Consider the following 57,671-nt stretch of genomic DNA (forward strand, 5'->3'; position numbering starts at 1 on the left):
AAACCAACTGAAGTTCCGCCAGCTAAATGGGCACCTTTGTTACCTGCTTCCATAATACCAGGACCTCCGCCGGTAATTACTCCGTAGCCATGTTCTACAATTTTCTCAGCAACCTCTGTCGCTAATTTGTAATATTTATTTTCTGGGTTTGTTCTGGCAGAACCAAAAATAGAAACGCAAGGTCCAATAGCACTCATGCGTTCATAACCATGTACAAATTCGCTCATGATTTTAAATAACGCCCAGCTATCGTTAATTTTTATTTCGTTCCAACTTTTATGACTTGTATTTCTTAAAGTGCTCATGTATTTAATAATTTTAAGGTTGGCTAATTTAGTTCTTTTCTTAAAAACTTAGCCGTATAACTTTTTTTGTGTTTTGCTACTTCTTCAGGTGTTCCTTTAGTAATTACTTTTCCTCCGTTTTTACCGCCCTCGTAACCAATATCAATAATATAATCTGCTAATTTAATAACGTCTAAATTATGTTCGATAATTAAAACGGTATTTCCTTTATCTGTCAATTTATTCAATACTTCCATGAGTACTCGAATATCTTCAAAATGAAGTCCAGTGGTAGGTTCATCTAAAATATAAAACGTGTTTCCAGTATCTCGTTTAGAAAGTTCTGTTGCCAATTTTATACGTTGCGCTTCACCACCAGAAAGGGTTGTACTTTGTTGGCCTAAGGTAATATAACCTAAACCAACATCTTGAATGGTTTTTAACTTACGATAAATTTTAGGGATGGGTTCAAAAAACTCAGTCGCTTCATCTATCGTCATTTCCAACACATCACTAATCGATTTGCCTTTGTAACGAATTTCTAAAGTTTCTCTATTAAAGCGTTTTCCTTGGCAGGTTTCACATTCTACATAAACATCGGGTAAAAAGTTCATTTCAATAACTCGAAGTCCGCCACCTTTACAAGTTTCACATCTTCCGCCCTTCACATTAAAACTGAATCTTCCTGGTTTATAGCCTCTAATTTGAGCTTCGGGAGTTTTTGTGAATAAACTTCTAATTTCAGAAAAAACACCTGTGTATGTTGCAGGGTTAGAACGTGGTGTTCTCCCGATTGGTGATTGGTTAATATCGATTACCTTATCACAATTATCTAAACCTTTAATGCTTTTATAAGGCATAGGTTCTTTTACGCCATTAAAATAATGAGCGTTCATAATCGGGTAGAGGGTCTCGTTGATTAAAGTAGACTTACCACTACCAGAAACTCCTGTCACCAAAATCATTTGCCCTAACGGAAGTTTTATCGAAACATTTTTTAGGTTATTTCCTGTTGCTCCTTTTAATTCAATCGATTTTCCGTTGCCTTTTCTTCTTTCTTTTGGGACTTTAATTTCTTTATTTCCGTTTAAATAAGAAGCCGTAAGCGTATCGTGTTTTTTAATTTCGTCTGGAGTACCTTGGCTTATAATTTCCCCGCCGTGTTTTCCTGCAAACGGACCAATATCGATCACATGATCTGCACGCTCAATCATATCTTTATCATGTTCAACCACAATAACTGAATTGCCTACATCTCGTAAAGATACTAATGAATTGATTAGTTTTTCGTTATCACGTTGGTGCAAACCAATACTCGGCTCATCTAAAATATAAAGTACACCCACTAATTGAGAACCAATTTGCGTAGCTAAACGAATACGCTGCGCTTCACCACCAGATAATGATTTAGAACCGCGATTGAGCGATAAATAAGTTAATCCTACATCGACCAAAAACTGTAATCTGGTAGAAATTTCTTTCACGATTTCTTCAGCAATTTTCCATTGGTTTTTACTGAGTTTCTTCGGAAGGTTATCAAACCACTCGCTAAGTTCTAGAATATCTTTTCCAGCTAATTCAGCAATATTTTGGTCATTCACTTTAAAGTAAAGCGACTCTTTTTGTAATCTGCTACCGTTACACTTTGGGCATTCTACCTTATCCATATACGCTTTCGCCCAACGTTTTAAAGAGGAAGAATCGTTATTGTTATAAGTGCTTTCGATAAAAGTAGCTACACCTTCAAAATCTATTTTATAAGAACGTGTAACTCCTAAATCTTTAGATTGAATGTTGAATTTTTCCTTTCCGCCGTGAAGAATCATTTCTAAAGCTTCTTTCGGAATATTTTTTATGGGGTCTGAAAGCTTAAAATCGAAACGCTGTGCAATTAATTCTAATTGCTTAAATGCCCAGTTTTTCTTCTGTGGACCGTGAGGGTCTAAACCTCCGTTTTTGATAGATTTTGAATCGTCTGGAATTATTTTTTGAAGGTTAACTTCATATAAAGCGCCAATTCCGTTACACTTAGGGCAAGCGCCTTTAGGTGAATTAAAAGAGAAATTATTGGGTTCTGGATTTGGGTATGAAATTCCGCTTGTAGGGCACATTAAATTTCTACTGAAATACCTAATTTCATCAGAATCTTGATCAAGAATCATTAACACATTATCACCTTGATTCATCGCAGTATTAATGCTTTGCGATAAGCGTTTGTCTAGTTTCTCATCGTCGCCAATCTTCATACGATCGATCACAATTTCGATATCGTGTGTTTTGTAACGATCGAGTTTCATTCCTTTTTCAATGTCTTGCACTTTGCCATCGGTTCTTACTTTTAAGAAACCTTGTTTGGCAATTTGCTCGAACAACTCACGATAATGACCTTTTCTAGAGCGAATAACAGGTGAGAGAATATTAATTCGTTTGCCGTTAAACTCTTTTTTGATAAGGCTTTTAATCTGCTCATCGCTATAACTTACCATTTTTTCTCCAGTCTTGTAACTATACGCATCGCTGGCGCGAGCATAAAGTAAACGGAGAAAATCGTAAATCTCGGTAATTGTCCCTACAGTACTCCGCGGACTTTTACTCGTGGTTTTCTGTTCTATAGCGATTACGGGAGAAAGCCCATCTATTTTATCTACATCGGGTCGTTCTAAGCCACCTAAAAACTGTCTCGCATAAGCTGAAAAAGTTTCAATATAGCGTCGTTGCCCTTCTGCATAAATGGTATCAAAAGCCAAAGAAGATTTTCCCGAACCTGAAAGACCAGTAATTACTACTAATTTTTCTCTGGGAATGATAACATCTATATTTTTAAGGTTGTGCACTCGTGCACCCTGTACTTCTATGTTTTCGTCGAAATTTGCCATAATTTTCTGCAAGATTGCGAAGTTACTCAAAGTCTTCAAATTAAGAAAGAACCTCTCTTAAAGCTTTGGTAAAATTAGTGATGTGGTTTTTTAGATAGATAATGAATTATAACCAAGTCTTACTTAATTATCCCCTAAGCTCATTTCTTTTATCTTCAGTGAAAGCTTTCAATTCAATAAAGAAAGCAGTGAATTCTTGTTCGAATTCGGAGTAAAATTTATTTAATTCTTCAACAGCGTCTTGAAGTTGAATTTTTCTTTTAATGCGCATACTCATTTGCGATAAAATCTTCTCAATACCATCAACTTTAGCATAACTCAATAACCAATTGTCGCTCACCATATACGGATAGAAATTTTGAACTCGTTTAGGGAGTAATTCAAAATTATACTTCAGCATCAAATAAAAATCGTCTACATAACTAGAAAGACGTTTTTCATGATAATTTTCCCAGTTTTTTGCTAGAAAATGGTCATATAAAATATCTACAATAACTGCAGAATAATGTCTATATCTTTTAAATAAACGATGTTTACTCTCAAAAACAATAGGATGAGTATCTGTAAATGTATCTATTTCTCGATGTAAAATAATTCCGTTTTGAATTTCTTTTGGATATTTTTTATAAGCTTTCCCTTTAATAGAATCGGCTACAAAATTTCCAATTTTTAAAAGGTTGTCATCATCTCCAGAAAGATAGATATGGGCAAGGTAATTCATAACTTCTAAATTACGGTTAAAAATAACTTCATACAAGGTTTTTGTAACCCATTTGAATACGTGTATCTTTGTTTCACTAATAAAAGAAAATGCTTATGACACTTATAAAATCAATTTCAGGAATTCGAGGCACCATTGGTGGGCAAGTAGGCGAAAATCTTACTCCTATAGATGCGGTTAAATTTGCTGCAGCTTATGGTACTTGGATCAAAGATCAATTAGATAAAGATGAATATCGAGTAGTGGTGGGGCGCGATGCTAGAATTTCTGGAGAAATGATGCAGCAATTGGTAATGAATACCTTAGTAGGTTTAGGGATTCATGTAATAGATTTAGGGCTTTCAACCACTCCAACGGTAGAAATGGCTGTGCCTATGGAACATGCAGATGGCGGAATTATATTAACAGCTAGCCATAATCCAAAACAATGGAATGCTCTAAAACTTCTTGATGAGAAAGGAGAATTTTTAAATGGAGAAGAAGGTGCTAAAATTTTAGAAATGGCAGAAAGTGACACCCTTACTTTTGCCGAGGTAGATGATTTAGGTGAAATTTCTGTGAATGATGCTTATATCGATTTACATATAGACGAAATCTTAGATTCTAAATGGGTAGATGTAGAAGCTATTAAAGCTGCCAACTTTAAAGTAGTGGTTGATGCAGTAAATTCTACTGGCGGTATTGCAATACCACGCTTGTTAGAAGAATTAGGCGTTGAGGTGGTGAAATTATATTGTGAGCCTAATGGTGAATTTCCTCACAACCCAGAACCTTTAAAAGAACATTTAGGTGATATTTGTGAGCTTGTAGTCAAAGAAAAAGCAGATTTTGGTATTGTGGTAGATCCCGACGTAGATCGTCTAGCTTTTATCGACGAAAAAGGAAATATGTTTGGTGAAGAATACACTTTAGTAGCGGTAGCCGATTATATTTTAGGAAAAGAAAAAGGAAACACCGTAAGCAACCTTTCTTCTTCTCGTGCTTTGCGAGACATTACAGAAAAACACGGTGGTACTTATCAAGCCAGTGCAGTAGGAGAGGTGAATGTAGTAACATTAATGAAAGAAACAAAAGCAGTTATTGGTGGTGAAGGGAACGGCGGAATTATTTTTCCTGAATTTCACTACGGAAGAGATAGCTTAGTAGGATCTGCATTATTCTTAACCCATTTAGCAGAAAAGAAAATTACGGTTTCTCAACTTCTTGAAGAATATCCTGCTTATTTTATGAGTAAGAATAAAATTCAGTTAACTCCAGAATTAGATGTAGATGCTATTTTAGTTGAAATGGAAAAGAAATATGCTGCGGAAGAAGTTTCGACTGTAGATGGTGTGAAAATAGATTTTTCTGAAAACTGGGTTCATTTAAGAAAATCTAACACAGAACCAATTATCAGAATTTATACCGAAGCAAAATCACAACAAGAAGCCGATAGCTTAGCAGAGAAAATAATGGAAGAAATTAAAACCATCGCAGGTCTTTAATTTTTGATTTAAAAAGTAAATTATGAAGAAGCTTGTGGGGTTACACAAGCTTCTTTTTTATGTTTCCAGCGCTTGTGAGTCCATAAATAATATTCTGGCTGCTCTCTAATTTGTTCTTCTAAAAGATGAAAGAATTTTTGTGTAAGTTCAGCATCTTTAGACTCTTTAGCTGTGGTGGTTAATGGTATTAATTTAGCACTATAATAACCTCGCTTCACCTTTCTAATTTGAAGGTACAAAATACCAAAACCTAATTTTTTTGCCATCGCTTCAGAACCATTAAAAGCAGCGGTTTCTCTTCCCATAAAATCTACCCAATATGCACTTTTTGAGCGTTTAGGAGATTGGTCTGAAATCATATAATAACTGGCTTTTTGGTTATTTACTTTATTTCTTACCATAGTAGGGATTACTTCTTTACTATTAATAAGGGTGGTGCCTAAATTGGCTCGTATATCTTTTATAAGCTTATCAAAATATTGATTTCTTATTTTTTTATAAACAGCATAAGCTTTATTGTGGGTGTCGTAAAAATTTATAGCAGTAGCCCATTCATAACTTGCATAATGACCACACATTACGATAGTGCCATTGCATTGTTTTTCAAAATTAACCAACTCTTCTATATTTTCATAAATAAAACGTTTTTTGAGTTGTTTATTGGAAATTGAAAGTGTTTTAATCATCTCTAAAAACATATCACACATATGCTGATAGAATTTTTTTTCTATCTGTTTTAATTCTGAAAAACTTTTTTCTGGAAATGATTTTTGAAGGTTATCTCTAACCACCTTCTTTCTATAGCCAACGATATAGTAAACAATTAAGAAACAGAAATCTGAAACTTTATAAAAGATAGAAAATGGTAGTTTAGAAACTAACCATAAAACAGGATAAACAAGATAAAAGACAGCTTTTTTCATAAAATTTGATGGTTAGCTGTCAAATATAGATTTTTATTAAAAAAAAGTTAATGAAATTCAAATATTTATAAAGCAATACTTAATTTTTAGCATGTTTCCAACGTTTGTGAGACCACAAATAATATTGAGGTTCCTCTCGTATTTGTTCTTCTAAAAGCTTAAAATATTCTTCAGTAATTTTAAAATCCTCAAATTGTTTAGGGTGATCTGCCAGTTGAATAAACTCTGCGGTATAATGTCCGCGTTTTACTTTTTCAATATGCAAATAGCTAATCGCTAAATCTAAGCGTTTCGCTAATACTTCACTTCCTATAAATGCAGGAACTTCTTTATCAAAAAAAGTAATAAAATGAGAAGATTTACCCTTTTTGGGTGCTTGGTCTGCAATCATTCCATAACTAGATAAAATACCACTTTTTTTATTCCTTAAAATTCGTTTAGGTACTTCATTAGTAACAAGCATAGTTGTGTGATGCTTGCTTCTTATCTTTTTGACTAAATTATCAAAATAATCATTTTTAATTTTTTTGTAGACACCATATCCTTCATAAGTTAATCCATAAAAGTGTAAAGCATTTACCCATTCATAGCTAGCATAGTGACCTAACAGTATAATATGACTTTTATTCAAAGATTGAAGGCGTTGTAGCTCTTCAGGATTTTTAACCAAAAAACGTTTCTTTAATTCTTTATCTGAAATGCTCATCGACTTTACCATTTCTAAAAACATATCGCAAAAGTGATGATAAAATTTTTTCTTAATAAGATAAATTTCTTTTTTAGACTTTTCAGGGAAAGCTAATTGTAGATTATTGGTAACAACTTTTTTTCTATAGCTAATAATGTAGTAAACAAAAAAGTAAACAATATCAGAAAATAGATAGAATATTCGGAATGGTAAAATAGAAATTAACCACAAAAAGGGGTAAACCGCAATGAATCCCAATCTTTGCATCAAAACGAAAAATTTTTACAAAGATATGGTATATTTGAATGTTTACAAACTTAAGTTATGGGAGATTTAGAATTAGTTACATTCATTGTTATAGGTATAAATGCTTTAGTTTCTGTAAAAGGATTTAATGATATTTCTTTCTTTAATAAATATAAGTTTAATGTTGGAGCCATTAAATTAGGTGAACAATTAAGAGTGTTTACTTCTGGATTTTTACATGTAGACATGACCCATCTATTTGTGAATATGCTTACGTTGTATTTTTTTGCTGGAGTAGTGATAAATCATACGGGCGTAGCTAATTTTTTCGCAATTTATTTAGGAAGTCTTATTTTAGGTAATTTGTTTTCTTTATATTTTCATAAAGATGAAAACCAATACACCGCTGTAGGTGCAAGTGGTGCTGTGATGGGAGTTTTGTATGCTACCATTTTATTAGAACCAGGAATGACACTTGGTTTATTTTTTATTATTCCTATTCCTGCTTATATGTTTGGTATTGGTTACTTGCTTTATACTATTTATGGTATGAAAAATAGAATAGGTAACATTGGCCATGATGCTCATTTTGGAGGTGCTATGGGAGGTTATTTTATTACATTAATTTTAGAATCTTGGGTGTTTACAGAACATTTACTCATGGTAGTTTTGCTTTTTATACCTCTTCTAGTTTTATTTATTTTACAAAAAACAGGAAAATTATAATTTTTGGTACTCTTATTGTTTTCTACTTATCAACTTTAAAAAAAACTAATTATGAAAAAACTAATTTTAGCTTGCACTTTATTATTTACTATGATTGCTGTTGCGCAAGAGCAATCTACAGGAATTTCTGTAAACGGTGAAGGAACGGTAAAGGTAATACCAGATGAGGTGCTTATTCAAGTAAATGTAAACCAAGAAGCAAAAACTGCAAAAGAAGTAAAGGCAAATACAGACCAAGTTATAGATGCGGTTTTAAAATATTTGGCAAATCAAAAAATTAAAGAAAAACACATACAAACCGAATACATTAGGTTAAGTAAAACTTATAAGTACGATAATAAAACTTATGTTTTTACCGCCAATCAAAGTGTATCTATATTATTAACAGATATTTCTAAATATGATGAAATAACACAAGGCTTATTAGAACTTGGTATAAATGGAATAAATAGTGTAAACTTTCAATCTTCAGAAATAGAGAAATACGAAGCTGAAGCACGTTTAAAAGCTATTGCAAATGCAAAAGAAAAAGCAGAAGAATATGCTGAAGCTTTGGTAATTAAAGTAGGGGTACCAACTTTAATTAGTGAAAATTCATCATCTAATTATTCACCTACTCCGGTTTATAGAGCTATGGAAATGAAGCAGTCAAATACTTCATCTTCTAATCAGCAAACATTGGCTGTAGGAGAAATGGAAATTAAAGCTCAAGTTCACGTAAATTTTTCAATCATTCATTAAAAAATTGAAATTAGTATTTAATAAAAAAATCCCGCTCTTAATTAAAGCGGGATTTTTTATGTGTGTGTATTTTAAGATATAGCTTAATCTAACATTTCTGCAACTTTAGCTTTTAATTCTTCACCTCTTAAATCTTTAGCTACAATCACACCATTTTCATCTAAGATAAATGTTGCAGGTATAGATCTAATATTGTATAGTTTAGCAATTGGTCCTTGCCAATATTTTAAGTTAGAAACGTGTTGCCAGGTTAAACCATCGTCTTTAATAGCTTTAAGCCATTTGTCTTTTTGTCCATCTTTATCTAACGAAACTCCTAAAATATTCAACCCTTTTTCGTGGTATTCATTATATAATTTTACAACGTTTGGATTTTCCATTCTACAAGGTTTACACCAAGAAGCCCAAAAATCTATAATTGTTACTTTACCTAAGGCATCTTTTAATGCTAATGTTTCTCCTTCTGGAGTTGGTGCAGAAAAATCTGGAGCTTTACTTCCTACTGAAGTAGCACTAGCTTGCTCTAATGTTTTGTTTACAGAAGCTCCAATTTCTGAATTTTGTACTTCTTCAGCTAAATTGTTAAAAATCTCTTTTGCTTCGTTAGTAGCTATAGATTTTGAATTAAGCATATCTGAAAGAATAAGAATAGAAACTAAAGAGTTTGGATTATTTTTCATAATCTCTTCTCTTTTCTTATCATCTTGTTCTTGAAATTCTTGTTGTTTTGCTCTAATTTGCGCAATAAGTTCAGGATTTTGCATCATATCTGGATTCTCTTCCTGAAAAGATTTCACCATAGCATTCATCTCTTTACCAGATTCTTTTAACTGCTCGATATAGTTATTAAATAATTCGTTCTCTTTTCCTCCTTCAATTTTAGAACTTCTTAAGCTATCTTTATAAATAGTTGCTGTTAAAGGTTGGTTTTCATTAATAAAAACTACATTACCTCTTACATCTTTAAAAGTGATAATGTTTAAAGTTTGAAAGTCTACCGCTGGTAAATCTATTTCAAAATCGCCTTCTTTTACCGTTGTAGTGTCTATAGGCACTGGTCTTCCTTCTCCTCCTAATCTAGCTAAATAAACTTCTGTACCATTTTCTAAATTGCTAACAGAAGCCTTTAAAGTGGCTTTTTCGTTTTTTCCTTCATTTTGACATGATATTGCTAACGCTGCCAAAACTATTAATAATACTTTTTTCATTATTTCGATTTGATTTAGCTACAAAAATAGGTAACCACATTTAAAGCAACAAATTTCTAAAGTATTGTTAATCTTTATTATTCATTATCTTTGTTCTTTGTTTAAAAGTTATCTTGTTTTATAAAGTGAATTTGCGATGAAGAATCAAAAGAAGGACTTTCCCTTTGATATATATGTTAGTTTTAAAAAAGTGATTTCAACTTATCGTGAACGTGCGAAAGTTGAAAAAAGCCCTATAGCTAAAAGTTACTTAGACAGTGTTTTAAAATATATAGAAGATTATCCTAAATTAGAAACTGGTTTAAAAAGTGAAAAAGAAGTTTTATCACATTTAGAACCTATAAAAATCTTGTTGGACGATTTATTCCCCAATATTCTTACGAATAATGAAATTAAAGCAGCATCTATACCGCATCAAAATTTACTTTTCAATAAAACTGAACGACTAAAAGAGATCATAAGAAAAGCGGGTAGTGATTACGAATTAAAAATTAGAAATTTTACCCAAGAAACAGATTATGTGTTCGGTTGTATATTAATCTTGAACAACTATTACGGCTACGATATAGATTTTACACGTCCTTTTTATTATGATATTCCAGATGAAAATGGAATTATGCGTCATTATAGAATCGCAGTAAATGCAGATTTTATTGAATTTGAAAAAACAAAAGCTGCCATAGATATTTCTGAAGATGATGTAGACTTACTCTTACAAGACACCAATAATATAGAGTTATGGCGAGAAAAATTCCCTCCATTAAGCTATATTTTTAAGGGATTCATTATCGTGAATTTAACCGATGTAACCATTGATGATGGTATATCAGATTTAAAAACCGAATTATTAAAAAATAATTTACCAAAAGAAAATAAATTAGACGGAATTACAGAAATTTTTAGATCTATTTATGGGAGTCCAGATTTAAACGTTGGTCTTACTATGTTTGATAGAAAAAAGACTGGTATGTTTAAAATGAATAATAGTGAGATTGAAAGCTTTATTCTCGATGAAGAAAAAGAGGTAGCGTGTCAAAATGCATTTTGTAAAGAGGCTTATTCAACCCTAATTGATAATCAAAATTATTTTTCTATTTCTAATGTAGATGCTTACCACAAAAAGCATCCCGATAGTTTGTTAAGTAAAAATTTAAAAGATAAAGGAATAAAAAGTTGCATTTTCGCGCCCATAGCTCAAAATGGAGAATTATTAGCTTTTTTAGAGCTGGTTTCTTACAAAAAAAATGAATTAAACAGTATAAATTCTATAAAACTAGAAGATGTAGTACCCTATATTGTAACGGCTTTAGAAAGAAATAATACAGATTTTGAAAATAGGGTAAAGGCAGTTATACAAAGTGAATGTACTTCTATCCATCCAAGTGTATTATGGGTTTTTGAAGAAGAAGCGAGAAGGTTTATTAGAGATTTAGAGAAAGATGGTGTTTCTTCCTTTAGAGATATAGCCTTTAAAGATGTTTTTCCTCTATATGGGCAAATTGATATTGTAGGTTCTTCAGATGAAAGAAACAAAGCTATACAAGAAGATTTATTGAAACATTTAAAAATGATCAATAAAATTATAGAGCATGCTTACGAAGAAGAAGCGCTGCCAATTTATGAGCAAGTAAAATTTAGAATAGAAGAATTTAAAAAAAACTTAAAAGAAAATTTAACTGCCTCTAGTGAACAGAAAATCATCAATTTTATTCATAAAGAAGTAAACCCAATGATTGAGCATTTTAAAACTAAATCTAAAGTTTTAAAGCGAATGATTAATCAATACAGTTCTTGTATAGATAACGATACAGGAGTTATTTACGACCAACGTAGAAATTATGATGATACCGTACAACGAATTAATAGAACACTAGCTAGGTATATAGATAGAAAGCAAGAAGAAGCACAAAAAATATTTCCGCATTATTTTGAAAGGTATAAAACAGACGGTGTAGATCACAATATTTATATAGGTGAGTCTATGACTAAAAATAAAAAATTTAGTCGCGTATATTTACATAACATTCGTTTATGGCAGATTCAAGTGGTTTGTGAAATGGAAAATAAATTTTACCATATTCAAGAAAATATGCCACTAAAGCTAGATGCGGCTTCTCTCATATTGGTATTTAGCTCCACTTTATCTATTCGTTACCGAATGGATGAGAAAAAATTTGATGTTGATGGTACGTATAATGCACGTTATGAAATTATCAAAAAGCGTATAGATAAAGCTTACGTAAAAAATACCGAAGAAAGAGTTACTCAAAAAGGTAAAATATCAATTATATATTCTCAAAAGGCAGACGAAAGAGAATATCTAAAATACATAGACTATCTACAAAAAAAGAACTACCTCGGTGAAGAAGTAGAACTTTTAGAGTTAGAAGATGTTCAGGGAGTTGTGGGTCTAAAAGCGATTCGAGTAGAAGTACTTTACCATAAAAATAAAGACTCTAAAGAAAAAACGTTGACTTATGAAAATTTAATGGAAGAATTACATTAACCAAAATGCAATTACAAAACTAATTACAGATATAATAATCCCCGTCATAAAGATGGTGTAAGTCCATCTTAAAATTTTATATTTTCTATTCAATACAATTCCTAGCAAATATAAATCTTTCGTAAGGGCTTCATAAACATAATCTTTATCTTTTAAAATTTCATTAATAGCCCAGTGGTATTGATCAAATTCCATCTGATGAAAATTACCAAAAAATAGCACATTTACTTCTCGATTTTTTACCTGCTCTTTAGTGAATTGACCCGAAGTTACATTTGGCTTAGTAGACATAATTGAAAGTACAATCGAAGCCACGCAAAAGCAAACCATAATTAAGGTAGGGATCATTAAGTGTCTGTTAGAAGCCGCATCTAATTTAGGAATAATATTGGCGAGTGCTAAAGAAATAATAATTGCGTTTACAGATAATAAAATGTTGGCTTTGGTATCTGCAATATCACTTAGTTTAATATGATTTCTAAGAGTAGTACGATACAAAGTTTGAATACTACGCTCTGGATTATCGTTTTTATACCTAGCTTTAAGTTTAGCTTTAGCTTCTTCCTTTTCGTATTTCTTTTTGAGTTTTTTCTGACTTTCCAGCAGACTTAAAAGATTTTCATCTTTTTTGGGTTTCCAGTTTTCTACCGCATAATCGCTATAAAATTTATGATACTCAGTAAACATTTTAATATTTTCTTCTATCCATTCATTGGGAGTAAAATATTTAATGTTATGTAATTTAAGCTCTTGCCTTAAAAACTCTGTTGTATCTTCAAAATAATCTTTAGCTAGATGAGAAGCATCTGCATCTTTTATAATTTCTTCAAGATTATTTTCTGGTTCTACTCCTTGTTTTGTGGCAAGAATACATTTTTCTACTTGGTTAATAATCTCTTGGTCAACTTGATTATCAGTAAGAAATTCTCTTGCAATTTTTACACTTTCTTTTTCGTGACCAGTTATTTTTTTTGTGTAACCAGTATCGTGAAGCCAGGCAGAGAGCAGTAATACCTCTTCTTCTTTAACATTAATTTGAGAATTTTCAATTAATTCTTTAGTACTTTTAACCACACGTTGTGTGTGATTATAGTTGTGATAGATAAAGGTATTAGGCAGTTTCTCTTTAAAAAGTTTCATGACAAAATTGTCTGCCTTCTCAATAATGTTTTCCATAACTACTGGTTAGTTGCTGTTAAATGACCATCGCCAAATTAGTAAAAAATCAATCATTCATTAGATTATATGAAGAAAAATAACATACTTCTAACAATTACCTCTGTATTAATGTTATCTGCTTGTGCGACTTTTGAGCCCAAAATTAATAAAGATTATCCACAAGATGCTATCGTTTATCCTAATGATAAAAAATTAGATAAGCGGTTTTTTTTAATTGGTGATGCGGGTTATTCTCAGCCAGGAGGTTCTTCTGCTGGTTTACAAGCATTCAAGTCGTTTTTAGATTCTTCAGAAACAAAAAATACATACACTGTTTTTTTAGGAGATAATATTTATCCTGCTGGGATGCCTGCAGAAGGAGCTCCTCTTCGAAAACAATCAGAATACCGTATAGATGCACAAATTGATGCTTTAGAAGATTATGAGGGTAAGATTTTATTTATACCGGGTAATCATGATTGGTACGATCAAGGTATAGATGGAGTCAAAGAGCAAGCAGATTATATTATTGACCGTACCCAACAAGAAGATGTTTGGGCGCCAACTCCAGGTTGTGGATTAGAAATTAGAGATTTGAGTGATGATCTAACAATGATTATTATTGATTCTCAATGGTATTTAGAAGATTGGGATAAAAACCCAACCATCAATGATAATTGTTCTGAGATAAAAACTAGAGAAGCATTGTTTCTCGAGATTGAAACAGAATTAAAGAAGAGTCAAAATAAAAATGTGATTATTGCAGTGCATCATCCTATGTATACCAATGGGGTTCATGGTGGGAATTATCATTTCAATAGACATTTGTATCCTTCTCAAAAGAAAATACCAATGCCAATATTGGGTTCTTTGGCGATGCTAATAAGAACTACGGGCGGAGTTTCTATTCAAGATGCTCAAAATGAACAGTACAAATCTTTTAGAGATCGTTTAGAAACAATAGCAAAAGATTATAATAGAGTTACTTTTATTTCTGGTCATGAACATAATATGCAATATGTTTTACACGATGGTTTACATCAAATAATTTCGGGAGCGGGTTCTAAAAATTCTTTTGCTAGTTTACGTAATGATGGCGTTTTTGCCTATCCTGGACAGGGTTTCGCAATTTACGATGTGTTTAAAGATAAATCTACTTGGGTACGTTTTTATGGTTCAGAAAATAATAAGCCTAAATTACTGTTTCAAACTCAAGTTTTTACAGAAGAGAAAATTCCAAATTTAGATACCATTCCATCCCCAACCATTTTACCAAAAGAAGTAGAGGTTTCTATATATCATGAAGACGCAACCGATAAAGGAGATCTTTATAAAAGCCTATGGGGAGATCATTACCGAGAACTTTATGGTAAAAAAATAAAAGTAAAAGTAGCCTTGTTAGATACACTCTATGGTGGTTTAAAAGTTATACGAGAAGGTGGTGGTCACCAAACAAGATCTATTAGAGTAGAAGATAGTTTGGGAAGAGACTACAATATTAGAGCGCTAAAAAAGAGTGCAGTTCAATTTTTACAAACCGTTGCTTTTAAAGACCAATCTATAGAGAAGAAGTTTGAAAATACCTTAGCCGAAGAAGCTGTAGAAGATTTTTATACCGCTTCACATCCTTATGCGTTTATGGCAATTCCTAAATTAAGTGAAGCTGCCGGAATTTATCATACCAATCCTAAAATTATTTATCTACCACAACAGAAAGCTTTAGGCAAATACAATGAAGCCTACGGAAATGATGTATATATGATTGTAGAACGACCTGAAGACGATTGGATGGGAACAGATATTTTTGGAAATCCTAATCACGATATTCAAAGTACTGCCGGTATGTTTGATAGGTTAAGAAGAGATGAAAAATATCGGGTAGACGAAACGGCATATATTAAAGCCAGAATTTTTGATATGTTGGTAGGCGATTGGGATAGGCATAACGATCAATGGCGCTGGGCTGAGTTCGAAAATGAAGATGGAAAACGTATTTTTAAACCTATACCAAGAGATCGAGATCAAGTATTTTCAAATTTTGATGGTGCTTTCTTCGGAACTTTAAAAGGGCTAGCTGGAATGGCCAAACAATTTGGTAAATATGATAAAGATATAGATGATGTCGCTTGGTTTAATACCGCTGCAATTGGCCTTGATCGTTCAATTATTCAAAATAAAGGAAAAGAAACTTGGATAGAAGAAGCAAAGTACCTTCAAGAACACATTACAGATCAGGTAATACAAGAGGCATTTAATGATTTACCCGAAGAGGTGCGTAAAGATGAATCTACAGAAAAAATAAAAAAATTGCTAAAAGAGAGAAGAGAAAATATTGTAAATATAGCAGAACGCTATTATCAACACCTTTCTAAATTAGCAATTGTCACAGCTACAGATAAAGACGATTTTATAGATGTTATTCGTTTGCCAAATGGCGAGACAAACCTTAAAATTTATAGAAATAAAAATGGAAAAAGAGCATCTTTATTTGTAGATAAAACATATACAAAAAACGAAACTAAAGAAATTTGGATTTACGGTTTAGATGATGATGATACGTATACAGTAACAGGAGAGAAAACCAATAAGAATATATTTATTCGATTAATAGGTGGGCAAAACAATGATATTTATAAAATAGAAAACCCTAAGCGATTAAAAATATACGAGCATAAATCTAAGCCCAATACTTTTGATGACGCTCAAAATGCTAAGATTAGACTATCAGATAACTACGAACAAAACTTTTACGATAAGAATAAAAAAATATATTCAACAAATGTAATTCTACCAGGTATAGGGTATAATCCAGATGATGGTTTAAAATTAGGCGTTCAAGATGTTTATAGTCATTACGGATTTAAAAGAGATCCCTACACGTACCAACATCGTATAAAAGCAGGCTATTATTTTGCAACCAATGGTTTTGATTTTCACTACAACGCTAGATTTGCCAGAATTGTAGGTAAATATAGTTTAAGCGTTGGATGGTGGTTTACGAGCCCTAATTTTGCTCAAAATTATTTTGGTTTAGGTAACCGAAGTAGAAACGAAAATAGACACAATAATCGTGATTTCGATTTTAATCGCGTTAAAATTAGTAAAGTTGGTGGGAGTGTAGGTTTAGTAAGAGAAAGTCCTTTCGGAAGTTATTTTGGTTATACTGCTTCATTTGAATCTGTAGAAGTAGAGCAAACTAATAATAGATTTATAAATCAAGATTTTAGCAATAATGCAGCTATTTTTGATAGACAATACTTTTTAGGTTTAGATGCAACTTACCGTTATGAAAGTTACGACGATGTACTAAACCCAACCAACGGAATGAAGTTTCAGCTGAGTGTTGGCGGAAAAATGAATACCAAGCAAACAGAAAACTTTTATGGCTATATAAAACCTACTCTAGAATTTTATAATGCATTAACCACAAACAGAAAATGGGTTTTGCGTAGTGCTGTAAATTCTCAAATAAATATAGGAGATGATTTTGAATTTTATCAGGGTGCTAATCTAGGAGGCGCCACCGGCTTACGTGGTTATAGAAATGAACGTTTTATAGGTGAATCTTCATTTGCTACTTCAGCAGATATTAGATATACATTAGGCGATTTTAAAACTTCATTTTTACCTTTTGAATTCGGAATTTTTGGTGGTGGAGATGTTGGTCGCGTTTGGTTAGATGGTGAAAATAGTAAGCAATGGCATAACGATATTGGCGGCGGTATTTGGGTAAATAGTGCCGAAGCCATTAACGGAACCTTTAATTTATTTGCAGGTGATGATGGTTTGCGTTTTAGTTTTGGATTTGGGTTTAGGTTTTAAGAGAGAAAGGAATAATAAAAAAAGAGGTCGTCTAATTAGTTTTAGACGACCTCTTTTTATAATTAAACTTTATTGGAATGTCTAGTTTAATTAATTACTAATTTTTGAATTTGACCATTAGCATTTTGTACTAAATAAGTTCCAGAGTTTAATGTGCTTACATTAATGTGAGTAGCTTGTAATTCTTCTTGTAACTTTCTTCCCTGAATATCAAAAAGTTTATAATCTGTAGGAGCGTTAAAGAAAACTCTTCCAGAAGTTGCTGGGTTTGGATAAATTACAAAATTGTTTTTATTCATTTTAAAATTATCGGTAGACAGTACGTTGTTTTCTAAGGTGTAAACACTAATTGTAGCACTCACTTCATTAGCAATAACAATTAGACCTTTTCCTTCAGTGTTATCTTCAGGAGCGACATAAACCAAACTTTCTGGAGCTAAATCTCCTAAGTTTTCAATTTCATCTTCTCCAGGAGTAACGCTTCTATTATTATAATATCCATCAAAAACAGGAGCGTTAGGATTAGTTATATCGTAAACCATAAAACCTCCTACACGTTCTAAAGCGATAAATGCATAAAAAGCGCCATCTATTTCTTCAACAATAACCGCTTCTGGTTCTGGACCTTTATTGTCGCTACGGTTTTTTAATTCATTTTCATCGTCGGTAGCGTTAAAAATAGAATTGTAAACAGGATCTTCTTTAATAATTCTTTCAAAGTCAGAACCGCTATCATAAACCTGAGTTCCTGTAGCTGCATCGTAAATACTGAAAGATCTTCCACCAAATGCATAAAGTTCTTCATACTCACCATCATTATCGATATCGCCTAAGGTATTGGTAAATGTTAACTTTCCTAAGTTTTCTTCAATTTCTAAAAAAGACTGATTAGCGAAAACACTTGAGTCTAATACTAAATCTTCTAAATCTACTTCTTCTTCATAAGTATCATATTCTCTTGCATCGCCTTCGTTAGCGGTTACGTAATACGAAGTTCCGTTTACGGTGTAACTTGCGATGGCATCTGGCATATACATTCCGTATATTGGCCAATTTGACATAAAAATAAAGTCTTGCTTGTTAGAAGTATCTAATGCATTTTCAGTTAAGCTATGGTCTTTGTAACCCAATGACCAAATATCTGTAATTTCAAGATTTACTAAATCGATTACAGCAATTGCATTGTTTTCTTGTAACGTTACCCAAGCAGTTTGGCTATCTGAAGCTATAGTTATGTATTCTGGCTCTAAATCTTGAGAAACAGTTGAGTTAGGTCCAAAAATTCTAATGTCATCAGCTTTTAATTGCGTTTCTTGTGTATCGAATGCGTTAAAATTTAAACTCGTTAAATTAGCTTGCGTAAGATTAGCCACGCCACCAGTTAAGTCGATCACAGAGATTGTACCTTCAGGATCTACAGAATAATCATCATTTGGTTCCCCTTCATTAGCCACTAATAATTTTGTACCATCGGGAGAAAAAATAACCATGTCAGGTAGAGCACCTACTTCTAATGTAGAAAGTATAACACCATCGGTATCCATAAAAACTACGGTTCCGTTTAAAGTTTCATCTGATGGAACTGCCGTCGCGGCAACCACATTGTTATGATAGGCTACACTCGTACCAGATTCTCCGTAAGTAGAAAGATCGATTGTTGAAATTGAAGTAATATTTAGCGGATTACTAAAGTCTAAAATTTCTACAGAAGCATTTCCACTATTCATTACAAATAACCTTTCTGTAGTTGCATCGTGAGCAACAATTTCAGATCCAGGATTATTACCTTCAATAGCGTAACTTGCACCAAAAGTAATTCCTAAGTTTTCTTGAGCTAATGGAGCGTGTATTTCATCATCTAAAATATAAATTACACTTACAGTATCTTCTCCTAATTCAGCATTCATAGCATTGGTTAACTCTAAAGCTAATAGTGTATCTGGCTCAGCATCTGTATTATCAGGAATAGTAATAGTAATGGTTTGCGAAGTACTTCCTGTAGCAGTAAAGGTTAAAGTTTCTTCGGTATAAGAGTAATGTTGATTGGCAACCGCAGTACTTTCTGCAGTTAAGATCGAAACATCTACCGTAGCATCTGAAGCAGGAACATTAGAGATTTTAACTGTTAATGTAATAGATGCTGCATCTTCATTTACGCTCACGTAAGCTTCATCAAAATTAATTTCTTCTAAAGCTTGTTGTGGCGTAAAGCTACCAAATGCAACCAATTGGTTAAGTTGTGTACCTCCGTTACAAGTACCTTCATCCTCTAAAGCATTTAAAGCTCCAAATGTCCAGTTACTAACATCGAAATTACCAGCGTTAGCGGTTTCACCATCATTTCTTAAATAAAATGAATCAGTATGCTCCCAAGCGGTGTTAGAGCCATCGACATTTTCTTCTCCAAATCGGTCGATCACGTTTGAATTATTATCTACAAGCTGAAAAGCATCATCACCGTTAGAACTAATAGATGCATTTTCGATAATATTAGTTTGAGTTCCAAATTCGGTTTCAAAAATAGTTGGCTCGTTAGTGATGTATGCAAAATCATCGGTGATAGTTCCCAAATCACTAATATCAATGCTGGTACTATACCCGCTATTATCATTGCCACCTCCATTGGATTGTCTTGCTAAATTCCAACCTGTAAAATCGATCGTTCCGTTCACGTAAATCTCTATTGCTCTACCTTCTGCTGAGGGACAAGGAGAGTCTACATATCCCGTAATTAGAGCTTCTTGAGCAAATGATGCTAAAGAAATAAATACAAAAAGTGCAGCTAAGTAAATTTTTTTCATAAATCTAACTATTAGTTTTTAATTGCATTTAAAATTAGTATTTACATAACAGAAGTGTTTCAACTAAAAATTAACTAAGCTTTAATTTTAAGGGGGTATTGAGTGTTTTTATGGCTAATGTTAATGTTTCAGAAACATTTACTTAACACTTATATTTTTATTAATTGTATAAAAAATACAATTCGGATCTTAAATGTGACAATTCAGTAAACTCTATTTTCATGAGGTTTACTTTTAAATGATATTTGTCATATAAATTAATACCCCATGAACATAAAACATTTAAAAATATTATTTAGAATCTCTATAGCGGTTACGCTAATACTTGTATTGATAGAATATGTTTTTAATGGTGCAAATATTGCTTCTTTTCATTGGAAAAAAGTATTAGTGCAATTTTCATATTCATTTTTAATCACACTGTTCAACTTTATTTATTTTGTTTGGCTTGAAAAAAAATATGATTGGAAAACTGAAAGTAAAAAGCGATATGTTATTGGAGTCGTCGGTTCTACCATAGTTACTTTATTTGCGTTTTTAAGCTGTAGAATAATCCATTTGGTAATTATAGAAAATAGCTATACGCTCAATGAGTTTATAGAAAATGAATCGATAAAAAATTACTTTTTCCCCTTTCTACTATCATTAATTATGAGTCTTTTTCTTCATGCTTTTTATTTTTACAAGGCCATGCAAGAAAGCAAAGTTACCGAGCAAAAATTAATAGCAGGACACGCTTCAGCAAAATTTGACGCTTTAAAAAATCAATTAGATCCGCATTTTCTGTTTAATAGTTTAAATGTGCTTACTTCGTTAATTGAAGAAAATCCAGGTCAAGCTCAAAATTTTACTACTTCATTATCTAAAGTTTATCGTTACGTACTTGAGCAGAAAAACAAAGAATTAGTCACAGTTGAAGATGAATTAACGTTTGCAAAACGCTATGTTGGTTTACTAAAGATGAGGTTTGAAAACAGTATTACTTATCATTTTCCTAAAAAAATAAGTAATCCTGAGGCTAAGATTATTCCTTTATCCTTACAATTACTGTTAGAGAATGCGGTAAAACATAATGTGGTTTCAGAAGAGAATCCTTTACACATTTCAATTTTTGAAGAAGATGGCTGTTTGGTGGTGAAAAATAACTTACAAACTAAAAATGTAATGGGGGAGAGTTCTGGTTACGGTTTACTAAATATTCAACAACGTTATGGATTACTAACATCTAGAAAAGTCAAAATAGAAAAGAGTAAAACTACTTTTCAAGTGAAATTACCCATATTAACCAAACAATTAAGTTACCTAAAACAACAACCAAAAATGAATATACATATGAAAGATTACGAGAAATTAGATCGCGCTAGAGAAATGGTTAAGAAACAAAAAGATTTTTATTCAAGCTTAACTTCTTATATGATTGTCATTCCGTTTTTAGCATTTATCAATTGGTTTACCATGGGCTTTGGTTTTCCTTGGTTTTTATTTGCGGCTGCAGGTTGGGGAATAGGCTTAATATTTCAATACATGGAGGCTTTCGATAGAAACCCGTTCTTTTCTAAAGATTGGGAAAAAAGAAAGATTAAGCAATTTATGGATGAAGATAAATTTTAAATAAAAATTATAAATTATGGAAATTTCTACTAAAGAAAAACGCTATTTTGAAGCTAAAAAGCGAGTAAAAGATTTGAGAGATTTTTATGCTCATCTTACTATTTATATAATCATAAATGGTTTTTTAGCGTTCTTAAATTTTAGAAACGGTTTTGATACTTATCCTTGGATGCTGTGGTCTTTAGCTGGCTGGGGAATCGGACTTTTATTTAATGCCGCTCACGCATTTAGAATAAATCCTGGTTTTAGTAAAGATTGGGAAGAGCGAAAAATAAAACAGTTTATGGAAGAAGAGCAAACACAGCAACAGCGTTGGGAATAATTTAATCGAATATAATGAGAACAATTATAATTGAAGACGAAAAACCATCTGCCAGACGTTTAGAGCGTATGCTTAATAAATTAGAGGTCCCTGTAGAAAAGTTTTTACATTCAGTAAACGATTCTATACAATGGCTTTTAGAAAATGAGCAACCCGATTTAATTTTTCTAGATATACAATTAAGCGACGGACTTTCATTCGAAATTTTCGAAGAAATAGATATTGAAAGTGCCATTATTTTTACCACCGCCTACGACGAATATGCATTAAAAGCTTTTAAACTTAATAGTGTAGATTATTTATTAAAGCCTATAGATGAAAATGAATTAGCGACAGCACTTGAAAAATATAAATCTAAATTTGCTGCGACAAATGAAATAAATACCAATTTAGCAGAATTGAAAAAACTATTGGGAGCAGAAAAGCCTTATAAAAGTTACAAGAAGCGCTTTACGGTAAAAGTAGGTCAGCATCTAAAAATGTTCCCAGTCGATCAAATAGAATGTTTTTACAGTGAGAATAAAGGCACTTATTTTTATACAAAAGATAGCAGAAGCTACTTGTTAGAAACAACTTTAGAAAATTTGGAAGAAGAGCTTAATCCTGAGAAATTTTATCGTGTAAGCCGTAAATTTTTTGTGAATATAAATGCGATTGCAGATATGGTAAATTACACGAACAGCCGTTTAAAAGTGAAACTAAACCATTTTAACGAGCAAGAAATTATTGTAGCTCGAGAACGTGTGAAAGATTTTAAAGAATGGTTAGGAAATTAAAAAGCATTAGCAAACTAATGCTTTTTAATTTTTTTATAAGTTAGATACAATTATTTTTTGATGAATTTTTCCATCGCTTTAGAATTTTCGTTGCTTAACTCAAGAAAATAAAGCCCTGAAGCTAAATTAGAAATTTCAATTTTATCTAGTAATTCACCTTTAGCGATTCTTTTTCCCAAACGATCGTAAATTGCATATTCTAAAAATTTAAGTTCAGTATGTATAGCAATAAAATTTTCAGAAGGATTAGGGTAGATTTTAAAAGTATTCAAATTAATTTTATCTAAAGACATCGTAGAATTTGGAGTAAATCTATAAACAGTCCCTGTAGACGGTACACCAGTTAAATTTCCAGCTTCATTACTATCTTCTTCCTCAGGTAAAACCTCTGTTACTATTGGTGCGTCTGCATTGCCACTTAATAGATAAGCAGGTGTATTAAAACTATCTGTAGAGTCATTATAAGAAGGAGCAAAAAATATAAAAGGTCCGTTTTCCCCTTCAAATATTAATGACGGATCTACGATATTAGAATCTCCATATCTATATTCAATTTTGCCATCATTTTCATACAACCATAATTGAAGGTTGATATAATCTGAAGGTGAACCATCCCTGAATCCTGCATTGTTAAATTATAATTTAAAAATTCTATCACCAACACTACCTTCAGTAACATAAGAAATATTAGATAAAGAGTTATTTACACTTCCCCTATCTACCAAATCTGTATTCTCAGAAAGTACATTTAATAGGACTTTATAATTATTGTCATCATTATCATCAGAAATTGAGGCATCATCAGTAATATAAATTGTAGAAACTACTTTACCTGCGATTTCAAAATCAAATCCAATAGGAATCGTATATTCAGGATCGTCCCAAAACACTCCATTATTTAAGGATGTACTATTGCTTATATCTGTATAATTTTCATTAAAAGCCGAAAAATAGTACGTATAATCATCTTGAGCTCGGCCAATAAATGTTATTAAAAAGAAGATTAAAAGTAGCGTATTTTTTTTTATTATATATGTTTAATGGTTAGGTGATAAATTTAATCTAAAAGTTGTAATAATTTCTATTTTTTTATTCTATTTTCATTAAAAGAAGAGGGTAGAAGTTGCGGTATAAATTTAATAAGAATAGGTAATAAGATGCTGCCGCCAGGTAAAATAAAAATAGCTAATGAAGGTATAGTTTTACAAATATCGAGCAGTTGTTCTTTTACCTTATGTTTTTCTTCTTCAGATAGATCTTTGTGAGTAGACTTAGAAAGTAACATGACCAATTCTTTACTTTCAAAAATCTCTTTTAGCAATCTATTTTTATTTCTTAAGATGAGCACTTTTACCATTCTATTGGTGTTTTTATAAAAGTGCTGTATAGCATTTGTATAATTAAAATAGGAAATTTCGTTTTTATGTTGTTTTAAAAACAGAAGCATTTGAGTTATATTTTCATCTACTTCTTTAGCAGAAAAATGAAGTTGATTACCTAATTTTTCGATAAATGCATATTCTTTCTTTTCAATTTCTTCATCACTATAAATAGTAATAGAAGCTAAATCTAAAATAAATTTTCGCTCTAAATGCGAGTTGAAGCTTTCAAAATTTATTGTTTCAAAAGGTTGATTCTGTGGCTGTATTTTGTGATAACGTAAAGAACTTTCTAAAAGCTTAACGACTAAGTTTTCATATTTATCTTTAGTCGTTTTTTTCTGAAATGCTAAAATCACTACGTTAGTAATTAAGCTTTCCAAATTGGTTAGGTAGTTTTTAGGGTGTTTTTGATGAATCAAGTATTCATTAAATGCTAAAACATCTAAAAAAAGTAAGGCATTTGTAATTAAATGACTAAAATTTTTTTGAAAAAAAGAATCATTAATTTGTATGCGATGCTGAATTATTTTCTCTAAAGTTTCTTCTGGTTTAGATTTAAAGAATGTAAATCTACCTTTCCAAGTCGTTTCTTTTTCAAGTAATTTATAAAACTGAATACATTGCTGAGTAAATTCTTCTCTATTTGCACTTTTAAAGTTTGAATAATATACATAAGCCAAAGCATCAAATAGGTTAATTTTAGTGAGTTCTTCTAAAGTCCATTTAATTTTTAGCGGATGAGAATAACTTAATGTTTTGGTGCTATGTGCATAAATAAAGCCAGTTTGTTGTAATTGTAAATAGAAGCTTTTTTTAGAAAATGCTTTATCCAAAACTTGCTTTTGCAGTGCAGGAAAGTGTTTATTAATCCAACCGGTAGATGACGGATTCATTTTTTATAGCTATTAATTACTTGGTAAAATTATTTAATTCAGGAACGAATAAAAAATCGAAAGCTTAAATTTCTAAAAATAAAAACCAAGCTGGCTTTATATTCGTATGTATTGGTGAAGTTAATATTTATTATACTTCACACGAGTGGAGAAGAAAATTGCTATGAAAATTTAGTTTTTTAACTTTTACTCAAAATGGTTTTTTAAGTTTTTTGTTAGTTGTTAAAAGCCTGCTCAATACTATTGAACAGGCTTTTTTAATTTTGCTTATCTAAATTTTTAAGAATTTTTAATTACCCCTAAAGTATAGAGTTGCTCCATTGTCGGGGTTTTGCTTCCTCCTTTAGGTTCTAATGTAATCCCGAAAGCTTGAGAAGAATTTGGATTTTCTAAGATGAAAATTTTGTTTTCATCTTCATTAAAATTAGAAAGTAAACCAATACTTGTTGGTGTTAAAGGCTCTAAAGTAAGCGACCATACTTGATACTCTTTACCTTGTGGTGGTTTAGGTAAATCTTTAGCATCTACATAAACTTGTTTGTTTTTTTCATCCCAATGAATTGCAGCATAAGCCGTTGGTGCCACATCTTGCCCAGCTAAAGGAACACTTATAATATCTTTATTTCTAAAGACATTGAGTAATTCTTTGGTCTTTTTGGCATTGTTTTGTGCATCGTCAATTTGTTCTTCTAGCTGTACATTGTTGGCGCTAACAGCGTTAATATTTTCACGTAGTTTATTACGTTGATTAATTACAGAAATTAAACCTATTAATAAAGCAATAGAGGCTGCCCAACTAATATAAAGCACAAGATTATTTTTCTTTTGTGAAGCGGGGTGCTCTCGTACTGTTGCAGTGTTGGTTTTATTTGTAATTTTTTGCTGTATACTAAAAAGTAAGGCTTCTGGGTTGTAAGGAGCTGCAGCAGTAGATAATTGGCTTAGTGCGTTTTCAATTTCTTCTACTTCTTTTAAAATTTCAGGGTGTTTCTTTAATTCAGTAGTTACCGCTATACTTTCTTGTTCAGGCAAAGCTCCATAGACATAAAGCTCTAAAATTCCCGAAGATATATATTCATTTAAATTCATCACTTAACTTGTTAAAATCTCACGTAATTTGTTCATACAATTTCTATTTCTAGTCTTAATAGTTCCCAAAGGCATATCTAATTCTTCAGAAGCTTCTGCCTGAGTAAATCCTTGAAAATAGAGGAGGTTGATAATTTTTTTACAGTAAGGCTTTAAAACATTAATGTATTTTTTAATTCCAATAGCGTCTACTTTGCTAGATAAGCTCGTTTTCTCTTCGATAATATCTACGAAATATTCTGTTGTTAAGTTTTTTTGTTTGTTTTTATAAGCTTTAGATCTTGTTTTATCTATAGCCGCGTTTCTTGCAATGTTAAGTATCCACGTAAAAAACCTCCCTTTAGAAGAGTTATATTTTTCGGCGTTATTCCAAATTTTAATAAAAACATCTTGAAGAATTTCTTCGGCTAGATGTTTATCATGTATGATACTATTAATTATCCCAAAAGTACTCTCTGAATAACGTTCGTAAATTCGCTCAAATGCTTTTGGATTTTTAGCTTGAAGTTCAGCAATTAGTCCGTCGGGTTGTTCTTGCATAGAATATTGGTTAGTCTGCTTATAAATTTATGAAAATTAATTGATTGTACAACATAAAAAAAGCTGCCAATTGGCAGCTTTAATAATTTATATAAAGAAAGAAGTTATTCTTCTAAAGTTACGGTTCTGGTTACTGGATTAAATGGACTTTCAACTAAATTACCATCTTTATCTAAAAGTTCTAATTTAATTGTGTTTTCTCCCATAGGAAGACCTTCAATCACTTTAGGTTCCCAAGTATCTAGCATAAATTCTTGGTCGTTTATGGTAGCTTTTACTTTGTTTCCTGAAGCAGAAAGATCTGTATTTAATAAGAAAAAGTCTAACATTACTTTTTCTGTATCTTTACCAGTATAAGTTCCTTTAGGTCTACTGTAGATCATATGAGGTTTAGTAATATCTACATTTCCTAGCTCATCATCTTTTGCATCACCAATGGTTAATTTTTTTACTACAAATGAATTTGCATTTTTAACAGATTCATGGTAAGAACGTGATAAGAAAGCGACAAGTAAGTGATTACCAGGCTCAATATCTTTATTGAAATTAGGTTCGTAATGAGCAGAATAAGGATCATTATCCATAATAAAATGGATGTGTTGACCTTTACCTGAATTAGCCATCATTTTTTCTTTAGCTCCTTCAGTTTGTACTCCTAAATCATAATTTTTTACATCAAACTCAAATTTAACTTGTTTACCATCGGTCAACATTTCTTTTTTAGGCTCAATTAAGCTTAAGCTTGAATTTTCGTAAGCAGGAGAGTTTTCTAATGGAGATAGAGTGATTTCTTTTGCTTCCATTTCAGAAGTTTCTTCTGTCTTGGTCTCATTATCCATGTCTTTTTCAGCTTCTTTTTTATTTTCTTTACAAGAAGTTGCTGCAATTACCATTGCAGAAGCTATTATTAAACTTATTTTCTTCATAACTTGGTTTGGTTTTTAAATTCTATGCTAATTTATTGTAGAGTTTTAACATAGCAAAGCATTTAAAATAAGCTTAACATCTAAGTTTTTATTTCTTAGTATATGCAATTTCTAAAGCTTTAGGTAGCATATGAGCTTTAACTTTTTTTAATTTTTGGCAATATTCTCCATCTATTTGAAAATCAATAGGGGTGTTCGTTTCAATAGTAACTTCAGTGACATGAATACATTCAACAAAATCACTTGAGAGTTCACTTTTTGTATTTAATGTTTTTAAAATTTCAATGAGATCTAATTTTTTAAAAATTAAAATTTCAAAAAGACCATCATCCATTTTCCCATTTGGATTCACTACGGCTCCAGTACCAAATTTTTTACTGTTAGCTAAAGCGAGCATAATACCTTTCTTGGTAAAACTTTCTTTTGGTGTTGTGATTTTAAACTCATAAGGACCTTTACTTTGAAATAGAGTAGTAATGCTATTTATGGCATAACCTAGTTTACCGCGTAGAGAACTACTCTCAAATTCTTTAATCAATTCTGCGTTTAAACCAAAATCACTAATATGTAGTCCTATCTCTTCATTAATCTGAATAGCATCTATTTTTCTGGTTTGTCCAAAAAGTGCAATTGGTATAAAATCTTTCGGGTTTTCAGGTAAATCTAAATCACTCGCCAGCCCATTAGCAGATCCTGCAGGTAAAATACCAATAGGTAATTGTTGGTCTTTCATAGCTTCGGCCACTAATTTAACCGTGCCATCACCACCAGCTATAATCACTCTATCAAAAGATTCTTTAGCTAGTTTTTGTTGAATTTTTTCAAGATCATTTTCACCTGTAGTTTTAAAAATGGTGTATTGGTGTTTATGATTCAACTCAGTTTTTACCATTTTTAATAAATGGCTTTTATCTTCGTTACCACTAATAGGATTAATGATGAATAAAAAATTCATAGTATAGCTTTATATGTCTTCAAAAATATCTATTTTTCAGCTTACATAACGTTATACTTTCTATAATTTATGAAACTTGATTTAAAAATTTACCGAAGTTATGCCAATGAACGAGAGATCGTGGTGATGGGGCATTTGTTTAAAAAACATGCTCCCGATGTTTTTGATCTCGATAAACGTTGGTATAAACATGCTTGGGCTGTAATTAGAATGTTTAGAATTAAAACGATATCTAATGCAGAAGTTATTTTTAAATTTAGAGGAAAAGAAATTACTACTAAAACTTTAGATGATGGTCACTTTAGATTAACAATTCCTTATCATGAGTCTATTGATAGTGGGTGGCATCAATTTACGATGGCGGTTGAGGTAGAAGGTAATAAAAAAGAAAAAAAAGGAGAGTTTGTAAAACCTTATCCTGGGGAGTATGGTGTGATAAGTGATATAGATGATACTTTTTTAATATCTCATTCTGGTAATTTATTTAAAAAGCTTTATGTGATGCTCACTAAAAACATCAATAAACGTACTGTGTTTGATGAAGCAGTAAATCATTATAAATTTTTAAATAGATTAGGAAGAGAAGATAAGTCTACCAATAACGCTTTTTTTTATGTAAGTAGTAGTGAATGGAATTTGTACAATTTTATTAGTCAGTTTGCCGAGCTAAATGAATTACCAAAAGCAGTTTTAAAACTGAAAAATATAAAGACTGGAATTGCTGATTTTTTATTTAGTGGTGGGGGAGATCACAATCATAAGTTTTATAAAATTAAACATTTAGTCGAATTTTATCCTGAATTAAGATTTATACTTTTAGGCGATGATTCGCAGAAAGACCCAGCTATTTATCAAAATATTGTAAAGATTTTTCCTGAGAATATAAGCACTATTTATATTCGCCAGACTGGTAAGAAAAAGAAAAATAACGTAAATAAAATTTTAAAGAATATAGCATCTATGGATGTGAAAGTATGTTATTTTGAAAATAGTGAACAAGCGATGATTCATTCAAAAGAAAATTTAAAATAAAAAAAAAGCCCAACCGTAAGGTTGAGCTCTTCTTAAAAAATTCTTTTTATTAGCTTGCCGCATTATGCAATTCAGCTTTTGCTTTATAACCAATTTCTTCACCTTTAGAGTCTGCAATTGCAGCATCTTTTCTAGCCTTAAGAGCTTCTAATTTATGTTCGATTGAATTCTTAACACCATCTAACTTTCCTTTAGCACCTTTCACATAATCATTACTAGTAGAAGCGATCTCTTTTCTAGTATCTGCTCCTTTTTTTGGGGCTAATAATATTCCAGCTGCAGCTCCTGCTAATGCTCCTGTAACAATCCCTATCAACACTTTTCCTGTTTTCATACTATTTATGGTTTTTAAATTAAACTTAGGTAAAAGTACATATAACATTAATTCACTAAATAAAAATATAGTTAAGCTTGATTTAAACTTTTTCAATTTTCCTTAAAGTTTTAACAGAATAATTTATCGTGCAAATGTTTCTAATAAATTTTTCACTTGTTCTGTATCTTCTACATAAAAACTAGCTTCTGTTTTTTGTAAACCTACCTTTACCGTAAAGGTTTTATCTGGCAATTCTCTAAACATATATTCATCTGTCCAATCGTCACCAATGGCAAAAATAAAATCAAAATCTTGGTTTAATTGTTTAGTAGCAGCCCGACCTTTATTAACACCACTATTTTTTATTTCAATAACTTTATTACCATTTAAAACACTTAAATCATGATTAGAAGTAAGGTCTTTGACCACACTAGAAAGTTCGTTTGCTCTTTGCCCACCTAATTGCGGATCTGATTTTCTATAGTGCCAAGCTAAAGAATAATTTTTCTCTTCTATAAATGTACCTGGTGTACGATCTACGAAAGACTCTAAAACGGGTCTTATGCTACTCATCCAGTTCTTATTTACATTTTCCGTGAGGTTCCAATCTCCTAATTTTTCTTTTAACCATAACCCGTGTTCAGCAATAAGTGTAACTTGTTCTTCTCCAAAATGTTTTTCTAAAAAGTCTTTATCACGACCACTAATAATTACGACTTCACAATTTTTAGCATTTAACTTTTCAATGGTAGTGAATAGTTCTGGGTTAGGAGCAACTAATTCTGGATCGTCATTAAAATCTACTAAAGTTCCATCAAAATCTAAAAATAAGATTTTCTTTTCAGCTTTATTAAATTGTGAAACAATGTCTTCTTGATTTGCAGTACTAATATATTTAGCTTTTTTAGAGATATGGTTTACTTTAGTACCTTCTAGCGCTTTCATGAATTCATCTGCCCATTTTTTAATATCATAGCGTTTTAATCTCTTCTGAATAATTTTATTCCTAGATTTTTGCTCTTTTAATGGCATCTCGTAGGCTTGCTTTAGCGCATCTGCAATTTGATCGTAATTATTAGGGTTAATAATTAAGGCTTCATTCATTTCGTGCGCAGCTCCCGCCATTTCACTTAAGATAAGCACTCCAGATAAATCTGTTCTTGTTGCAATGTATTCTTTGGCTACCAAATTCATTCCATCTCTACGTGGGGTAAGTAAGGCTATATCACAAGAGGTGTATAAATCTATTAAATTATCGAAAGGCATTGAGCGATAGAAATACCAAATAGGAGTCCAGCTTACCGTTGAAAATTTACCGTTTATTCTTCCAACCAGTTCATCTATTTCTCGTTTTAATTTTTGGTATTGTGGTACGTTAGAGCGTGAGGGTACGGCCAGCATAATTAAACGTACTTTTTCTTTAAATTCAGGATATTTTTCTAAGAAATGTTCAAAGGCTCTAATTCTATTGGCAATACCTTTGGTGTAATCTAAACGGTCTATCGATAAAATCATTTTTGATCCAGGGGTGGTATCTAAATGCTGATCTAATCTTACTTGAAGTTCTGATTTTTGATCTTGAGTTTTTTCAAAATGTTCTAACGCAGCGCTTTCAAATTTCTCATAATCTATTCCCATAGGGAAAGAGTCTACTTTTACAATTCTATTTTTAAGTGTAATCTCGTTAAATTGTGTTTCGTGTCTTAAAATTCTACTTACAGAACTTAAAAAGTGTCTTTCGTAATCGTAGGTATGAAAACCTAATAAATCTGCACCTAACATACCTTTTAATAAAGACTCACGCCATGGTAATGTTCTAAAAACTTCATAAGAAGGGAATGGTATATGCAAGAAGAAGCCTATCGTTACATTAGGTTTATTTTTTTTTATAATACCAGGAACTAATAATAATTGATAATCGTGTATCCAAACCGTATCACCATCATCAAGGTTTTCTAGTATTTTTTTAGCAAATTTTTCGTTTACTTTTTTATAGCCTTCCCATTGTTGTTCATCAAACTTGGTATATTCCATAAAATAATGAAATAACGGCCAAATGGTACGGTTACTAAATCCGTAATAATAATCGTCTAGCTCTTTTTCGGTAAGATTAATGGCTAGGCATTTTTCTTTTTCTGCTGCCGTGTTAATTTGTTGTTGAATTGCCGGGTTTACTTCTTCTTCTGTAAGGCCAGACCATCCAATCCAAAGACTATCACCTTCCTGATGTACCGATTTCATTCCAGTGGCAAGACCTCCAACACTAGGAGAAACTTTTACATCTTGTTCATTTTCAATAGAAATTTGAAGTGGTAAACGGTTAGAAACAATAATAGTTTTGTTTTTCATAGGTTAAATTTTAGTATTGGTTGTTTTTATTTTTTTAATTTACAGTTTTATATTTAAATGACCTTAAATACACATAAACTTTAATGAAAAATTTGGATTACGGAATTATAGGAAATTGTAAAAGTTCTGCGTTGGTATCTAAGACAGGATCTATAGACTGGTGTTGTTTACCTAATTTTAATTCAGATGCTATATTTGCTAAATTACTTGACCATGAGGAAGGTGGGAGTTTTAATTTAGTAACTGCCGAAGACTATGAAATTAAGCAAGAATATTTACCTAAAACAAATATTCTAGTAACCAGATTTACCGCAGAAGAAGGCTCTTTTGAAATTAGAGATTTTATGCCGCGTTATTTTAAAGAAGATGGTGATTCTCATGCGCCAGCAGAAATCGTACGTTGTATAGTGTTATTAGAAGGATCACCTAAGTTTAAAGTAGAGTACCGGCCAAGACCTGCATTTGCTAAAGAAAAGACAATTAGAAGAATAAAAGATGATTATATTAAAAGCCACACGATAGAAGGTAAATATGATTCTGTTTACTTATACTCAAACTTAGACTATCATGACATCTTAGAAGAAAAAGAAATCACTTTAGAAGAAGATGCCTTCTTTATAATGAGTTATCATGAAAAAATATTAAAACAAACAGTAGATAGAGCTTTTTTACAATACCATAGAACATATACATATTGGTTAAATTGGAGTGAGAAAACTACTTCTTACCGCTACTATAATAAAGAAATTTTAAGAAGTGCCCTAACTTTAAAAATGCTTACGTATGAAAAAAGTGGAGCGGTATTGGCGGCAGCAACGACCTCTTTGCCAGAAACTATAGGTGAAGTAAGAAACTGGGATTACCGTTTTTGTTGGATTCGAGATGCATCGATGGTCATTAAAGTAGTTTCAGAATTAGGTCACGTAAAATCTGCACAACGCTTTCTTCAATTTATTATCGATGTTATTCCAGATAAAGGTGATAAAATGCAAATTATGTATGGTATTAATGGAGAGAAAAATTTAACTGAACATATTCTAGATCACCTTAAAGGTTATAAAGGATCAAAACCTGTAAGAACTGGTAATGCTGCATATATCCAGAAACAAAACGATATTTTTGGAATTTTAATGGAAGTAATTTATCAACAATTTTTAAGGTTTGAAAATACCTTAGAAAATATTGAAGAATTATGGACTATTACCTGCGGAACTGTACATACGGTTCAAGAAAACTGGAAAGCACCCGATAAAGGAATTTGGGAATTAAGAACAGAAGATAGACACTTTACATTTTCTAAACTATTATGTTGGGTAGCGGTAGATAGAGCAATAAAAATAGGAGAACTTATTCATAAAAAATCTAATTTAGAACAGTGGAAAGCTACAAGAACAGAGATATTTAATGATATTTATGAAAATGCTTGGAATGAAGAAGTGCAAGCATATACACAATTTTACGGGTCTAAAGATTTAGATGCTTCTACTTTATTAATGGAAGATTATGGTTTTATAGAAGCTCAAGATCCTCGTTATATTAAAACCGTAGAAGCCACAGAACGTGAATTGCTTAAAGACGGATTAATGTATCGCTATAAAAATGAAGATGATTTTGGTGAGCCAAGTTCATCGTTTACTATTTGTAGTTTTTGGTTTATAAATAGCCTATTTAAAATAGGGAAGAAAGAGAAAGCCATAAAATTATTTAATAAACTACTCTCTTACAGTAACCATTTAGGATTATTTAGTGAAGATATAGATTTTGAAACTAAACGTTTGTTGGGTAATTTCCCTCAAGCTTATTCACATTTAGCACTAATAGAAACCGCTACCAACTTTTCTGGAGGAATTACAGAAGAAGAAGAGCTAGCTGAATTTATACATCATTTTTAGTAGAATTTAGAGGAGAAGTAAAACTATCTCAAGAGTTATTATTTTCTAAAACAATTCTTGTTCTAGGAAGACTTTTTGGATAGTTTTCTTTTATATATTTAATCATTTTTTCTCGAATAAACACTCTTAAATCCCAATTGGTAGGCGAGTTTTTAGAACTTACTAAAGCTCTCATTTGCATAGATTTTTCGGTACATTCGGTAACTTGTAATACATTTACTTTACCATCCCAAAGAGGGGTACTTTTTAGAAGTCTGGTTAATTCTTCTCTTAAATCATCTACAGAAATATCATAGTCGGTATGCAGAAACACAGTTCCCATAATATCTGAAGTTGTACGCGTCCAATTTTGAAAGCTATTTTCTATAAAATAAGTAGAAGGAACCACTAATCTTCGCTTATCCCAAATTCTAATCACCACATAGGTGAGAGTGATTTCTTCAATCCATCCCCATTCTCCTTCTACAATTACCGCATCTTCTAAGCGAATAGGTTGTGTAATAGCAATCTGTATACCAGCTAATAAAGTGGCAATTGCTTTTTGTGCTGCTAAACCTACAATAATACCTGCAATACCAGCAGAAGTAAGTAAACTTATACCAATGTTTCGAATACTTTCAAAACTCATTAAAGTAATACCGATGGCTAAAATTACTAGAATAAAGATGATAATATTTTCAAGAATTGTAAATTGTGTATATACTTTTCTTGCTTTTAAATTATCTTCTTTAGAGACATCATATTTACTCAATAACCTTCGTTTAAAAACTTTAAATAAAAGAATAAGAAACCAAGTAATAGAAACAACTAACAGAATTAAAATAAGGTGTGAGGCTAAATAATTGAAATTTTCATCTATAAAAACTTTTGAAGCTTTTCCAATCCAGATTACAATAGCAATTAGAAAAAGAAGTAGAGGTATTTGAATTCTTTTAGCGAAATTTATGGGTAAAATATTTCTAGGATTTTTACCAATTTTCTTTATAAAAAGATACGCGCCCCAAAATGATATAATTATTCCTATAACACCATAAATAATATATTTTAAGGTAAGCTGTGTAATATTAACTTCTTCTGAACTGAAAGTCATTAAATTTAGTCTTTATCTTTTTGTGGATTAGATTTTTCTTTTACTGAAGGGAATTCTTGCACTCTAACTCTAGAAGTAGAAAGATTTTCGCCATTTTCTAAGGTACTTATAAATCTTACTAACTCTTCTCTAAGTTCACAATGTAAATCCCAAGTTGAAGAGGCATCTTTAGAGCTACATAAACATCTAATTTTTATCGCTTTTTCTGTAGTATCTACCACTTGTACGATGGGAGGGTGGTCTTCATCCCAATCATCACTAGCTTCTAAAAGTTCTTCAAATTTTTTTCTTACCTTTTTAACATCAATCTTATAATCTGCGTATAAAATAATAGGTCTAATTTGATGGGCAGAAGTCATTGACCAGTTCTCAAATGTATTAGAAATAATATATTTAAGCGGAACCACTAATCTTCTCCAATCCCAGGTTCTCACTACCATATAGGTAAATTTAATATCTTCAACATACCCCCAATCATCATCAATAATTATGGTATCTCCAATTCTGGCAGGTTTTGTAATTGCAATTTGTATACCTGCTACAATATTCCCTAAAGTACTCTGAGCTGCAATACCTAATATGACGGTGGCAACACCTGCAGAAGCTAAAAGTGAAATACCTAATTTTTCTAATGATCTAAATTGAGAGAGTACGACTGAAGCCCCAATGATAATCACTAAAAACGTAATTATTCTTCTAGCAACAGAAACGTAGGTAAGCATTCGTCGAGCTTCAGTATTTTCTTCTACAGAGGTGTCACCAATTTTATTTTCAGCAACGTATAGCATAAAATAGTCAATCATTCGCATAATAAACCAAGTAATCGTTCCTATGACCAATATTAAAAGAATAGCATAAATTGCACTGGCAAATTTACCTGTAAATGAAATAAGATGATTTAATAATAAATAAAAGGCTAAAACACCAATCGCAAATCCTGCGGGTTTAGCTAATTTATTTGCAATATTTTTAAGCCATTTTTTGTTTGATTTTAATAATATTTTTTTTAAAAAATAAGCAACAAATTTACCGATGTAATAGCAAATAAACAGTAACACTAAAGCACCTACAAATTTCCAAACGGGCATATTAAAAATTCTAATTCTAGCCCAATCTGGCATCATTCTATCTAACTTACGTGGTCCATAAGTAGCATACATCGCATCAATATTTTCTACTGTATTGGGAGAAATAAGCCAAAAAGATCCGTAATCTTTATATTTTACACGTTGTACTCTAAAGACAATGCCTTTACCGTCAAGATCTACTTCTCCAAAAACGATACTTCTTCGTGGTTGCCCTGCTACAGCTTGATTAGTGTTAGTTTGTATATCTATTTGACCATCAGCTCGATCAGGAAGTTCATCCCAATTAATATTTACACGCTGATTAATTACAAAATATAATTTCTCTGCTAGAGTAGCCGCATCTTTTTTAGTGATGTTATCTGGAAATAAATTTAAATTAAGTGCATATGCAGCTTCTTCATAATCTTCATTTCTAGATTTTATAATAAAATGCTCTAAGGTAGATTGTGGCGTTTGAAAATTGATTTGGTTAGGAGGTAAACCAATACTTTCATTAACCCGATCTAACACATAGTAAGCATTATTATAATCTTTAATGGCATTAGCTCTAAATTTCCCTTCATTTTTTACGGTAGGAGATTTACTAGGGAAATTATTAATTTGTTTTTGTGATGTGGTGTCTTGAGTTTCTTGAGCCTGAGTGAACGATAAATTCAAGCATAGAAACAAACATATTAAAATTGAAGTTGAATAGTTTTTTGTCATGAGTCACAAGTTACTGGCTTTTTTTTATAGATTTTATTAGTGTTTTGTTAAAACTGAATTTCTATTAGATAAAGAAATTGTAAATTATAATAATTAGCAACCAACTATTATTGAATAATGGTATCTACTATTTAACTAATTAATTGACAAATTATGAAACACTTACTCCTACTTTTTAGTTGTGCAATTTGTTTGCAATCATGTATTCGCTGGAATGATGATGATGAAATTATAGCTGAAAGCAATTATGAAGCTATTACGCAATCCCGAGATATTTTTGAAAATAGTATTACTTTGGAATCTTCAAAACCTATAAATACTGCGGGCAAAATATATGTAAAAGATAATTATATTTTTATAAATGAGGTAAAAGAAGGTTTTCACGTATTTAATAATATTAATCCAGAAGAGCCAGAAGCGATCTCATTTATAAGCGTACCTAGTGCTACAGATTTGGCTATTAGAGATAATATCATTTACGTTCATCATTTTGTAGATTTAGTAGCCATTATGATTTAAATACAAATCAAATTCTAAGTATTAGCAGAACTGAAAATGTTTTCCCTCCACTAATTTCTCCAGATGGTTTTTCTGCAGAATATTTTGAAGTATCTCCAAATAATGTAATTGTAGGTTATCAACTTAAACATTAAAAAATGAGAAAAATTATACTTTTAGTGTTAATTCTAGTAATTAATGCTTGCAGTTCAGATAGTAGTGATATGGCTTCAAATAGTTCAGATGGAGTTGGAGGCAGCTTAGCTAGATTTATACTTTCAGGAAACTATTTATATATTGTAGGTGATGAGTCATTAAATATTTTTGAAATTACCGATGGTGAAAATCCTGTTTTTAAAGGAAGCACTTATATAGGATTTGATATAGAAACTTTATATGGTTTAGGCGATAAGCTTTTCGTAGGAAGTCGGTTAGGTATGTATATTTACGATATTTCTTCTCCAGAAAATCCTTTACAATTAGCAGAAGTTAACCACGTTAGAAGTTGCGATCCTGTAGTATCGTCTGGAGATTTCACCTATGTTACCTTACACACAAATTCAGCTTGTGAAGGAAATATTAATCAACTAGAAATTTATAATACTGAAAATCCACTCTATCCCGAGCTTTTAACAACCGTACAAATGAATCAGCCAATTGGATTAGGGCTTTACCAAAATTTCCTATTGGTAACAGATCTAGATGTAGTTCGAGTATTAGATGTTTCAGAACCTCAATATCCAAATTTTGTATCTTCAATTCCTGTAAAAGTTTTTGACGTAATTATAAGAGGGGAAGAGTTATTCGTGATCGGAGAAGAAAGTCTTACTCAATTTAAAATTTCTATTGCCGAGAATGAATTTAATTACTTAGAAACAAGCGGAATAGAATTTTAAGCGGGGTATTCATTATTTATGATTGATTAGTTCACAATTTTAAAAGTATTTTATTGCTTCAATAAAAAGCTTTTCTTTTTTAATGACTAAATTTGAAACTTAAAAAACTTAAAAAATTGTATTGAACATGAGAAAGCACCTTTTAATACTTGCCGTTTGTAATTTTTTACTTTTGACAGTCGGTTGCAAAACATATAATTCACCTATTCAAAAAGGAGCAAAACCAGAATTAATTTCTAATGAATTTGAATTTACCGAAGGTCCGGCATCAGATCGAGAAGGGAATGTCTATTTTACAGACCAACCCAATAATCAAATTCTAAAATGGGATGCTAAAACCAATTCTATTTCTGTTTATATGAAAGATTCAGGAAGATCAAACGGAATGTATTTTGATGATAACGAAAATTTATGGACGTGTGCCGATGAAAATTTTCAATTATGGAAAATTACTCCCGAAAAAAAAGTGTCTGTAATTTTAGATGGTTATAAAAGTAAAAACTTTAACGGTCCTAATGATCTTTGGATAGATGAAAAGGGAGGTATATATTTTACAGATCCTTATTATCAAAGAGATTATTGGAATAGAACTTCTCCAGATATGGAAAAGAGAAGTGTGTATTATCTTTCTCCAGATCATAAAACCGTAAAATCAGTTGCAGAAGGTTTTGTACTTCCTAACGGAATTATAGGTTCTTCTAAAAACCATATTTTATATGTTTCAGATATTTCAAATGAAGATATTCACACTTATAAAATTGAAGACGACGGTACGCTAAGTAATAAAAGATTATTTGCAAATATGGGGTCTGATGGGATGACGTTAGATAGCGAGGGAAATCTTTATGTTACCGGAAACGGTGTTACCATTTTTGATAAAAAAGGAAACAAAATAGATCATATTGAAATTAATAAAAATTGGACAGGTAATGTGACTTTTGGAGGAGCAAATGAAGATATTTTATTTATAACCGCTTCCGATGCAGTTTATACACTTAAAATGAAAACCCACGGAATTCGATGGAATCATTAAATAACAAAAGAGCTGCCAATTGGCAGCTCTTTTTATTTTCATCAAGTTGTATTTTAAAAACAGTATTTATTTTCAGCGATCAGTTTATCGGCAATCTCAGTTCTTAATTTTACTACATTTGGGAAGTTATCGTATTTGGTAAAACGTTTTAATCCCATTAGCATCATTCGTAATTCATCACCTTCAGCAAAAGAGATGATACCTTCTTTTGCTTTTGCATTGATTTTTTCAACAGCATTGTAAAGATACAATTGTGACATTTTGATTTGTTCTTTCTGACTTTCTTCACTAGAACGTTTGGCATTCTTTTCAGTTCTTAAAATAGCCGATTCTGCCATATAAACTTCAATCAAAATATCTGAAGCTGCTAATAATAATTGCTGATGTTCTTCCAGTTGAGGTCCGAATTTTTGAACAGCACTTCCGGCAACCATTAAAAATACTTTTTTCAGTTTTTTAATCATTTCTTTTTCTTCGGCAAATAATTCAGAATAATCTGGTTTATCGAAAGACGGAATTCCCATTAATTCTTCTCCCACCGCTTGTGCTGGTCCTAAAAGACCTACGTGACCTTTCATTGCTTTTTTTACGAGCATTCCTACACAAAGCATTCGGTTAATTTCATTGGTTCCTTCGTAAATTCTAGAAATACGAGCGTCTCTCCACGCGGCTTCCATTGGCGTATCGGCAGAGAAACCCATTCCTCCAAAAACCTGAATTCCTTCATCTGAACAATTCTGAATATCTTCTGAACAAGCAACTTTCAAAATAGAACATTCAATGGCGTATTCTTCAACCCCTTTTAATTCGGCTTCAGAATGAGAGCTTCCACTTTCCATACGCATCTGAATTCGGTCTTCAATATTTTTAGCCGCTCTGTAAGAAGCCGATTCTCCCACATAAGCGGAAGTTGCCATTTCTGCCAATTTTTGCTTAATAGCACCAAATTGAGCGATTGGCGTTTTAAACTGAACACGCTCATTTGCATATTTTACAGCGTTAGTGGTTACACGACGTTGCGCGTCTAAACAAGCGGCAGCCAATTTTATACGACCAATGTTTAAGGCATTCATCGCAATTTTGAAACCTTCGCCACGTGCAGCTAACATATTTTCTACGGGAACTTTGGTTTCGTTGAAGAAAACTTGACGGGTAGAAGAGGAGTGAATTCCGAGTTTCTTCTCTTCTTCGCCAAATGAAATTCCGTTTTCAGTATCGTTTTCTACGATAAATCCGGTAATATTTTTATCATCTTCAATTCGCGTAAAAACAATAAATACGTTCGCAAAACCAGCATTAGAAATCCACATTTTTTGTCCGCTAATGCTGTAATGTTTTCCGTCTTCAGAAAGTACGGCTTTGGTTTTTCCTGAATTGGCATCGCTACCAGCTCCAGGTTCTGTTAAACAATACGCACCAAACCATTCTCCGGTGGCTAATTTAGAAACGTATTTCTTTTTTTGCTCTTCGGTACCGTAAAGTGTGATTGGCATTGTTCCAATTCCGGTATGTGCTCCAAAAGCGGTTGCGATCGATCCGGTAGCGCCAGAAATATAATCACAAACTAACATTGTTGAAACAAATCCCATTCCGAGTCCGTCATACTCTTCTGGTACAGCCACACCTAAAAAACCAAGTTCTCCAGCTTTTTGCATCACCTCTTCGGTGAGTTTATAATCTTTCTTTTCGAAGCGCTCTCGATGCGGAATAATTTCACGTTCTACAAATTCTTGTACAGAATCTTTCATCATTTTCTGCTCCTCATTAAAATCTTCAGGAGTAAAAATGTCGTCGCACTTGGTTTCTTTTACTAAGAATTGACCACCTCTTAATAGTTCTTTATCTGTTTTAGTTTCCATTTTTATTTTTTTGAATTTTGAATTATAAATTTTGAATGATTATAATTCAGTAGTGTTAAACATTTTTTCTTGCTGTAATTATAATTTTTGTGATGATATTGATTATATGAGTTATTTCTCTTATTTCATTTGAAACATTAATTTCAGTTAATTCAGATTCACTAAGTAGTCTTAACCAATATTTTGTTTCTCTTGCTTCTTTTGAGGCGATTGACATTTTATTAATGAAATCTCGTTTCGATTGAGCAGCTGTTGCCTCTTGAACATTAGCTCCAATGCTCGTAGAAGATCTCAACATTTGCTTTGAAATTATGAACTCTTTTTCTTCCTGAAGTTTCTTGAAAAGAGAAATTATACTCAGAGAGAATTTGAAAGTCTTATCGGCTATGATATTTTCAGTTTTCAAACTATTCTCAAATCTAATTCAACATTCAGCATTCAAAATTCATAATTAGAAAACCTCATAAACTCCCGCAGCGCCTTGCCCAGTACCAACACACATTGTTACCATTGCGTATTTATTGTTGAGGTTACGTTTGCGCATTTCATCAAAAATCTGCACCGATAGTTTTGCTCCCGTACAACCTAACGGGTGCCCCATAGAAATGGCTCCACCGTTCACATTTACCAAATCTTGATTTAAGCCCAATTCACGAATTACCGCTAATGACTGAGAAGCAAAAGCTTCATTCAATTCGATTAATGAAATATCATCTTGTTTTAATCCGGCTTGTTTAATAGCTTTTGGAATGGCTTTTACAGGTCCAACACCCATAATTCTTGGTTCTACACCCACAGCGGTATAACTCACCATTCTAGCAATAGGTTCAAGGTTGAGTTCTTTTACCATTTCCTCACTCATCACCATCACAAAAGCAGCGCCATCACTCATTTGCGAAGAATTACCGGCAGTTACACTTCCGCCTTCAGCAAATACAGGACGTAATTTATTCAATACCGCTTCAGAAGTGTCTTTACGCGGACCTTCATCTTTATTTACGGTATAGCTTTTAGTTTTCTTTTTACCTTCAGCGTCTACATAAGTTTCATCGATAGTTATGGGAACGATTTGATCTTGAAAACGATCTTCGGCTTGTGCTTTTATAGCTTTTTGGTGTGAATTGTAAGCAAATTCATCTTGATCTTCGCGAGAAACTTTATACTGATTGGCAACCGCTTCCGCAGTTAATCCCATTCCCCAGTAATAATCTTCGTGACCTTCCTTTGCTAGTTTATAATCGGGTACGGGTTTATAGCCACCCATTGGGATGTAGCTCATACTCTCGGCACCACCAGCAATGATACAATCTGCCATTCCACTTTGAATTTTTGCTGAAGCAATGGCGATCGTTTCTAATCCTGACGCGCAATAACGATTCACCGTCATCCCAGCAACATCTTCGGTTTTAAGTCCCATTAACGAGATTAACCTACCTACGTTTAAACCTTGTTCAGCTTCGGGCATTGCATTACCCACAATCACGTCGTCGATACGGTTTTTATCAAATTCCGGGAGTTTATCCATCATATATTCGATGGTTTCCGCTGCCAGTTCATCTGGTCTTTTAAATCTGAACACACCACGAGGAGCTTTTCCCACGGCTGTTCTGTATGCTTTTACTATATATGCTGTTTTCATTTTTTTAGTATTTAGAATTTAGAAGTGTATATCGTATTTCGTAAAATGTATACTCTATTTCATTTCTATAATGTCGATTGTAATTTGATAATCATATTTTGAATATGCTGAATTTCACTTTCAAAATCTTCAAAATCATCTACACCTAAAAAATTCAGATTTTTGGCAATTATCATTTGAGTTTCTAGTTCAAATGCAGATCCAAGAGCTATTCCTAAAAAATTAGCAAAATCTTTATTAGTCTTTCTTCCGCATCCTTCTGCAATGTTGGAAGGTATCGATATGGCAGATCTTCTAATTTGAGAAGTTAATCCATAAAGCTCTTCTTTTGGAAAATTCTGACTCTTCGTATAGGTATCGGTAACTAGATCAATTGCTTTTTGCCAAACTTTTAGTTCTTTGAAGTAATTCATAAATTTTTCAAATTTCAGTCTACGATTTACATTTTACAGTATACAATCAATCTACACTTAGTTTCTAAGTGGTTTTCCTTTTTGCAACATATGCTGAAGGCGTTCTAATGTTTTTCGTTCTCCGCAAAGGCTTAAAAAAGCTTCACGTTCTAGGTCTAATAAATATTGTTCACTTACATACGAAGCTTCAGATAAATCTCCACCAGCCATTACGTAAGCTAACTTATTAGCGATTTTCTTATCGTGATCGCTAATGTATTTTCCGGCATTCATCTGGTCGGTTCCTACGTAGAACGCTCCGAGTGCTTGTTTACCTAACACTTTAATATCATTCCGTTTAATAGGTTGCGTGTATCCATTTTCTGCCATTAATAAGGCGTGTTTCCTCGCGATGGTTAATTGATTATCACGATTTACCACTACAATATCTTTTCCTTTCTGAAGAATATTAGTATCGTAAGCTTCGTAGGCTGAAGTTGATACTTTTGCCATACCAATGGTTAAGAAATTCTCTCGTAATCTATTCAATTCTACATCATCTTTTTGGTAAGTATCTGCCGCTCTAACTGTCATTTCTTTAGAACCACCGCCGCCAGGAATTACGCCAACACCAAATTCAACCAAACCAATATAAGTTTCAGCGTGAGCCACTATTTTATCGGCGTGAAGCGAAAGTTCGCAACCACCACCTAACGCCATATTGTGCGGAGCAGAAACAGTTGGAATAGAAGAGTAGCGCATACGCATCATGGTATCTTGAAAATACTTGATGGCCATATTCAGCTCGTCGTATTCCTGTTCAACCGCCATCATAAAAATCATTCCGATATTGGCACCGACTGAGAAGTTTTTCCCATCGTTAGAAACTACGAGTCCGCGGTATTCTTTTTCAGCTAAATCAATCGCTTTGTTGATTCCGTCGAGCACATCACCACCAATTGAATTCATTTTACTGCGGAATTCCAGATTCAAAATCCCATCGCCTAAATCTTCAACGACAACTCCACTGTTTTGGAAAACCGCTTTAGACTCACGAATATTATCTAGAATGATGTAAGAGTCTTGCCCCAGAACTTTTACGTGTTCTTTCTTCGGAATTTCATAATAATAGGTATTTCCTTCTTTTACTGAATAAAATGAAGTAATGCCGGCACCTACCATTTCGGTCACCCAAGCTGCAGGCTCGTAACCTTCAGCTTTCATCATTTCGATTCCTTTTTCTACGCCAATAGCATCCCAAACCTGAAACGGCCCATGTTCCCAACCAAAACCGGCTTGCATTGCATCATCGATTTTGTAAAGTTCATCGGTAATTTCTGGGATTCTGTTAGAAGCGTAAGCAAATAATGCAGAAAAGTTCTTGCGGTAAAATTTACCTGCTTTTCCTTCATCTTTAATTAAAACTTTATAGCGATCGCTAAGTTTATCGATGGTTTTAGTTTGTTCTAAAACACTAAATTTCGCACTCTTTCGATCACGAAATTCCATTTTATCTAGATCAAGCGATTTGATTTCGCTGGAACCATCTTTTTTCTTTTCTTTTTTATAAAAACCTTGTCCGGTTTTGCTCCCTAACCATTTGTTATCCATCATTTTTTGGATAAAATCTGGAAGTTTAAAAAGCTCGTGAGCTTCGTCTTCGGGAACGTTTTCGTAAAGACCGTTAGCAACGTGAACGAGCGTGTCTAAGCCAACCACATCTACGGTACGGAAAGTAGCCGATTTTTGGCGACCAATTACCGGTCCGGTAAGTTTATCGACTTCTTCAATAGTCATATCCATATCTTTTACCATATGGAATAAGCTCATAATGCTGAAAATCCCTACACGATTTCCGATGAAAGCCGGAGTGTCTTTAGCGATTACCGATTTTTTTCCGAGGAATTTTTTTCCGTAGTGATTCAAGAAATCTAAAACCTCTTTTGAAGTATCGGGTCCTGGAATAATTTCGAATAAACGTAAATAACGTGGAGGATTAAAAAAGTGTGTTCCGCAGAAATGCTTCTGGAAATCTTCACTTCTTCCTTCATTCATAAATTTAATGGGAATTCCGGAGGTATTCGAGGTAATTAAAGTTCCTAGAGTTCTATGTTTTTCAAGCTTCTCAAAAACTTGTTGTTTAATATCTAATCGTTCTACCACCACTTCGATAATCCAATCTACTTTAGAAACTTTAGCAATATCATCTTCTAAATTTCCTGTCGTAATGCGATTGGCAAAATCTTTATGATAAATAGGCGAGGGCTTCGATTTTAAAGAGTTTTGCAAAGATTCGTTAACGATACGATTGCGTACTTCTTTATCTTCTAAGGTAAGTCCTTTTTTTTGTTCCTTTTCATTGAGTTCTCGCGGAACGATATCGAGCAGTAAGACCTCGACGCCAATATTGGCGAAATGGCAAGCAATACCGCTACCCATAATTCCTGAACCAATGACAGCAACTTTATTGATTTTTCTGTTCATAATTATTTTACTGTGGTTTCAGGTTTATAAATTTTTTTGTTGTTGATTAAATCCATAATTGTATTGGCAACATCTATAAAAGTTTTGATGTCTTTTTCTGGAACTGAATTTTTTATAGCTTCATCAAACTTTAATACAACTTCTTTAGAAAAAGCTCTCATTTCTCTACCATATTCTGTAAGTGTAATTAGCACACTTCTGCCATCTTCTGGGTTTTTTTTTCTATCAATAAGTCCTTTTTCTTGCATGGATTTTAATGTTCTTGAAAGACTAGTAGCTTCCATTCCCATTTTTGGTCCTAAAGAGGTAGATGGGGTGCCTTCTTCGGGATCTATATTTAGCAAAGCAAAGCCTGTTGCCATAGTACTTCCTTGCTTGCCTGCTTCTTCATTATACATCTTAGCGACAGCAATCCAAGTGGCGCGAAGTACATAATCTATTGTTTTCTCTCTCATAATTTTAATATACCCATCAAATATAACGAAAAACATTATGCATGCATAATAATATAACTAATAATTTCATTTAAATTAATCATATTTATAAAAAAACTCCTCAATAATGAGGAGTTTAACAATAACTTAATGTGTTTTTAATGAAGTTCGTAAATGTCATGATAAAGATCTATGTACATTTCTTTAATAACTTTTCTTTTCATTTTCATGGTTGGAGTAAGTTGCCCACTTTCTACTGTCCAAATATCTGGAGTAAGTCTAAACTGTTTAATACGTTCCCATTTTCCGAACCTTTCATTATAGAAATCTACCTCTTCTTGAATGCGATTATTTACATCTCTATTTTTTATAAGTTCTTCATTAGTTGAACCTAAAATAATTTTTTTTCGTTTAGCCCATTCTTGAATGAATTCAAAATTTGGTTGAATTAATGCTGCAGGCATTTTCTGACCTTCACCTACAACCATAATTTGTTCTATAAAGCGAGATTGTTTCATCGAGTTTTCGATAACTTGTGGTGCCACATATTTACCACCAGAAGTTTTAAACATTTCTTTCTTTCGATCGGTTATTTTTAAAAACCCTTCGTGATCGATTTCACCAATATCTCCGGTATGGAAATATTTCTCACTCGTTAATACTTCATTTGTTTTCTCTTCATCATGATAATAACCAATCATAACCTGAGGACCTTTAACTAATATTTCACCATCTTCAGCAATTTTCACTTCGGTATCTGGAAGAGGTTTACCGACAGTGCCTACTTTGAAACCTCCACCTCTTATATCATTGACCGCAATTACGGGAGAAGTTTCTGTGAGTCCATAGCCTTCCATAACTCCAATTCCAGCTGCATTAAAAACTCTGGCTAATCTTGGTTGTAAAGCAGCACTTCCAGAGGCAATTACTTTTAATCTACCACCGAGGGCTTCTTGCCATTTACTAAAAATAAGTCGACGTGCTATTTTTAGCTTAAATTCATACCACCAGCCATTTCTTTCATAAGGTTCCCACTCTAAACCTAATTCAACTGCCCAATAAAATAAATTCTTTTTAACCCCCGTTAAATCTGTACCTTTTGCAATTATCTTGTCGTAAACTTTTTCTAAAAGTCTTGGTACGGCAGACATCACATGAGGCTTTACTTCTTTTAAATTTTCACTTATTTTATCGATTGATTCTGCAAAATAAATGCTTACCCCAGCATATTGATACATATATAATAACATGCGTTCATAAATATGACATATAGGAAGAAAGCTAATTGCAGTGTTACTACCGCCTTCAAGAGGTAAGCGGGTAGAACTATTTAGAGCATTACTTGTGATGTTTTTATGAGAAAGCATTACTCCTTTAGGTTTACCAGTCGTACCAGAGGTATAGATGATTGTGGCTAAATCATCTTCAGTAATCGTAGATTTAATACGATCTACTTCTGATTGATTACTATTGTCTTCACCAAGCTCGAGGAGTTCTGACCAATTTTTAGTATTTATAATTTGGTCAAAAGAATAGACGTCTTTTAAACTAGGAATTTTTTCTTTTATTTTATTGACTTTGGCTAAAACTTCTTCATCTGAAACGAAGCAATATTTAGCACCACAGTGATTAAGAACATATGCATATTCTTCTTCAGATATGGTAGGGTAAACAGGCACATCTTGTGCGCCTATTTGTAAAATCCCTATGTCCATAATATTCCATTCCGTTCTGTTAGAAGTAGAAATAAGTGCAATCTTATCGTTAGGATTAACCCCCATTCTCAATAAGGCCCTACTAATTTTATTAGCTTTAGCTATATATTCTTCAGTAGAAGTCGCAATCCATTCGCCATTGTATTTAGTTACTAAGGCTTGATTTAGATTAAATTTTTCTAACTGATAATATGGAAAATCGAATAATCTTTTAATTTCAGTCATAAGAAGATGTCAATTTATATACTGCAAAATATAAAAATTACTCTTCAATTGGTATTAAATTTTTATAAAAAGACTATTTAAATAAATATATTGATAGTAAAACATTGATTTACTATGAATTTCTATAAAATATTTAATTTTTATTTAGAGCCATAGCCATTTTTTTTTGAGGTAATTCTCTAGTTAACCATCCACTTTTACTTGCTGTAGCGATAGCATAAGGGGTAATCCAAAATAAAGTGAATGTATAAAATATACTATAAGGATAAGCCCAAAATGAATCTGATATATCATGTTTCTTAGCATAAAATAGAGCTTGAACGCTAGAAAGTACTAATATACTTACCAGTGCCGAAGTTATAAATAATAGTGGCGAAGAAACTATAAAGTAAAGCATTACTAATAATAGCGGATAAGCACATAATATTTTTACCCATTGGTTTAATAATAATATTCTTGTACCTGATTTAGCGCCTTCTCTAAAATTTTTAAAGGCAAATTTACTCATGGCAATATTTTCTCTAACGTTACTTCTTTCCCAACGTATAAACATTTTATACAAGTTTTTGTAACGCTCAGGAATGTTAGTGAATACGAAAGCATTACGTTGAAATAATACATGGTAACCTTGTTTTAAAATCATATTTGTCATGGCACGATCTTCACCAATATCTGAAGGTTGACCGTTAAAAGTTTGGTTAATCCAATCTGAAAGACAGTTTAAAACTGCTTCTTTACGGTAAGCAGCTAAAGCTCCAGGTGTACACATTACTGTACCTAATGTACTTTGCGCTGAACGTACAAATTCAAAACTAAAGGCAAAGCTTACATTTAACATTCTTGGGATAAGTGCTTTTTTACGATTTAAAACTCTTACATTTCCAGCAACAGCACCACATTTCTCGTTGCCTACAAAAGGGCTAGCCATGTTTCTAAGTGTATTTTTTTCTACAATAGAATCACTATCTACAGTTATAAAAATATCTCCAGTCGCTAACTTAAAACCTCTATGTAATGCGTGTCTTTTTCCTTTATTTTTAGGTTGTTGATAGATGGCTAAACGTTCTCCTAGCTCATTTTTAGCTTTCAGCATCCAGTTCCAGGTATCATCCTTACTGCCATCATCAATAGAAATAAGTTGCATTTTTTCTTCAGGATAATCACTTTCTGCTAAACTTATTAAAGTTTTGTAAACTAACTCTCCTTCATTATAAGCGGGTACAATTATTGTAGAAGTGGGTAATGATTCATTATCTACTGGTTTTACAACTTTATATTTTAAGTATAAAACAAACAAGTAGATTAGAAAACTGATTTGAATAGCCAATAAGGTAAAGCCAACATATTTTAATATATGGTCAAAGCCAGTATTCATTTTTTCTAATTGCATTTCTTGAAAATACGGAAAGAAAAAATAGGCTGTGGCTAAGGCTCCAAAAAGCAATAAAAAAGTACCTAATAAAACTAATTGTTTAGAAGAGTTTGAAAATTTATTTTTGGGTAACACTGATTCTTTTTCCATGAGTAGTTTTTTTAATTTGTATTACAGTAGGTTCGAAATAAGATATTCTAATTCTGTGCCATATGTATAATGTGTTCAAAAACAGTTATTTATAATGTATCTTGTTTTTGTATACTGTGGAAAAATTCCCCAAAAAGTGTGGAATTAAGCTCATAAAAAAACACCTGAGGATTCTCAGGTGTTTTTTTATGAGCTTAATTAAATTAAATAATGTTTTATTCTTTTACTTTTACGTTTAATGTTTCATAACTATCAGATTTAATCCCTAAAAGGCCATATTTCGATTTTCCTTTAGGAATTTCCATACCGTAGATATCATAAAGCATTAATTCTTTTTCAAAGTTTTTATTTGCACCGCTAGCACCTAATAGGTTTCCTGCAGCGAGACCAGGTCCCAAAATTAATCCAATAGGAGTTGAGCTACTAGATTCTCCATTAGAATTAGTTGTATAAAAATTTAAAGGAGTAAGTAAAAGATAAAATAAATACCATCCCGGTTCTTGTTTTAATTCTTCAAAAACTCTTTTAGAGTCTACGATTTGAGCTTCTTTACCATCTGAAAATTGGATAGTAATATCTCTACCAAGCATTAAATCACGTTCTGTATTATTAGTAATCTTAAATGCGACTAGTTTAATATCTTTTTTTTCTTCTTTCTTTCTATATTTTTTATGAAGTAAATCATATTTGTATTCTATTCTAACATTATCATCTTCATTTTTAGATATGTATTTAATTTTTTCTGGTTCAATGACCCTATATTTAGAAGCACAACTCGTTAATAGGTAGAAGATGAAACATAGTGAAAATGTTAATTTTATTTTCATTTTTGAATTAAATAGTTAATATTTTATTAAAGTTTATTTGCAATAATAATAAAATATTTTATTTCTCTAACCATTTTTTTGCATTAACAAAAGCTTCTAACCAAGGTGTTACTAGATCTTCTTTTCTATCTTTTGGATAGTAACCCCAATTCCAAGAAAAGGTAGAACGCTCTAAGTGTGGCATCATTACTAAATGACGACCAGAATTATCGGTAAGCATCGCGGTGTTAAAATCTGATCCGTTAGGGTTGGCAGGATAATTTTCATATCCGTATTTACCTACAATGTTATAGTTGTCTTCAGCATAAGGAAAGCTAAATTTACCTTCACCGTGAGCTGCCCAAATTCCTAATTTACTACCAGCAAGATTGCCCAGCATTACCGAGTTGTTTTCGGCAATTTCTACTGAAGTAAAGTTACACTCAAACTTATGAGAATCATTGTGTAGCATTTTTGGTTTTTCTTCGTGATCTGGGTTTATTAGTCCTAGTTCTATAAATAATTGACAGCCGTTACAAACGCCAAGAGAAAGTGTATCTTTTCTGTCGAAAAAATTCTTTAAGGCCGTATTGGCTTTTTCGTTATAAAGAAATGCGCCTGCCCAACCTTTAGCACTTCCTAAAACATCAGAATTTGAAAAACCACCAACTGCTGCTATAAATTGAATATCTTCAAGCGTTTCACGACCACTAATTAAATCTGTCATGTGTACATCTTTCACATCAAATCCTGCAAGATGCATGGCACGAGCCATTTCACGTTCAGAATTAGATCCTTTTTCGCGAATAATCGCTGCTTTTATTTTTTCTTTCCCAGTATCAATTTTAGGAAGTGTTCCTGTAAAGCCTTCTGGGAATTTATAAGAAAGCGGATGTTTTTTATAATTATTAAATCTTTCGGTAGCTTTTGTTTTTCCGCTTTGTTTTTGGTCTAATAAATAAGATGTTTTAAACCAAACATCACGGTATATTTCAATATCGAAAATGAAATTATCACTGTGATTTAAAACTTTTAATTCAGGACTTTTAGTGACCAGACCTAATTTAAAAAATTCAACATCGTTTTCATTTAAAATTGTTTCAACTGAATCGTCTTTTGCTTGAAATACAATTCCACTATTTTCATTGAATAAAACTTTAACTGAATCTTCTTCATTCAATTTAGAAAGGTCTAATTCTGCTCCTAAATTATGATTAGCAAAACACATTTCTAAAAGCGTTGTAATTAAACCTCCAGAAGCTACATCGTGCCCAGCTAGAATTAAATTTTCTTTGATGAGTTTTTGAATGGTATTGAATGCTGAAGCAAATTTCTTATCATCTTTAATGGTAGGAACTTCGGTACCAATTTTATTTAAAATTTGAGCGAAAGAAGAACCTCCTAGTTTAAACTTATCTTGTGAGAAATTGATGTAATAAACAGCTCCGCCTTCTTGTTGAAAAACAGGTTCAACTACTTTAGCAATTTCATTACAATTTCCCCCAGCAGAAACGATCACTGTTCCTGGAGCGATTACTTCTTTATCTGGATATTTTTGCTTCATTGAAAGCGAATCTTTTCCTGTAGGAACATTCACTCCTAGGGCTAACGCAAAGTTAGATAAACCTTCAACAGCGTCATACAAACGTGCATCTTCACCTTCATTGTTACAAGGCCACATCCAATTGGCTGAAAGTGATACCGATTTAAGTCCTTCTTTTAACGGAGCCCAAACCATATTGGTTAACGCTTCAGCAACTGAATTTTTAGAACCCGCCACAGGATCTATTAAAGCAGAGATAGGGGAGTGACCAATACTAGTGGCAACCCCTTCTTTACCATTGTAATCTAATGCCATTACTCCAACATTGTTTAATGGCAATTGTAGAGGTCCGGCGGTTTGTTGTTTAGCCACACGCCCAGAAACACAACGGTCAACTTTATTGGTTAACCAGTCTTTACTGGCTACGGCTTCTAATTGTAAAACTTGTTGTACGTAATCGTAAATTTTAGAAGTGTCATAAGACAATTCAGCATAGTTGCGATTTATTTTTTTATCATTCATAATGGTTTTAGGAGAACTTCCAAACATATCTGAAAGTGCTAAATCCATCGGTTTTTCGCCAGTAGTACTACTTTTAAATGTAAATTGATGATCACCAGTAACTGTACCTACTTGATACATTGGAGAGCGTTCACGTTCTGCAACACGTTTTAAGGTAGCAATTTGTTCTTTGCTAATCACTAACCCCATACGTTCTTGAGACTCGTTACCTATAATTTCTTTAGCAGAAAGTGTAGGATCACCTACTGGAAGTTGATCTAAATCTATTTTTCCGCCCGTATCTTCTACCAATTCACTAAGGCAGTTTAAATGTCCGCCAGCACCGTGATCGTGAATAGAAACGATTGGGTTTGTTTCCGCCTCAACCATACCGCGAATAGCGTTGGCCGCACGTTTTTGCATTTCCGGGTTTGAACGTTGAATAGCATTTAATTCAATACCACTGCTAAATTCTCCTGTATCTGCAGAAGAGACTGCGGCACCGCCCATCCCAATTCTATAGTTTTCACCTCCTAAAATTACGATGGCATCATCGGTTTGCGGAGTAGCTTTAATGGCTTGGTCTTTTTTACCGTAACCAATACCACCGGCTAGCATAATTACTTTATCGAAACCTAAATCGCGGTTATCTTCGGAATGTTCAAAAGTTAATACTGAACCAGCAATTAAGGGTTGCCCAAATTTATTCCCAAAATCTGAAGCTCCGTTAGAGGCTTTAATTAAAATATCCATGGGAGTTTGATACAACCATTTGCGCTCTTGCATCGCTTTTTCCCAAGGTCTCTCTTCTAATCTACTATAAGAAGTCATATAAACCGCAGTTCCTGCCAATGGTAAAGAACCTTGGCCGCCAGCTAAACGGTCTCTAATTTCACCACCGCTTCCCGTTGCTGCTCCGTTAAAAGGCTCTACGGTTGTTGGGAAGTTGTGTGTTTCTGCTTTTAAAGAAATAACCGAATTAAACTCTGTATTCTGATAAAAATCTGGCTTATCGGCAGACTTTGGAGCAAACTGCTCTACTTTAGGTCCGTTGATAAAGGCAACATTATCTTTATATGCTGAAACTATTTCGTTTGGATTTTCTTCTGAAGTTTTCTTGATAAGTTTAAAAAGTGAAGAAGGTTTTTCTACGCCATCAATTACGAATGTACCGTTGAAAATTTTATGACGACAGTGTTCTGAGTTTACTTGCGAAAACCCAAACACTTCAGAATCGGTTAACTTCCTGCCCAGTTTTTCAGAAAGTTGTTCTAAGTATTTTACTTCTTCGTTATTTAAAGCTAAACCTTCTTGTTGGTTGTAAGCTTGTATATCTTCAATTTCAATTACTTTTTCAGGCTGAAGGTGAATGTCGTAAATATCTTGCGTTAATGCTGGATATTTTTGAGATAACATTGGGTCAAAATCTGTCTCTTCTTTTGAAACGCTATAAAATTCTTCTATACGAATAATTCCTTCAATCCCCATATTTTGGGTGATTTCTACAGCATTGGTACTCCAAGGAGTAACCATAGCAGCACGCGGGCCTACAAAATCTCCTTCTAAAGTTTCTTGATCAATTTGAGAGGTGTTCCCAAAAAGCCAATTAAGTTTTTGAGTGTCTTCTAGTGTTAAATCTTTTTGAACTTGCACCGCATAAACGGTAGCTGCTGGGTTCCCGAAGAAAAGAATCATAAATTGGTTTGTTTGTGTTGTGTGTTAAAAACGCAAATTTAACTCATTATACTGAATTTGAGATATAAAAAAAGCGACAAAATTTTGTCGCTTTTTTATGATACATCGTTAGTGACTTTTAGTTGATGATTAACTTTTTAGAAGCTGTTTTTCCTTCTGAAGAAACTTGTAATAAATATAGACCGCTTGCTAAATTTTCAACAGAAATTTGTGTTGCTGAATTTTTCTTTTGTTGAAGTAATCTTCCGTTAAGATCATAAATAGCATATTCAAATTCTTTAGCACTAGGAATTGAAATAGTTAGCTTTCCGTGCGAAGGATTGGGGTAGATATTTAGAGTCAACTGATTTTTGGTTGAAACAGATAAATTTTGTTCTCCTGTAATTCTAAAACTATCAACCGTCCAGCGTGTTGCATTTTCTCCGTTAGAAGTGTCGTATTTAAACGCAAAATATACATTGCCGCTGATTGAACTAATATCGATGTCATTAAATTCGAAAATAAGCTCGTTAGCATTACCTGATGGATGTTGCGGAATCGTTAGATTAGGAACAGCTGTCCAAGTTGTATTTGAAGGAGCGTTTGCAGCATTATAGTCTGTAGAATATAATAACTGTAATTCTGAATTACCGTAAGCTGCATCAGTGTAAAAACTTAGTTTTTCTTGCGTATAATTATCTAAGTTGATGCTGTTGGTGGTAATTAACCAATCTATACTTGGTATTTGACTTCCTTGCGAATAAGAATTCATCTGAAAACAACCTGTATTGTCTTCACCAAATTCGGTTTGGCATTGCCAATCTTGTGTACTTAATTCACTTACTGGAGTAAACTGTACGTTTTGGCAATCGTTAAAATCTTCAGAGAAAATTACTTCAGCAGCTTCTAGAGTGGTTACTGTTAACATATTACTCGCACTTGAAATATTTCCGTAGGCATCTAAAGCGAAAACTTCAAAATAGTAAGCTGTTTCCGGTGTTAAATTAGTTGCTAAATAAGTAGTATTCGTTGCTGAAATTGTAGCAACTTCAGCACCGTTTTGTTTGATTTGATAAGAAACTACTGCGATATTATCTGTAGCTGCATTCCAAGTTAGTTCAACTGAAGAATTCGTTAAATTATTGTAGTCTAAATTGGTTGGAGCAGTTGGTGATTGATTATCTGGAGTCCCCCAAATTTGAGCTGCGTATTGTGGATTGTCAACAAACGGATTTCTATTTCCTTGAAAAATATAAGCAGCGTTATTTCTGTCGATTTCTTTTTGAGAAACAGGATCTGCATTGTGCCAATCGATTAACATGGCTAACATCCAATCTTCAAAAACTTGGTTTGAAGTTCCATTTAGGGTAGCATCGCTCCCAGTATTAGAGGTTTCCCAACCTGAAATTTGATTTTCATAGCGTGTTGCCATATAAAAATATACACGTGCAAGATCTCCTTTAAACTCATCAATAGGTTCAAAAACAGTTCCGTTATATGCATTTGGAAAGTTATAATTATTATTCCCTTTTTTAGTTCCGTTTGTAGATGTCCAAGAAGCATTACCAACTTCACCATAAGGAAAATTACTACGTTGGCTATTAACTTGCCCATCGGTAGGAAAAATATGATGCATATCGGTATACATTGGTGAAGCATCGTTAAACCAACTTTTTGGAAATGAATGCTCACGATTGTAGCAGCCACCTTCAGAAGCACTCACATTTCCGCATTGATCACTTCCTAAGGTATAATTATATGCGTCTGTAGCATTAGGTTTTTCAGAATAGATATCTAAAACTGTCCCGTCATTTTCGTAATAATTATCTACATCTGAGGTGTAATAAGCATCCCAAAGGTCTCCGTAACCTTGAGCAGTATGACCATTAGATATAATACTACTTAATTCTGATTTTAAGGTGTAACCGCTTAATCCTTGAGCAGAAGAATAATAATTTGTGGGGATTTGTGCTTGTGTTGTTGCAACGCACAAGATTGCAATTAATAAAGAAAATAAATTCTTTTTCATATTTACTTATTTTGATTTTTCTAATAGGGCCATATAAAATCCATCATAGCCACTTTCGTGGGCTAAAACAATTTTTTGATTCAGTAGTCTAAAATCTTTTCCCGCTTCACGTTGAAGAAAAGCTTCTACTTGTTTTTGGTTTTCTGAAGGTAAAATAGAGCAGGTAGCGTAGACCATTTTACCATCATCTTTTAAAATCTTAGAATAACGATCTAAAATTTCAGCTTGCGTTTTTCTTATTTTTTCTAAAAATTCGGGTTGTAATTTCCATTTTGCATCCGGATTTCTACTTAAAACTCCTAAGCCGCTACATGGTGCATCAATTAATACACGATCTGCAGTATCGTATAATTTTTTGACCACTTTTGTATTCTCTATAGTTCGGGTGTCAATATTGTGAGCTCCCGCACGTCTAGCACGTCTTTTTAATTCTTTTAATTTATTTTCATAAATGTCTAAGGCAATAATTTGGCCCTTATTTTCCATTAAAGCAGCCAAGTGAAGTGACTTTCCTCCAGCTCCTGCACAGGTGTCTACCACGCGCATTCCTGGTTCTACTTCTAGAAAATCTGCTACGAGTTGGGAAGAAGCGTCTTGCACTTCAAATGCACCTTTCTTAAAAATTTCTGTTGAAAAAACATTGGCTCTTTCATTTAACTCTAAAGCATCTTTGTAACCTTTGATAGTGTGAGTTTCAATGTTCTCTTTAAATAAACTATCGCGTAACTCTTTTTTATTGTTTTTAAGCGTGTTGGTACGTAAAACTACTGGCGCCTGTAGGTTAAGTGCAGCAATTTCTTTAGTCCATTTTTCTTCGCCTAATTCTTTAACAGCTAATTCATCTAACCAATCTGGAATAGATTCTCTAAATTTTCTAGTCTGGCTAAGTTCATCAAATCTTCCTTTAATTCTTCGGGTTGGAGTATCTTCTAATTGTTTCCAGTCTGGAAGCTCAATGCCTCTTAGCGTAGCCCAAACAGCGAAAAGTCTAAATAGGTTAGGTCTAGAAAATGGCTCTTTAACTTCTGCAATTTCAGCATAAAGTCTTTTCCAACGTACAATATCATAAGTAGTTTCAGCAATAAAACTGCGGTCTCTAGAACCCCAACGTTTATCTCTTTTTAAAGCTTTGGCAATTTCTTTATCGGCATATTTATTTTCATTAAATACAGCCTTTAAGGTGTCTATAACTGCAAAAACTAAGTTTCTGTGCAATCGCATTTACATAAAATTTTAGTGCGCGAAGTTACGTAATTTAATATGTGAATAAT

General features: G+C 32.5%; 44 protein-coding genes (1 of these 44 cut by a window edge). 13 read left to right on the forward strand and 31 right to left on the reverse strand.

All coding sequences use genetic code 11. The features are described 5' to 3' along the window. The 3 genes from KW502_RS06320 to KW502_RS06330 all read right to left on the reverse strand — a co-directional run. On the reverse strand, positions 1 to 305 hold the 5' portion of the coding sequence (locus KW502_RS06320) for an LOG family protein (protein WP_219039693.1). Its footprint begins 391 nt before the window's first position; the window shows 305 of its 696 coding nt (coding positions 1-305); it begins with the start codon at positions 303 to 305; the stop codon falls past the left edge of the window. 23 nt (positions 306 to 328) lie between these two features. Next, on the reverse strand, positions 329 to 3,160 hold the full coding sequence (gene uvrA / locus KW502_RS06325) for an excinuclease ABC subunit UvrA (protein WP_219039694.1): 2,832 nt from the start codon (positions 3,158 to 3,160) through the stop codon (positions 329 to 331). A gap of 127 nt (positions 3,161 to 3,287) precedes the next feature. Then, positions 3,288 to 3,881, reverse strand: a complete 594-nt coding sequence (locus tag KW502_RS06330; protein WP_219039695.1) for an acyl carrier protein phosphodiesterase — start codon at positions 3,879 to 3,881, stop codon at positions 3,288 to 3,290. A gap of 95 nt (positions 3,882 to 3,976) precedes the next feature. Here KW502_RS06330 and glmM point away from each other — a divergent pair, with 95 nt between their 5' ends. After that, positions 3,977 to 5,365: a phosphoglucosamine mutase gene (gene glmM / locus KW502_RS06335; RefSeq protein WP_219039696.1), complete on the forward strand. Its 1,389-nt coding sequence runs from the start codon at positions 3,977 to 3,979 to the stop codon at positions 5,363 to 5,365. Between the two features lie 20 nt (positions 5,366 to 5,385). On the opposite strand, the gene KW502_RS06340 is transcribed toward glmM, so the two are convergent. Both KW502_RS06340 and KW502_RS06345 read right to left on the reverse strand, forming a co-directional pair. Further along, positions 5,386 to 6,288, reverse strand: a complete 903-nt coding sequence (locus tag KW502_RS06340; protein WP_219039697.1) for a lysophospholipid acyltransferase family protein — start codon at positions 6,286 to 6,288, stop codon at positions 5,386 to 5,388. Between the two features lie 79 nt (positions 6,289 to 6,367). After that, a complete protein-coding gene (locus KW502_RS06345) occupies positions 6,368 to 7,243 on the reverse strand; it encodes a lysophospholipid acyltransferase family protein (RefSeq protein ID WP_219039698.1) in 876 nt (291 codons plus the stop codon). Positions 7,244 to 7,300: 57 nt separating this feature from the next. On the opposite strand from KW502_RS06345, the gene KW502_RS06350 reads away from it, so the two are divergent. Both KW502_RS06350 and KW502_RS06355 read left to right on the forward strand, forming a co-directional pair. Beyond that, positions 7,301 to 7,948 (forward strand): rhomboid family intramembrane serine protease, encoded by a 648-nt coding sequence (locus tag KW502_RS06350; protein ID WP_219039699.1) that lies wholly within the window; start codon positions 7,301 to 7,303, stop codon positions 7,946 to 7,948. Positions 7,949 to 7,999: 51 nt separating this feature from the next. Further along, positions 8,000 to 8,689 (forward strand): SIMPL domain-containing protein, encoded by a 690-nt coding sequence (locus KW502_RS06355; RefSeq protein WP_219039700.1) that lies wholly within the window; start codon positions 8,000 to 8,002, stop codon positions 8,687 to 8,689. 83 nt (positions 8,690 to 8,772) lie between these two features. Here KW502_RS06355 and KW502_RS06360 read toward each other — a convergent pair whose 3' ends face one another. Beyond that, positions 8,773 to 9,897: a redoxin domain-containing protein gene (locus KW502_RS06360; protein WP_219039701.1), complete on the reverse strand. Its 1,125-nt coding sequence runs from the start codon at positions 9,895 to 9,897 to the stop codon at positions 8,773 to 8,775. Between the two features lie 136 nt (positions 9,898 to 10,033). Between KW502_RS06360 and KW502_RS06365 the strand changes: the two genes are divergently transcribed. Then, a complete protein-coding gene (locus KW502_RS06365) occupies positions 10,034 to 12,403 on the forward strand; it encodes a GAF domain-containing protein (RefSeq protein ID WP_219039702.1) in 2,370 nt (789 codons plus the stop codon). Here KW502_RS06365 and KW502_RS06370 read toward each other — a convergent pair. Continuing rightward, a complete protein-coding gene (locus KW502_RS06370; protein WP_219039703.1) occupies positions 12,395 to 13,579 on the reverse strand; it encodes a Pycsar system effector family protein in 1,185 nt (394 codons plus the stop codon). The genes KW502_RS06365 and KW502_RS06370 overlap by 9 nt on opposite strands. A gap of 69 nt (positions 13,580 to 13,648) precedes the next feature. Between KW502_RS06370 and KW502_RS06375 the strand changes: the two genes are divergently transcribed. After that, entirely contained in the window at positions 13,649 to 17,383 is a 3,735-nt protein-coding gene (locus tag KW502_RS06375) for a metallophosphoesterase (RefSeq protein ID WP_219039704.1), read from the forward strand. Positions 17,384 to 17,469: 86 nt separating this feature from the next. On the opposite strand, the gene KW502_RS06380 is transcribed toward KW502_RS06375, so the two are convergent. Continuing rightward, a complete protein-coding gene (locus KW502_RS06380; protein ID WP_219039705.1) occupies positions 17,470 to 20,184 on the reverse strand; it encodes a choice-of-anchor I family protein in 2,715 nt (904 codons plus the stop codon). A 267-nt stretch (positions 20,185 to 20,451) separates the two neighbouring features. Between KW502_RS06380 and KW502_RS06385 the strand changes: the two genes are divergently transcribed. The 3 genes from KW502_RS06385 to KW502_RS06395 are packed head-to-tail and all read left to right on the forward strand — an operon-like array spanning position 20,452 to position 22,893. Beyond that, positions 20,452 to 21,795, forward strand: a complete 1,344-nt coding sequence (locus tag KW502_RS06385; RefSeq protein ID WP_255554137.1) for a 2TM domain-containing protein — start codon at positions 20,452 to 20,454, stop codon at positions 21,793 to 21,795. A 16-nt stretch (positions 21,796 to 21,811) separates the two neighbouring features. Further along, positions 21,812 to 22,117, forward strand: coding sequence for a 2TM domain-containing protein (locus KW502_RS06390; RefSeq protein WP_219039706.1), 306 nt, complete (start codon positions 21,812 to 21,814; stop codon positions 22,115 to 22,117). A 14-nt stretch (positions 22,118 to 22,131) separates the two neighbouring features. After that, the gene (locus KW502_RS06395; protein ID WP_219039707.1) at positions 22,132 to 22,893 is read left to right on the forward strand and encodes a LytR/AlgR family response regulator transcription factor; all 762 of its coding nucleotides are present in this window, start codon (positions 22,132 to 22,134) and stop codon (positions 22,891 to 22,893) included. 50 nt (positions 22,894 to 22,943) lie between these two features. On the opposite strand, the gene KW502_RS06400 is transcribed toward KW502_RS06395, so the two are convergent. From KW502_RS06400 to KW502_RS06430, 7 genes are all read right to left on the reverse strand, one after another. Beyond that, positions 22,944 to 23,468, reverse strand: coding sequence for a T9SS type A sorting domain-containing protein (locus KW502_RS06400; protein WP_219039708.1), 525 nt, complete (start codon positions 23,466 to 23,468; stop codon positions 22,944 to 22,946). A gap of 60 nt (positions 23,469 to 23,528) precedes the next feature. Next, positions 23,529 to 23,924 (reverse strand): NIDO-like domain-containing protein, encoded by a 396-nt coding sequence (locus KW502_RS15745; RefSeq protein WP_500793352.1) that lies wholly within the window; start codon positions 23,922 to 23,924, stop codon positions 23,529 to 23,531. A gap of 50 nt (positions 23,925 to 23,974) precedes the next feature. Next, positions 23,975 to 25,168: an LETM1-related biofilm-associated protein gene (locus KW502_RS06410; protein WP_219039710.1), complete on the reverse strand. Its 1,194-nt coding sequence runs from the start codon at positions 25,166 to 25,168 to the stop codon at positions 23,975 to 23,977. A gap of 279 nt (positions 25,169 to 25,447) precedes the next feature. After that, positions 25,448 to 26,257, reverse strand: a complete 810-nt coding sequence (locus tag KW502_RS06415) for an anti-sigma factor (protein ID WP_219039711.1) — start codon at positions 26,255 to 26,257, stop codon at positions 25,448 to 25,450. Positions 26,258 to 26,260: 3 nt separating this feature from the next. Next, a complete protein-coding gene (locus tag KW502_RS06420) occupies positions 26,261 to 26,797 on the reverse strand; it encodes an RNA polymerase sigma factor (protein ID WP_219039712.1) in 537 nt (178 codons plus the stop codon). Between the two features lie 104 nt (positions 26,798 to 26,901). Next, the gene (locus tag KW502_RS06425) at positions 26,902 to 27,723 is read right to left on the reverse strand and encodes a hypothetical protein (protein ID WP_219039713.1); all 822 of its coding nucleotides are present in this window, start codon (positions 27,721 to 27,723) and stop codon (positions 26,902 to 26,904) included. 88 nt (positions 27,724 to 27,811) lie between these two features. Further along, positions 27,812 to 28,678, reverse strand: coding sequence for a diacylglycerol/lipid kinase family protein (locus tag KW502_RS06430; protein ID WP_219039714.1), 867 nt, complete (start codon positions 28,676 to 28,678; stop codon positions 27,812 to 27,814). A gap of 69 nt (positions 28,679 to 28,747) precedes the next feature. Here KW502_RS06430 and KW502_RS06435 point away from each other — a divergent pair, with 69 nt between their 5' ends. Continuing rightward, entirely contained in the window at positions 28,748 to 29,710 is a 963-nt protein-coding gene (locus KW502_RS06435; RefSeq protein ID WP_219039715.1) for an App1 family protein phosphatidate phosphatase, read from the forward strand. 49 nt (positions 29,711 to 29,759) lie between these two features. On the opposite strand, the gene KW502_RS06440 is transcribed toward KW502_RS06435, so the two are convergent. Together KW502_RS06440 and KW502_RS06445 are read right to left on the reverse strand one after the other, a co-directional pair. Continuing rightward, positions 29,760 to 30,044, reverse strand: a complete 285-nt coding sequence (locus KW502_RS06440; protein ID WP_219039716.1) for a YtxH domain-containing protein — start codon at positions 30,042 to 30,044, stop codon at positions 29,760 to 29,762. Positions 30,045 to 30,167: 123 nt separating this feature from the next. Continuing rightward, positions 30,168 to 32,375 (reverse strand): bifunctional alpha,alpha-trehalose-phosphate synthase (UDP-forming)/trehalose-phosphatase, encoded by a 2,208-nt coding sequence (locus KW502_RS06445; RefSeq protein WP_219039717.1) that lies wholly within the window; start codon positions 32,373 to 32,375, stop codon positions 30,168 to 30,170. An 83-nt stretch (positions 32,376 to 32,458) separates the two neighbouring features. On the opposite strand from KW502_RS06445, the gene KW502_RS06450 reads away from it, so the two are divergent. Beyond that, positions 32,459 to 34,267: a glycoside hydrolase family 15 protein gene (locus tag KW502_RS06450; RefSeq protein ID WP_219039718.1), complete on the forward strand. Its 1,809-nt coding sequence runs from the start codon at positions 32,459 to 32,461 to the stop codon at positions 34,265 to 34,267. Between the two features lie 28 nt (positions 34,268 to 34,295). On the opposite strand, the gene KW502_RS06455 is transcribed toward KW502_RS06450, so the two are convergent. After that, entirely contained in the window at positions 34,296 to 35,357 is a 1,062-nt protein-coding gene (locus tag KW502_RS06455) for a mechanosensitive ion channel family protein (RefSeq protein ID WP_219039719.1), read from the reverse strand. A 5-nt stretch (positions 35,358 to 35,362) separates the two neighbouring features. Beyond that, positions 35,363 to 37,150 (reverse strand): mechanosensitive ion channel family protein, encoded by a 1,788-nt coding sequence (locus KW502_RS06460; RefSeq protein WP_219039720.1) that lies wholly within the window; start codon positions 37,148 to 37,150, stop codon positions 35,363 to 35,365. Between the two features lie 153 nt (positions 37,151 to 37,303). On the opposite strand from KW502_RS06460, the gene KW502_RS06465 reads away from it, so the two are divergent. From KW502_RS06465 to KW502_RS06475, 3 genes are all read left to right on the forward strand, one after another. Next, complete coding sequence (locus tag KW502_RS06465) at positions 37,304 to 37,669, forward strand: LVIVD repeat-containing protein (protein ID WP_219039721.1); 366 nt, start codon at positions 37,304 to 37,306, stop codon at positions 37,667 to 37,669. A gap of 137 nt (positions 37,670 to 37,806) precedes the next feature. Then, positions 37,807 to 38,544, forward strand: a complete 738-nt coding sequence (locus tag KW502_RS06470; protein WP_219039722.1) for an LVIVD repeat-containing protein — start codon at positions 37,807 to 37,809, stop codon at positions 38,542 to 38,544. Positions 38,545 to 38,671: 127 nt separating this feature from the next. Beyond that, entirely contained in the window at positions 38,672 to 39,577 is a 906-nt protein-coding gene (locus tag KW502_RS06475) for an SMP-30/gluconolactonase/LRE family protein (protein WP_255554141.1), read from the forward strand. A gap of 53 nt (positions 39,578 to 39,630) precedes the next feature. On the opposite strand, the gene KW502_RS06480 is transcribed toward KW502_RS06475, so the two are convergent. From KW502_RS06480 to KW502_RS06535, 12 genes are all read right to left on the reverse strand, one after another. Next, complete coding sequence (locus KW502_RS06480) at positions 39,631 to 41,436, reverse strand: acyl-CoA dehydrogenase FadE (RefSeq protein ID WP_219039724.1); 1,806 nt, start codon at positions 41,434 to 41,436, stop codon at positions 39,631 to 39,633. A 55-nt stretch (positions 41,437 to 41,491) separates the two neighbouring features. Next, positions 41,492 to 41,842, reverse strand: a complete 351-nt coding sequence (locus KW502_RS06485; RefSeq protein WP_219039725.1) for a four helix bundle protein — start codon at positions 41,840 to 41,842, stop codon at positions 41,492 to 41,494. A 45-nt stretch (positions 41,843 to 41,887) separates the two neighbouring features. Then, positions 41,888 to 43,075, reverse strand: a complete 1,188-nt coding sequence (locus KW502_RS06490) for an acetyl-CoA C-acyltransferase (RefSeq protein ID WP_219039726.1) — start codon at positions 43,073 to 43,075, stop codon at positions 41,888 to 41,890. 65 nt (positions 43,076 to 43,140) lie between these two features. Continuing rightward, positions 43,141 to 43,488, reverse strand: a complete 348-nt coding sequence (locus KW502_RS06495; protein WP_219039727.1) for a four helix bundle protein — start codon at positions 43,486 to 43,488, stop codon at positions 43,141 to 43,143. Positions 43,489 to 43,545: 57 nt separating this feature from the next. Beyond that, positions 43,546 to 45,951 carry a 3-hydroxyacyl-CoA dehydrogenase/enoyl-CoA hydratase family protein gene (locus tag KW502_RS06500; RefSeq protein WP_219039728.1) on the reverse strand — a complete coding sequence of 802 codons (2,406 nt, stop codon included), beginning with the start codon at positions 45,949 to 45,951 and terminating at the stop codon, positions 43,546 to 43,548. Between the two features lie 2 nt (positions 45,952 to 45,953). Next, on the reverse strand, positions 45,954 to 46,406 hold the full coding sequence (locus KW502_RS06505; protein ID WP_219039729.1) for a MarR family winged helix-turn-helix transcriptional regulator: 453 nt from the start codon (positions 46,404 to 46,406) through the stop codon (positions 45,954 to 45,956). Between the two features lie 137 nt (positions 46,407 to 46,543). Beyond that, a complete protein-coding gene (locus tag KW502_RS06510; protein ID WP_219039730.1) occupies positions 46,544 to 48,325 on the reverse strand; it encodes an AMP-dependent synthetase/ligase in 1,782 nt (593 codons plus the stop codon). 133 nt (positions 48,326 to 48,458) lie between these two features. Continuing rightward, a complete protein-coding gene (locus KW502_RS06515) occupies positions 48,459 to 49,847 on the reverse strand; it encodes a glycosyltransferase family 2 protein (RefSeq protein ID WP_219039731.1) in 1,389 nt (462 codons plus the stop codon). A gap of 215 nt (positions 49,848 to 50,062) precedes the next feature. Continuing rightward, complete coding sequence (locus tag KW502_RS06520) at positions 50,063 to 50,674, reverse strand: hypothetical protein (RefSeq protein WP_219039732.1); 612 nt, start codon at positions 50,672 to 50,674, stop codon at positions 50,063 to 50,065. 58 nt (positions 50,675 to 50,732) lie between these two features. Further along, positions 50,733 to 54,392, reverse strand: coding sequence for a phosphoribosylformylglycinamidine synthase (purL, locus tag KW502_RS06525; RefSeq protein ID WP_219039733.1), 3,660 nt, complete (start codon positions 54,390 to 54,392; stop codon positions 50,733 to 50,735). Between the two features lie 118 nt (positions 54,393 to 54,510). Next, positions 54,511 to 56,400, reverse strand: a complete 1,890-nt coding sequence (locus KW502_RS06530) for an endonuclease (protein WP_219039734.1) — start codon at positions 56,398 to 56,400, stop codon at positions 54,511 to 54,513. Positions 56,401 to 56,406: 6 nt separating this feature from the next. Continuing rightward, on the reverse strand, positions 56,407 to 57,621 hold the full coding sequence (locus tag KW502_RS06535) for an RsmB/NOP family class I SAM-dependent RNA methyltransferase (RefSeq protein ID WP_219039735.1): 1,215 nt from the start codon (positions 57,619 to 57,621) through the stop codon (positions 56,407 to 56,409). Between the last annotated feature and the right edge of the window lie 50 nt (positions 57,622 to 57,671).

The organism is Mesonia aestuariivivens (assembly GCF_019311235.1).
Taxonomy (GTDB): domain Bacteria; phylum Bacteroidota; class Bacteroidia; order Flavobacteriales; family Flavobacteriaceae; genus Mesonia; species Mesonia aestuariivivens.

Bases quoted from the DNA above. Each gene is read 5' to 3' on its own strand.
- KW502_RS06425 (WP_219039713.1), bottom strand. From the start codon at position 27,723: ATGAAGAAAATAAGTTTAATAATAGCTTCTGCAATGGTAATTGCAGCA.
- KW502_RS06520 (WP_219039732.1), bottom strand. From the start codon at position 50,674: ATGAAAATAAAATTAACATTTTCACTATGTTTCATCTTCTACCTATTA.
- KW502_RS06465 (WP_219039721.1), top strand. From the start codon at position 37,304: ATGAAACACTTACTCCTACTTTTTAGTTGTGCAATTTGTTTGCAATCA.
- KW502_RS06385 (WP_255554137.1), top strand. From the start codon at position 20,452: ATGAACATAAAACATTTAAAAATATTATTTAGAATCTCTATAGCGGTT.
- KW502_RS06375 (WP_219039704.1), top strand. From the start codon at position 13,649: ATGAAGAAAAATAACATACTTCTAACAATTACCTCTGTATTAATGTTA.
- KW502_RS06415 (WP_219039711.1), bottom strand. From the start codon at position 26,257: ATGAATTTAAATGAATATATATCTTCGGGAATTTTAGAGCTTTATGTC.
- KW502_RS06345 (WP_219039698.1), bottom strand. From the start codon at position 7,243: ATGCAAAGATTGGGATTCATTGCGGTTTACCCCTTTTTGTGGTTAATT.
- KW502_RS06455 (WP_219039719.1), bottom strand. From the start codon at position 35,357: ATGACTTTCAGTTCAGAAGAAGTTAATATTACACAGCTTACCTTAAAA.
- KW502_RS06510 (WP_219039730.1), bottom strand. From the start codon at position 48,325: ATGACTGAAATTAAAAGATTATTCGATTTTCCATATTATCAGTTAGAA.
- KW502_RS06490 (WP_219039726.1), bottom strand. From the start codon at position 43,075: ATGAAAACAGCATATATAGTAAAAGCATACAGAACAGCCGTGGGAAAA.
- KW502_RS06535 (WP_219039735.1), bottom strand. From the start codon at position 57,621: ATGCGATTGCACAGAAACTTAGTTTTTGCAGTTATAGACACCTTAAAG.
- KW502_RS06365 (WP_219039702.1), top strand. From the start codon at position 10,034: ATGAAGAATCAAAAGAAGGACTTTCCCTTTGATATATATGTTAGTTTT.
- KW502_RS06395 (WP_219039707.1), top strand. From the start codon at position 22,132: ATGAGAACAATTATAATTGAAGACGAAAAACCATCTGCCAGACGTTTA.
- KW502_RS06445 (WP_219039717.1), bottom strand. From the start codon at position 32,375: ATGAAAAACAAAACTATTATTGTTTCTAACCGTTTACCACTTCAAATT.
- KW502_RS06470 (WP_219039722.1), top strand. From the start codon at position 37,807: ATGAGAAAAATTATACTTTTAGTGTTAATTCTAGTAATTAATGCTTGC.
- KW502_RS06530 (WP_219039734.1), bottom strand. From the start codon at position 56,400: ATGAAAAAGAATTTATTTTCTTTATTAATTGCAATCTTGTGCGTTGCA.
- KW502_RS06430 (WP_219039714.1), bottom strand. From the start codon at position 28,678: ATGAATTTTTTATTCATCATTAATCCTATTAGTGGTAACGAAGATAAA.
- KW502_RS06370 (WP_219039703.1), bottom strand. From the start codon at position 13,579: ATGGAAAACATTATTGAGAAGGCAGACAATTTTGTCATGAAACTTTTT.
- KW502_RS06480 (WP_219039724.1), bottom strand. From the start codon at position 41,436: ATGGAAACTAAAACAGATAAAGAACTATTAAGAGGTGGTCAATTCTTA.
- KW502_RS06390 (WP_219039706.1), top strand. From the start codon at position 21,812: ATGGAAATTTCTACTAAAGAAAAACGCTATTTTGAAGCTAAAAAGCGA.
- KW502_RS06515 (WP_219039731.1), bottom strand. From the start codon at position 49,847: ATGGAAAAAGAATCAGTGTTACCCAAAAATAAATTTTCAAACTCTTCT.
- KW502_RS06450 (WP_219039718.1), top strand. From the start codon at position 32,459: ATGAAAAATTTGGATTACGGAATTATAGGAAATTGTAAAAGTTCTGCG.
- KW502_RS06330 (WP_219039695.1), bottom strand. From the start codon at position 3,881: ATGAATTACCTTGCCCATATCTATCTTTCTGGAGATGATGACAACCTT.
- KW502_RS06420 (WP_219039712.1), bottom strand. From the start codon at position 26,797: ATGCAAGAACAACCCGACGGACTAATTGCTGAACTTCAAGCTAAAAAT.
- glmM (WP_219039696.1), top strand. From the start codon at position 3,977: ATGACACTTATAAAATCAATTTCAGGAATTCGAGGCACCATTGGTGGG.
- KW502_RS06350 (WP_219039699.1), top strand. From the start codon at position 7,301: ATGGGAGATTTAGAATTAGTTACATTCATTGTTATAGGTATAAATGCT.
- KW502_RS06460 (WP_219039720.1), bottom strand. From the start codon at position 37,150: ATGACAAAAAACTATTCAACTTCAATTTTAATATGTTTGTTTCTATGC.
- uvrA (WP_219039694.1), bottom strand. From the start codon at position 3,160: ATGGCAAATTTCGACGAAAACATAGAAGTACAGGGTGCACGAGTGCAC.
- KW502_RS06380 (WP_219039705.1), bottom strand. From the start codon at position 20,184: ATGAAAAAAATTTACTTAGCTGCACTTTTTGTATTTATTTCTTTAGCA.
- KW502_RS06495 (WP_219039727.1), bottom strand. From the start codon at position 43,488: ATGAATTACTTCAAAGAACTAAAAGTTTGGCAAAAAGCAATTGATCTA.
- KW502_RS06475 (WP_255554141.1), top strand. From the start codon at position 38,672: ATGAGAAAGCACCTTTTAATACTTGCCGTTTGTAATTTTTTACTTTTG.
- KW502_RS06435 (WP_219039715.1), top strand. From the start codon at position 28,748: ATGAAACTTGATTTAAAAATTTACCGAAGTTATGCCAATGAACGAGAG.
- purL (WP_219039733.1), bottom strand. From the start codon at position 54,392: ATGATTCTTTTCTTCGGGAACCCAGCAGCTACCGTTTATGCGGTGCAA.
- KW502_RS06500 (WP_219039728.1), bottom strand. From the start codon at position 45,951: ATGAACAGAAAAATCAATAAAGTTGCTGTCATTGGTTCAGGAATTATG.
- KW502_RS06355 (WP_219039700.1), top strand. From the start codon at position 8,000: ATGAAAAAACTAATTTTAGCTTGCACTTTATTATTTACTATGATTGCT.
- KW502_RS06410 (WP_219039710.1), bottom strand. From the start codon at position 25,168: ATGAATCCGTCATCTACCGGTTGGATTAATAAACACTTTCCTGCACTG.
- KW502_RS06440 (WP_219039716.1), bottom strand. From the start codon at position 30,044: ATGAAAACAGGAAAAGTGTTGATAGGGATTGTTACAGGAGCATTAGCA.
- KW502_RS06505 (WP_219039729.1), bottom strand. From the start codon at position 46,406: ATGAGAGAGAAAACAATAGATTATGTACTTCGCGCCACTTGGATTGCT.
- KW502_RS06340 (WP_219039697.1), bottom strand. From the start codon at position 6,288: ATGAAAAAAGCTGTCTTTTATCTTGTTTATCCTGTTTTATGGTTAGTT.
- KW502_RS06360 (WP_219039701.1), bottom strand. From the start codon at position 9,897: ATGAAAAAAGTATTATTAATAGTTTTGGCAGCGTTAGCAATATCATGT.